Source organism: Ferrovibrio sp. (genome assembly GCF_025869515.1).
Classification (GTDB): domain Bacteria; phylum Pseudomonadota; class Alphaproteobacteria; order Ferrovibrionales; family Ferrovibrionaceae; genus Ferrovibrio.
Genome location: NZ_JAOZVR010000055.1, coordinates 1 through 53,943, shown reverse-complemented (window position 1 = coordinate 53,943; position 53,943 = coordinate 1). Strand labels below are relative to the sequence as shown.

Below are 53,943 nucleotides of genomic sequence, written 5' to 3'. Positions count from 1 at the left end.
CCATGGCGATGCTGAGCGCCATCAGGCCGGAGGCGGCCTGCGCCTGGCTGGCGCCGACGGCAATGAGTCCCTGCAGGATCACCGCGAAAGACGAGGCGAAACCGACGAAGGCCGACAGCAGGCCGGCGGCCACGGCCGGCGTTATCGGGGCCGGCGTGGGGGAGGCGGACGGAACGGGGGAGGCGGAGATGGAGGACATGGCCGGATATTATGCGCGGCTCTGCCGCAAACTCTACCATCATGGCCGGCCTTGTGCCGGCCATCCATTCCTTTCAACACCACAAAGATCGTCACCCTCGGCCTTGCGCCGAGGGTCCATCTGTCGCCACTGCAAGGTCGATTTCAGGCCAGTGTGTCGTACAGGTCGCGCCAGTCCGGATTGGCAGCATGAATCATCTGCAGCTTTCGATTGCGAGACCAGTGCTTGATGCTTTTTTCACGCTGGATCGCAATGCGGATATCCTCGTGCCGCTCGACGTAAACCAGATGTTTGAGGCCGTATGTCTTTGTGAAGCCGGCAACCACACCTTCGCGATGTTCCCAGGCGCGGCGCGCGATATCGGATGTCACGCCGACATACAGCGTGCCGTTCGGCCTGTTTGTGACAATGTAGACCCACCCTCCGGCCATGGCGTAACGCTGGCATGGGATGGATGCCCGGGCATGACGGTGGTGTGATAGCGTCAGACTCGCCGTCTACTGCGACAGCAGGCGGCTCGACCAGTGGACGCCGAAGGGCGTGGCCGGATGCGGGTCCGGCAGCGGCTCGGGCTGCAGGCGGGTCAGCGTCAGCCGCAGGCCGTCTTCCAGCGGCGTGGTGGCAGCGACGCGCAGATGCCGGATCGCCGCGGCGGGATCGCCGAGCAGGCGGCGGATATCGCCGTCGCGGGCCGGCACCATGCGCAACTGCGGCTGGCGGCCGCAAAGCCGGGCGATCAGCGTGGCGAGATCGCGAAAGCGCGTCGGCTGCCCGGTGCAGACATTGAAAATGCCGGCGGCGGCCGGCCGGCGGTCGCGCTGGCGTTCCAGCTGCCGGTCCATCGCCGCGGTCAGATGCGCCACCGCGTCGGCGACGAAAATGAAATCGCGCACCTGTTCGCCGTCGCCGTCCAGCGTCATCGGCTGGCCGGCCAGCGCGCAGGTGGTGAAGGTGCGGATGATGCCGGCGCCGGGCGAGCCGGTATCCTGGCGCGGCCCGTAGACGTCGAAGAAGCGCAGGGCGGCGGTCGGCACGCCATGCGTCATGGCGGCGATGCGGCCATGCAGCTCGCAGCCGAGCTTGTCGGCGGCCAGAGAATCAAGCGGCTTGGTGGCCGACATTTCCGACTGCCGCGGATCGCTGCTGTCGCCATAGACCGCCGCCGAAGAGGCATAGACCACGGGCACCGAACGGGCCCGCGCCGCCGCGAAGACGGTCAGCGTGCCGACGTGGTTGGTGCGGTGGGCGGCCAGCCAGTCATCTTCGCTGTCGCAGGCGGCCAGGTGGAAGCAGCCCATGACGCCGGTCATCGCCATCGCCGTCAGGGCCGGATCGGCGACATCGCCGAGGATCAGTTCGGCCTCGGGCGCCAGATTCTGGGTGCGGCCGCTGGACAGGTCGTCGAGCACCCGCACGCGGTGGCCCTGGCGCAGCAGCTGGTCGACAAGATGCGAGCCGATGAAACCGCAGCCGCCGGTGACGAGGAATTTGGCCATAAGGCACCGCCCTGGAATGCGCCATACTGAAACCTGTCAGAAAAAAACGCCTGACGGGGCGGGCAGTTCCAGACCGCGGCGGGCGGGCATATAGACCGGAAAACCGGTCATCGTATACGATCCGGCCTGAGGATTGTCCGGCCGATTCGACGGCCGGCGGAGCAAGGAATGGCACAGCCGGCCGTTAAACTGGAACGCGGCAAGCCCGAACGCGGCAAGGCGGGGACCGGCCGCAAGATCACCGCGGCCGAGGCGATGGCGGTGCCGCGCCTGCCCAAAGCCGGCAAGGCGAGCAAGGCCACCATCGACGACGCCACCATCTACGACAGCGTCTACACCGCCATCGTCGACCACATCATCATGCCGGGCACCAAGCTGCCCGAGGATGTGCTGGCCCGCGCCTTCGGCGTCAGCCGCACGCGCATCCGCAAGGTGCTGCTGGCGCTGGCGCATGAGAATCTCAACCTGGTAACGCTGCAGCACAATCGCGGCGCCACGGTGACCAAGCCGGGCGTGCAGGAGGCGCGCGAGGTCTTCGCCGCCCGCCGCGTGGTCGAGACCGGCATCGCCGCCGCGCTGGCGCGCCGCATCACGCCGGCGCAGATCGCCAGCCTGCGCCGCTTCGTGGCGCAGGAGCATGAGGCGGAAAAAACGCGCGACCGGCGCAGCGCCATCCGGCTGTCCGGCGAATTCCACATCGAACTCGCCAGGCTGATGCAGAACGAACCGCTCAGCGTGTTCCTGCGCGCGCTGATCTCGCGCACCTCGCTGATCCTGGCGATCTACGAGATGCCGGGTCATGCCATGTGCAGCCACGAGGAGCATGGCATCCTGCTCGACCGCCTGGCCGCGCATGATGCCGATGGCGCCGTGCGCTACATGGAAGAGCATCTGCAGCGGCTGGAGGACGGGCTCGATCTCAATGCCGGCAAGCGCCGTCCGGTCGACCTGCAGGATGTGTTCGCCCGGCTGGCCGGCAACGCGAGGAAATAGCGGCCGGGCCATCGCACCCGGCCGCTCTGCCGGTTACGCGTTGAGGCCGCCATCCACCGTGATCTGGGCGCCGGTGATGTAGCTGGCGCCCGGGCCGGCAAGGAACACCACCGTATCGGCGATCTCCGAGGTTTTGCCGTAACGGCCGAGCGCGGTCATTGCCGTCATGGCAGGGGCATGCTCGCCATCGGCCGGGTTCATGTCGGTATCGATCGGGCCGGGCTGCACGACATTCACCGTGATGCCGCGCGGGCCGAGGTCGCGGGCCAGACCGCGCGTCATGCCGGTCATCGCCGCCTTGCTCATGGAATAGAGCGTGACGCCGGGGAAACCCACTTTCTCGCCCAGGCAGGAGCTGATGGTGACGATGCGGCCGCCCTCGGTCATCAGCGGCGCGGCGGCGAGCGCGGCCACATAGGGCGCGCGGGTATTGATCGCCAGCATGCGCTCGATGTTCTCCAGCGAGTCGTCGCCATAGGCGACGCCGGCATTGTTGACCAGGATATCGAGGCGGCCGAAGGTCTTCGCCGTCCGCGCCACCGCATCCTGCACGGCTTTCGGGTCGGCGCTGTCGGCCCGGATGGCGATGGCTTTGCCGCCGATGTCCTTCACGACAGCTTCGGCCTTGTCGGGCGAACTGCTGTAGGTGATCGCCACATCGGCGCCGGCGGCGGCCAGGGCTTTCGCGATGGCGGCGCCGATGCCGCGGCTGGCGCCGGTGACGAGGGCGGCCTTGCCTTGCAACGGGGTCGTGCTCATGGGAAGTCTCCTTATTTGTAGTGATCGATACAGAATAGGAGCGGCAAGGTATTCGCTTGCCGGCCGCGGTCAAGCGCTTTATTTATCGGTTGTTACAGAATTGGAATGGAATCGCAGGAAACGGTCATGGCCGTGCGCACGATCACAAAGCGAGAGGGCACAAAGCAACGGGGCGTCACAAAGTCCAAGTCGCCGAAGGCCGTCGATAAAGTCGCCCGTGGGCGGCCGCGCGGTTTCGATCGCGATGCGGCGCTGAAGGCGGCCATGCAGGTTTTCTGGCTGCGCGGCTATGAGGCCACCTCGCTCAGCGACCTGACCAATGCAATGGGAATCAACGCGCCGAGCCTCTATGCGGCGTTTACCTGCAAGGAGGCGCTGTTCGCGGAGGCGCTGGAATTCTACAAGACCACCGAGGGCGCCTTGCCGCAGCGGCTGTTGCGGGAGGGCAGGACGGCGAAACAGGGTTTTGCCGCCATGCTGCGGTTCCATGCCGGCAATTACGTCAATCCGGCCCACCCGCCGGGCTGCATGGCGGTGCTGTCGGCCATCGTCGGCGCGCCGGAGAACAAGAGCGTGCGCGCGCTGATGACCAGGAGCCGTCGCGCGGCGATGGACGCATTGGCGGACCGCATCCGGCGCGGCCAGGCCGAGGGCGATGTGCCGGCGACGGCCGATGCCGCCGCCATCGGCGCCTTCTACACGACGTTCCTGCAGGGCATGTCGATCCAGGCGCGCGACGGCGCGACGAAGCAGCAGCTGCTTGCCTCGGTCGAGGTGGCGATGGCGGCCTGGGACGGCATGGTGGGGCGGAAGTAGCCACCACGTCATGGTCGGGCTTGACCCGACCATCTCGGACAGAACGGAGAGAGATCCTCGGGTCCAGCCCGAGGATGACGGACTACTTTTTGAACGGATGCACTTTCTTCCAGTGCTCGGCGATCTCGATGCGTTTGGCGATCCACACCTTGTCGTGGCCCTGGATGTAGTCCATCAGGCGGGCCAGCGCGGCGGCGCGGCCGGGCCGGCCGATCAACCGGGCATGCAGCGCGATGGTCATCATCTTCGGCGCGCCGTCGCCGCCCTCCTTGTAGAGGGTGTCGAAGGCATCCTTCACATGGTTGTAGAAGTCGACGCCGGTGGCAAAGCCATGCAGCTGGCCGAACTTCATGTCGTTGTTGTCGAAGGTATAGGGGACGATCAGCTGCGGCTTTTTGCCCACCGTGGTCCAGTAGGGCAGGTCGTCGTCGTAGGTATCCGACGAATAGACGAAGCCGCCGTCTTCGGCGACCAGTTTCAGCGTGTTCTCCGAGAAGCGGCCGCAATACCAGCCGAGCGGGCGCTGGCCGGTCGCCTGGCGGATCGACTCGATCGCCAGCTTCATGTCGGCGCGTTCTTTGGCGATCGACATGCCGTTGTAATCGAACCAGCGCCAGCCATGGCTGGCCACTTCATGGCCCTGTTCATGCATCGCCAGCGCGGCGGCCGGATTGCGCGCCACCGCCATGCCGACGGCCCAGGAGGTGAAGTGGAGGCCGCGCTCCTTGAACAGGCGCAGCACGCGCCACACGCCGGCGCGGGCGCCGTAATCGTAGACCGACTCGGTGGCATGGTCGCGCTGCTTCACGCGCGGCGTGCCGCCGGGGATTTCGGTCAGGTAGGTTTCCGACACCTTGTCGCCATGCAGGATGCTGCGCTCGCCGCCCTCTTCGTAGTTGAGTACGAAGTTGACCGCGACCCTGGCGCCGCCCGGCCATTTCGGGTCCGGCGGATTGGGGCCGTAGCCGTAGAGGTCGCGCGGATAGGGCGCCTTCCCCAGTGCCCCGCTTTTCAGGGCCTGCGCCACGATGTCGATCTTCGTCTTCGGGACGGCAGTCTTTTTCTTCGGGCTTTTCTTCTTGGCCATGGCTCTCAGCTCAGCAGTTCATACAGGGTGCGGGCAACCACCTCGGTGGCCTTGTAGAGATCGGACAGCACCAGCTTCTCGTCGGCGCGGTGGCCGTTGGCTTCCAGCAGGTTGCGCGGCCCGGCGCCATACAGCACCGTCTTCACGCCGGCCGCCGAATAGTGGCGCGCATCGGTATACAGCGGGATGCCTTCGGTCCCGACCGGCCTGCCCATCACTTCACTGGCGTTGCGGGTCAGGATGCCGATCAGCTTTTCCACCCCGGGCACGGCGCCGAAGGGGCGGGCCAGCAGCACGCGGTTGACCTGCGCGGTGATGCCGGGCAGGCCCTCGACGGTCCTGGCGATCAGGTTGCGCAGATTGGTTTCGACCTGCTCCGGGTTTTCTTCCGGGATCATGCGGCGGTCGAGCCGGAAAGACACGCGATCCGGCACCACGTTGGTGTTGATGCCGCCCCTGATCAGGCCGACGACGAGAGACGGCGTGGTGATGCCTTCCACCTTGGAATGGATGCCACCCAGCGTGTCGCGATAGGCATAGAGCGCGGTGAGAATCCGGTTGGCGGCTTCCAGCGCGTCATGGCCCGTGTCAGGTCGCGCCGCATGGGCCGACAGGCCGTTCACGGTCACTTCCAGATGCAGGCAGCCATTATGCGCGGTGGTGACGGCGTAAGCAAAACCGGCCGAGAAGGCGTAGTCGGGCTTGCTCAGGCCCTGGGCCAGAATCCATTCCGGCCCGATGCTGCCGCCGACTTCCTCGTCATAGGTCAGATGCAGTTCGACACTGCCCTTCAGCGGCCGGCCGAGTTTCTGCAGCGCCAGCAGCGCATAGGCATAGGTGACGAAATCGGATTTCGACACCGCCACGCCGCGACCGTACATCACGCCGTCCTTCACCACGGCGGCAAAGGGATCGACGCTCCAGCCTTCGCCCGGCGGCACCACGTCGCCATGGGCATTCATCGCCACGACCGGCCCGTCTCCGAATTTTTTACGCACGATCAGGTTGGTGCAGCTGATCATGCCGCTGGCCTTCACCAGATCGGCCGGCACCGGATGCTGCTCGACGATGAAGCCGAGCTTTTCGAGCAGTTCCGTGGCGCGTTTCGCATGCGGCGCGCAGTCGCCCGGCGGATTGTCGGACGGCACCTTCACCAGCCCGGCCAGCATGGCGGCCATGCCGGTCTGTTCGGATGTCACGAAATCATGGATGGCGGAGGTAACGGCCTTGTCGATGGTCATTTAGAGTTCCGAACTAGATGGTAGCGAAAGGGATCACCAGGCCCACCGCGCCCTTGCCGCTGCAGGCGACCTTCGCGGACCAGCCGACGGCAGGTTGAATTCACACGCTGCTGATAAGGATGGTCTGGAAACAGCTTCGCCGCGAGTTCACTTTCGGTCCAGCCCGGCCGTCGGCGAACGAGATCTTCGATATCATCAGCGACAGTCATGACAGCGCCTGATTACTGGACGGGTTTGAAATTCTCGATGAAATGCAGCAGCGCGCCGGTGGCAAGCTCCACGTCTTCCGGCAGCACGGCTTCCAGCGGATTGTGGCTGATGCCGCGCGTGCAGCGCATGAAGATCATCGTGATCGGGCAGAGCGGCGCCAGCGTCGCGGCATCGTGGCCGGCACCGGACGGCAGCCGCATGGTGGGCACGCCCTGCGCCTTGATGGCGGCTTCGGCGGCATCCATCAGCGCGGGATGGCAGGGCGTCGCCGTGCTGTTGTAAAGCTCGGTGATCTTGGCTTCCAGCTTGCGGCCGGCGCACACCACCCTGATCTGCTTCAGGATGTCGTCAGCGGCGAGATCGCGCAGGTCGTCCTCGCCGGCGCGCACGTCGATCGAGAACACCGCCTTGCCCGGGATCACATTCATCGCGCCGGGCAGGGCTTCCAGCATGCCGACGGTGCCGACCAGCGTCGGCGTGCCGGTGCAGCGCTTTTCGATGTACTGCACGATCTCGGCCGCCGCCACCAGCGCATCCTGGCGCTGGCCCATCGGCACCGTTCCTGCGTGACCCGCCAACCCGGTGATCTCGACGCGGAAGCGGTGCGCGCCCGAAATCGCCGTCACCACGCCGAGCGCCAGGCCTTCCTGCTCCAGCACCGGGCCCTGTTCGATATGCAGCTCCACGAAGGCGGCGATGCTGCCCGGCTTGCGGGCGCAGAAGCCGACCTTGGCCGGATCGAGGCCGAAGGCCTTGTAGGCCTCGCCCATGCTGACGCCCTGCTTGTCCCTGGCTTCCAGCATGGCGGGGTCGAAGGTGCCGGCAATCGCCCGGCTGCCGGTCATGGCCGACCCGAAGCGGGTGCCTTCCTCGTTGGCGAAGCCGACCACCTCGATGGGAAACGGCAGGCGCTTGCCACGCCGGTTCAGGTCGGCGATGCAGGCAATCGGCGCGATCACGCCCAGCATGCCGTCGTATTTGCCGGCATTGCGCACGGTGTCGAGATGCGAGCCGGTCATCAGGGCCGGTGCGGCCGGGTCGGTGCCGGCATAGCGGCCCACCACGTTGCCGGCCGAATCGTGCTCGACCTCCATGCCGGCCTCGCGCATCCATGCGGCGGCGCGCTCATGCGCCTGTTTGTGCTGCGGGATCAGGAAGGTGCGCTGCAGGAAATCCGGGCTCTCGCTGATACGGCCCAGCTCGTCGAGTTGCGCGAGCATGCGGTCGGCGAAGCGGGTGGCGGCCATGGCGGGGTCCTGTCGTGACGCTGGGGGATTGTATACAGTTGCCAAACCATAACACCGCCTTTCAGCCCCGGCAAAGCGTCTTGGCCAGGTGCGGTTGACGCTGCCGGGGACCGTCGTGGATAAAATTGCAGGGGGAACTTTCTTTGTCCGGGAATGCCTCGAAATATGCTGCCGGACATGGCAATGAAGACGCCGCAATGCACAGGAATGCGCCAAAGGATGCACCAGTGATGGGCGCCAGCCATCTGGAACCGGCCGTGTGACCGACCCGTCGATCGTCCTGCCGTTTACCGAGACGCAGCGGACCGCCGCGCGCCGCTTCGTGTCCTATGTCTTCGTCGATATGGCGCAGCTCTGGCTGACGCATGGCTGGAACGCGGCCGGCGGACACAGCATCGAGCGGCTGCAGGCCGACCTGACGCCGGCACCGCTGGGTTATCGCCGCAGCATGGCGGTGGCGCGGCAGCTGTTTTTCTTCGCGCAGGCCTGGCGCGTCACCGGCAATGCCGCCTGCGCCGAACGGGCGCATGCGCTGTATGCCGATCTCACCGGCCGCTTCTGGGATGCCGAGCATGGCGGCTGGTTCTTCAGCCTGGGCGACAATGGCGCCGGTACTGGTCCCGGGGCCGATCCGGGCAAGGACCTGTATGGCCATGCCTTCGCGATCTTCGCGCTGTCGCATTATGCATCCGTGTTCCGCAAAGCCGAGGCCATCGACTGGGCGCGGCGCACCGGCGAGGCGGTCAAGCGGCATCTCTTTCTGCCGCAGGGCTGGTTCGCCCAGGCCGCACGGCGCGACTGGAGCAGCCCGGATCCGGCGCTGGAACAGAATCCGCATATGCACCTGCTGGAAGCCTGGCTGGCGCTGCATGCCGCAACCGGCGATGCCAGCGTGCTGCGCGACGCGGCGCAGCTGGTGACGCTGTACACCGACCGCCTGCATTCGGCCGACGGCGCCAAGGTGCTGGAGCATTTCGATGCCGCCGGCCGGCCGCAGCAGGAGCGGGGACAACTGGTGCAGCCCGGCCATCTCTATGAATGGTACTGGCTGCTGCATGACTATGCCGAGAGCGCCCGGCGGCCGGAATACAAGCAGATCGCCGCGCCTTTGTTCGACTGGGCCAATGCCCGGGGCGTCGATCCCCTGCATGGCGGCATCTACGACCAGGTCGATACCGATGGACAGGTGGTCAGCGACCGCAAACGCATCTGGCCGGTGACCGAATGCATCAAGGTGCACGCCATCCGCGCGGCGGCAACGGCGGATGCCGGCGCCCATGCCGCGCTGGAACGCTGGATTGCCTTCATGACCACGCGGTATTTCACCGGCGGCGGCGGGTGGCATGAATTCCTGCGCCGCGACCTGCAGCCCGACAGCGACTATCTGCCGGCCACCACGCCCTATCATGTCGCGATGGCGGCATTGCAGGTGGCCGAACTGTTCGGCGGCACCACGTTTCTGAAACCGGCGGCCCAGCCATGACACGCGAACCCGACGCTCTCCTGCAGGCGATGTTCACCGCGGCGCGCCAGGCCGCCGATCCGGCGGTCTGCGTGCCGGCGCATCTGCCCAAACCGCCGAAAGGCAGGACCGTGGTGGTTGGCGCCGGCAAGGCCGCCGCCAGCATGGCGCAGGCCGTGGAACGGCACTGGCCCGCGGACGCGCCGCTGGATGGCCTGGTGGTCACGCGCTACGGCCATGATGTGCCCTGCGAACGCATCACCGTGGTGGAAGCCGCGCATCCGGTGCCGGATTCGGCCGGCGAGAAGGCGGCGGCGCTGATCCTGCAGAAGGTGCGCGGGCTGGGGCCCGACGACCTGGTGCTGTGCCTGATTTCCGGCGGCGGCTCGGCGCTGCTGTCGCTGCCGGCTGAAGGCCTGACGCTGGAAGACAAGCAGGCGGTCAACCGCGCCCTGCTGTCGTCGGGCGCCAACATCGCCGAGATGAACTGCCTGCGCAAACATCTCTCCGCCATCAAGGGTGGCCGGCTGGCGGCGGCGGCGGCACCCGCACCGCTGGTCTCGCTGCTGATCTCCGATGTGCCGGGCGACGATCCGGCGGTGATCGCCTCGGGTCCCACGGTGCCCGATCCCACCAGCTTTGCCGACGCCCTGGCGGTGATCGGGAAATACGGCATTCAGCCGCCGGCGGCGGTGCTGAAGCATCTGCAGGCCGGCAAGGATGAGACGCCCAAGCCCGGCAATGCCCTCTTCGCCAATACACGGACCGTGATGATCGCCACGCCGCAGATGGCGCTGCAGGCGGCGGCGAAAGTCGCCATCGAGGCAGGCATCACCCCGCTGATTCTGGGCGATGCCATCGAGGGCGAGGCGCGCGAGGTGGCCATGGTGATGGCCGGCATCGCGCGGCAGGTGCGGCGCCATGGCCAGCCAGCGAAAGCGCCCTGCGTGCTGCTCTCGGGCGGCGAGACCACCGTGACGCTGCGCGGCAAGGGCCGTGGCGGCCGCAACGTGGAATTCCTCACCGCGCTCGCGGTGGCGCTCGATGGCGCCGAGGGTATTTACGCCCTGGCCGCCGATACCGACGGCATCGACGGCAGCGAGGACAATGCCGGCGCGCTGCTGCGACCCGACAGCATCGCCCGCGCGGCCATGAAGGGCATCGAGGTCAAGGCCTGCCTGGCCAACAATGACGGCTATGGTTTCTTCCAGGCCGCCGGCGGCCTGGTGATGACCGGGCCGACGCTGACCAATGTCAACGATTTCCGCGCCATTCTGGTGCTGTGATGCACCGCGCCGCCCGCCTGCTCGCCATCGGCCTCTCGTTGCTGTCGGCCTGCAGCACCAGCGGCAGCATCAAGGCGCCGGCGTCCCCGCCCATCGCCGCCACGCCGGGCATCCGCGTCAATCCCGGCGGTCCGGACCTCGACCGCTACACCAACGGCCTCGGTCAATATCCGCGCGCCACGCCGCAGGCCTGGTGGCAGCCGGCCTACAGCGTCGATGCTTTTTCCCGCATGGATGAAATCTTCAATGCCCGCGTGGTGCGGCGCGCCGCGACACCCAGCCCCTGGCGGCGCGCAGCGGCGGAGCCCGCGGTGCAGTATCTGATTCCGCCGGTGCGGGGCGGCGGGCGCGCCAACATCGACGGATATCTTTCGCGCAACCCCACCACCGGCCTGCTGGTGGCGGTGGGCGATACCATCCATGTCGAGCGCTATCAGTATGCCCGCAGCGAGACGCATCGTTTCATCTCCTTCTCGATGGCCAAGACAATCTGCGCCATTCTCGTCGGGCTGGCGGTGGCCGACGGCGCCATCGCCTCGATCGATGATCCGGCGGAAAAATACGTGCCCTCGCTGAAGGGCAGCGAATACGGCCGCACGCCGATCCGCCATCTGCTCACCATGTCGTCCGGGGTGCAGTTCCGCGAGGATTACGACGGCATCGACGATGCCGCGAGACTGTCGCGTGCCATCCTGGCCGGTCAGGGCGGCGCCGGCGCGGTGCGGCAGTTCAACACGCGCGAGGCGGCGCCGGGCGCGCGCTGGTATTATGCCTCCGCCGAAAGTCAGGTGCTGGGGCTGGTGCTGACCGGCGCGCTGAAACGCCCGATTGCCGAGTATCTCTCCGAACGCCTGTGGCAGCCGGTCGGCGCCGAGGCCGATGCCAGCTGGGTGATCGACCGCACCGGGCAGGAGAATACCTCGTCCAACTTCAACGCGGTGCTGCGCGATTATGCCCGGCTCGGCATGCTGCTGGCCAATGGCGGCAAGGTCGGTGACAGGCAGGTGGTCCCGGCCGACTGGCTGCGCGAGATGACGCGCGCCCATTTCACCGGCACGCAGACCGGCCGCTGGTTCGGCTATGGTTTCCAGACCTGGATATTCCCCGACAACGACGGCAGCTTCGCGCTGCTCGGCGTGCGCGGCCAGACCATCTTCGTCGATCCGCAGCGCCGGCTGGTGATGGTGCATACCGCCGTGCGGCCCGATGCCCGCGATCCCGGCGGCGCCGAGGCCACCGCGCTGTGGCGCGGCCTGCGCCAGCATTTCCCCCGTCGATCCTGATGGGCTATACAGAAAGCCGACTGCCGGAGGCTCCATGCAGCATGTCATGCGCACCCTTGCCGATCTGAACCGCATGAGCGCGGGCGATTTCGTCGCCAGCTTGAGCGGCATTTTCGAACATTCGCCCTGGGTGCCGGAGCGCGCGGCGCCAAGGCGGCCGTTCGGCAGCCTCGACAGCCTGCACGGCGCCATGGTGGCGGCGATGTGGGCGGCGAGCCCCGAGGAAAAGCTGGCGCTGCTGCGCGCGCATCCGCAGCTGGCCGGCAAGGAAGCCGATGCCGGCACGCTGACTGCGCATTCCACCAGCGAGCAGGACAGCGTCGGCCTGACGCGGCTGAGTGCGGAAGAGAAGGCGAAGATCGTTTCGCTCAATGCCGCTTACCTGGAGAAACACGGCTTCCCCTTCATCATCGCGGTGAAGCTGCGCAGCAAGAGCCAGATTTTTGAGGCTTTCGAGGCGCGGGTGAGCAATCCGCGCGAGATTGAACTGACCACGGCGCTGGCCGAGGTGGGCAGGATCGCCCGCATCCGCCTCGAAGCGCTGCTGCAGGCTTGAGGAGACGCGAATGGCCCGCCTGAGCACCCATGTGCTGGACACCATGCACGGCAAGCCGGCACCCGGCGTCACCATCGAGCTTTATGCACTCGATGGCGATGCACGCCGCCTGGTGAAGACCGTCACCACCAATGCCGATGGCCGCACCGATGCGCCGTTGCTGGCCGGCGAGGCCTACAAGCCGGGGCAGTACGAACTGGTCTTTCATATCGGCGACTATTTCCGCGGCCTCGGCGTCGCGCTGCCGCAGCCGGCCTTCCTCGACACCGTGCCGCTGCGCTTCGGTATTGCCGAGGCCGACGGGCATTACCATGTGCCGCTGCTCGCCTCGCCCTGGAGCTATTCGACGTATCGCGGCTCCTGACCACGGAGGGTCCGATGACCGATCATGCCACCTTCATGCGCCAGGCCATCGCGCTCAGCCGCATCCATATGAGCGCCGGCGCCGGCGGCCCGTTCGGCGCGGTGATCGTGCAGGATGGCAAGGTGGTGGGCGAGGGCTGGAACAAGGTCACTTCCACCAACGATCCGACCGCGCATGCCGAGGTGACGGCGATCCGCGATGCCTGCCAACGGCTGGCGCGTTTCGATCTGCGCGGCACGGTGCTCTACACCAGCTGCGAACCCTGTCCGATGTGCCTGGCCGCTACCTACTGGGCGCGCATCGACAAGGTCTATTACGCCAACGAGCAGGCCGATGCGGCGGCGATCAATTTCGACGATGCGTTTCTCTATCGCCAGCTCAGCATTCCGCGCGAGCGCCGCAGCCTGGCCTGCGAGCAGATCCTGCGCGACGAGGCGCTGGAGGTGTTCCGCGAATGGGACGCCAAACCCGACAAGGTGCCGTATTGAGCGGACTTGCGCGGATGCGCGCGGTTCTGTTTACGGCGGTGCTTGCTGTCTTGGCCCAGCCGGTCGTGGCCGTGGAATCGGTGCTGGAAATCGCCATGCGCGGCACTGTCATGCGGGTGTTGGTCGAACCGCCGGTAGGCAGGCCATCCGGCGCGGTGATTCTGATCGCCGGCGGCAGCGGCCGGCTCGACCTTGAACCTTCGGGCCGCCTCCGCGATCTCAACGGCAACCAACTGGTGCGCACGCGTAAGGGCTATGCCGAAGCGGGCTTCGTTGCCGCGACCGTCGATATTGCCGGCGATCTCAAGGAACGCGATGGCGGTGTGCGCAACGGCTATCGCTGGGGCGCCGAACAGGCCGCCGACCTCGGCCTGCTGACCGATCACCTGCGCAAGCAGGCGCCCAGGGTCTATCTCATCGGTACCAGCCGCGGCGCGCTCAGCGTTGCCAATGCCGCCGCCCGGCTGACCGGCACGCAAAGACCCGATGCCATCGTCATCACCTCAGGGATGCTGATGCAGACCGACGCGCGACAACCCTCGGTGCAGCGCATGGTGAAACCGCTGGAGGCGATCACCATGCCGGTGCTGCTGCTGGCGCATGAGAACGATGCCTGCATCTACACGCCGGCCAGTGCCACGCCGCAGTTCAAGGCGCTGCTGACCGCGGCGCCGCGTGTCGACATCATGATGCTGAAAGGCGGCCAGGCCGACAAGAAGGGTGAGGAATGCGAGGCTGCCGGCCATCACGGCTTCGCCGGCCTCGACAAAGAGGTGGTGCAGACAGTCACCGACTGGCTGAAAGCCCTGAATTAATCCAGTTTGGCGCCCGCCGCGATCCAGGCGGCGAGAATCTGGCGTTCTTCCTCGGTCATCTCGGTGGCATTGCCCGGCGGCATGGTTTCGGTGCGCACCGCCTGCTGGTTGATGAGAGGCGCGAAGCGGCGGATTTGCTGAGGGCTTTCCAGCATCACGCCTTTCGGCGCCTCGGCGATACCGTCGAAGGTCGGCTTGGCGGCATGGCAGGCGGTGCAGCGCGCGGCCACCACGCGCTGCACATCCTCGACGGTGACGCCCTCGGCCAGCGCGGCGCGGCGCGGGTCCCAGTGCGTGAAGAAAACGAGGCCGACCACCAGCAGGAAGGCGACACCGAGGAATTCGTAGCGCGTGCCGCGGCCCTGGTTCTTCAGGTTGAAGAAATGCCGCACCAGGCCGCCGATCACCATCGCCACCGCCAGAATCACCCAGCCATAGGGATGGCCGTAGGTGACCGGGTAGTGGTTGCTGATCATGGCGAACAGCACCGGCAGAGTCAGGTAGTTGTTATGCAGCGAACGCTGCTTCGCCTGCTTCCCGTATGAAGGATCTGGCACCTGCCCGGCCAGCATCTCGGCCACGGCCTTGCGCTGGTTCGGGATGATGTTATGCGCCACGTTGGCGGTCATGATCGTGCCGATCAGGGCGCCGACATGCAGATAGGCGGCTCGGGCCGAGAAAATCTGCGTATAGCCCCAGGCCGCAGCCACCAGCAGCACGAAGCCGACGATGGCGAGCGCGGCATCGTTCCTGCCCAGCGGCGACTTGCACAGCAGGTCATAGACGATCCAGCCCAGTACCAGCGAGGCGAGGCTGAGGCCGATCGCTTCCCAGCGGCCGAGCGGCAGCACCTTGGCGTCGATCAGGTAGAGGTCGGCGCCGACGTAATACAGCGCGCCCATCAGGAAGAAGCCGGACAGCCAGGTGAAATAGGCCTCGTATTTGAACCAGTGCAGTTCGGCCGGCAACTGCGGCGGCGCGACCGAGTATTTCTCGGTGAAATAGAAACCGCCGCCATGGATCAGCCAGGCCTGGCCGAGCACACCCGGCTGCTGCTCCAGGCCTTTGCGCAGGGAGTTGTCGAGCCAGACAAAGAAGAAGGAGGAGCCGATCCAGGCGATGCCGAAAATCAGGTGCATCCAGCGCAGCACCAGATTGAGCCATTCCAAAGCCAGATCGATCATGCAGTCCCCCGGACGACGCCATGTTGCGGCGCGGCAAGACCAAGCCCTACCGAGCCCGGCGGGGATCGTCAATCCGGATTGTGTACAATTTTACGGCTGCTGCCGCCGCGCATCCCGGCCATGCAGCAGCAGCGGCTCCCCCGGCATGTTGCAGGTGAGGATCCGGCTGATCCGGCCGTCGCTGCCGGTCAGCGGCAGCACGATGCGGTCCCAGCTGTTGATGGTGATCTGCATCGGCATCTCATGCCAGGTGAACAGCGGTTCGGGGCGGCGCAGCAGGGCGCGGTAGCCGGCGATGTAAAACGTGCTGGCCAGCGATCCGGTCACCATCTGCGAGGTGCGTTTGCCGGTCATGTCGAAGCCGGCGACGCGGGCGACTTCGCTGCCATAGAGGCGATAGCGGAAATCCTCGCCATCCTCCAGCACATCGATCAGCAGGATATAGCCCAGCGCCGGCTTCAGCGCGAAAGGGTCGATCTGCCCGGGGGCGACACGGCCCCCGGCATCGCGCAGGCTGAGCCAGAGATTGAGCACGAAGGGCAACTGCAGGGTCGGCAGATCTTCGGCGCGCGGATTCCAGGTTGCGACCGGCGGGCGCAGGCCATGCCGCAGGAACGGTGCGGACAGCGGCGCGAGGTCGCCGGTCAGCAGGCCGTCGCGCATCGCGTCGATCGTGGTCTGGTCGAGGGTGTTGCTCATGGTCGGGGCGAAGTTTTGCGGGAAGATGGCTGCTTGCAGCGATTCCTGCAAGGTGGAAATCGCTGCACCGGCTGTCGCAACCGCTCTGGGCCGGTCAGTTCAGCCGGGCCGGTGGCGGCGGCTCCAGTTCGGTCAGGGCGGCGCGCACGCTCTCCAGATGCGGGTTGAGCCGCAGGGCGGCGCCGAAGGCGCTGGCCGCCGCCGCTGTCTCGCCATGGCGCAGACAGACCTGGGCGAAGCCGCAGATGGCACCGAAATGGCGCGGTTCGAGCTGCAGGGTGCAGCGGATATCGGCGATGCTGTCGGCATCGCGCTGGGTCAGGAAACGCAGGGTGGCGCGCTTGTTCCAGGCTTCCGCCCAGCGCGGCGCATCGCGGACCAGATCGTCCAGCACCTGTTCGGCTTCGGAAAAGCGCCGCCGCGCAATGCCGGAAATCGCGCGCTGCAGCCGCGCTTCCAGGGCCGGATTCTCGTGACTGGTCCAGATCGCCCAGATCTCGTCCTCGATCTCATGCGCCGGCCGGCCACAGGCCGGATCCTGCAGGGTGGCGAACAGGACGCCGAGCCGGTCATGCGATTTCGCTCCCGCATTATCGGCAATGCCGTTCAGGAGCAGCTTCAGTGTTTCTGCCACCGGCAAATCCATCCGGTCCTCGCCCGCTCCCGTCTCCGGCCTATATCCATGACCAGGATCTAGATTTCCCGGCGCCGAGGACGAGGGCCATGATGCGACTGTTCCAGTTTGCCACCGGTTTGTGGCTGTGCTGTGTCGGCCCTGCCGCCGCCGATCCTGCCCTGTGGCAGGCCCTGCGCAGCGGCGAGGCCGTGGCGCTGATCCGCCATGCCGAGGCGCCCGGCACCGGCGACCCGCCCGGTTTCCGCCTGGAGGCCTGTGCCACGCAGCGCAACCTGTCGCCGGCCGGCCGCGCCCAGGCGGCGCGTCTGGGGCAGCAGTTCCGCGCCAACGGCATTGCCAATGCCGAAATCCGCAGCAGCCAGTGGTGCCGCTGCCGCGATACCGCGGCGGCCCTGGGCCTCGGTCCGGTGCAGGATGCGCCGGCGCTGAACTCCTTCTTCGGGCGGTCCGAAGCGGCGGCGGCCGAAACCCGCGCCCTGCGCCAGCTGGTTGCCGGTCTGCCGGCCGGGCAGCCAGCGGTGCTGGTGACGCATCAGGTCAACATCACGGCGCTGACCGGCATCTATCCGGCCAGCGGCGAGGTGATCGTGATGGCGCGGCAGGGCTATGGCGTGCTTGGCCGGCTGAATTAAGCGCCTATTCGAGATGCTCGATGCTGAGCGTCACATGGTCGGCGGCGAAGCGCGCGCGCACGAATTCCACCGGCCTGCCGCGCTCGTCCACATTGACCGTCTCACTGATCAGCACCGGCCGCGTGCGCGGCAGGTCCAGTAGGCGCGCGTCGCCGGCAGCGATCAGTTTCGCGGCGATCCGCGTGGTGCGCCGCGTGTAATCGGCCACCCCGGCCAGCTTGAGCGCGCCGGTGATCGAACCGGCGCGGCGGAACTGCTCGGGCATGTCCGGGAAGCGGTCGACGCTGAAGAAGTGGCTGCTCATGCTGACCGCGCGGTCATCGGCATGGTTGCGGGTTTCGATCTGCCACAGCGGCGCGCCGGTCGGGATGCCGAGCGCGCGGGCGATCTCGGCCGGCGCCGGTACCTGGTCGGCCGAGATCAGTTCGCGCATCGGCTTTTTCTGCCTGGTCAGCAGGTTTTCAGTGAAGCGCGTGCGCGAGCCGATGCGATACTCCAGTGAACTCTCGGCGACAAACATGCCGCGGCCCTGTTCGATGCTGACCAGGCCGGTTTCGGCCAGCCGGTTCATCGCCTGGCGTACGGTGTGGCGATTGACGCCGAAACGGTCGGCCAGCTGTTTCTCGGTCGGCAGCTGGATGCCCGGCCTGTAGTCGCCGCGGCGGATCGCGGTTTCCATGGCGGCGGCGATCTGCCGCCACACCGCCATGCCGGCGCCCCGTTCAATGGGGCCGCGCTCGATTGTCTTCGCAGTGGTTCGCTCTGCTGCCGTCATCGCACCGCTCCGTCATAAAAGATTCGCCGAAACATGGCTTGCTGAAGCTCGGGCATCGGCGTATTGAATGTGTAGATGTCTAGATGAATTTAGACCACTGCGCAAGAGGTCTGTATGCCTGCCCAAGTTTCTTCCGATCCGAACATCGCTGCCCGGCAGCGCCGCCTGCGCCTGCTGGCGCGCGCCGACCGCGCCACGCTGGAGGCGGCGCTGGCCGCGCTGCCGTCGCCGCCGGCCTGGCGCCGGCTCAAGCAGCCGGAAACCGGGCTTGCCATGGTGCGGGCGCGCGCTGGCGGTGCGGGACAGCGCTTCAATCTGGGCGAGATGACGCTGTCGCGCTGCGTGGTGGCGCTGCAGGACGGTGTCATGGGCGTCGGCTATGTGCAGGGCCGCGACCAGCGTCGCGCCGAACTGGTGGCGGTGTTCGATGCGCTGAGCCAGGACACAACGGAGGCCGGGCGGATCGAGCAGCTTCTGATCGCGCCGGTGGAGCGCCGGCTGGCTGAAGCGCGGCAGCAGCGCGCGGCAAAGGTGGCGGCCACCAAGGTCGATTTCTTCACCCTGGTGCGCGGAGAGGACTGAGCATGACCATGCAGATGAACGCACCCCAGACTCCCCCGGCGCCCGGCTTCGACGATCCGGTGCAGCAGAGCCAGCAGGCCTTCCGCGCCCTGCTCGATGCCATGGCGCGGCCGGGCCGCGTGGTGACGGTGGATACCGAAACCGGCCATCCGGATGGTCTGGCGCCGGCACTGGCCGCTGCGCTGCTCACGCTGGCCGATCTCGATACGCCGATCTGGCTCGGGCCGGGCTTCGATACCGATGCGGTGAAAACCTGGCTGCGCTTCCATAGCGGCGCGCCGCTGGCGGCAACCCCGCTTGAAGCGGCCTTCGTGCTGCTCGATGGCGCGCAGATGCCGGCGCTGGAGATCTTTTCGCTCGGCAGCGACGAAGCGCCGGAGCGCGGTGCCACGCTGCTGGTGCAGGTGCCGGCATTGACCGGTGCAGCCGGCATGGTTTGGCGCGGGCCAGGAATCAAGGACAGCATCGCAGTGCCGCTCTGCGGGCTGGATGCAACGATATGGCGTCGGCGCGCGGCCCTGACTATCGAATTCCCGCGCGGTCTCGATCTCTATCTCGGCTGCGGCCGCGATCTGCTGGCGCTGCCGCGCAGCACCATGATCTCTTTCGAGGGAGCCTGACATGTATGTGGCTGTGAAAGGCGGCGAAGCCGCCATCGGCAATGCCCACCAGCTGCTGGCCGAGGATCGGCGCGGCAATCCGGATGTGCCGGAACTCAGCGTGGCGCAGATCCGCGAGCAGATGAGCTACGGCGTAGACCGCGTAATGACCGAGGGTTCGGTCTACGATCCCGACCTGGCGGCGCTGGCGCTGAAGCAGGCGCGCGGCGACCAGGTGGAGGCGATCTTCCTGCTGCGCGCCTATCGCACCACGCTGCCGCGCCTGGCGGTGACGCGGCCGATCGATACCGCGGCCATGCAGGTGTCGCGCCGCATCTCGTCCTGCTTCAAGGACATGCCGGGCGGCCAGCTGCTCGGCCCCACCTTCGACTACACCCATCGCCTGCTGGATTTCGCACTCGAAGCCGAAGGCGCGGTGCCGCAGGCGGAGGGGAAGGGCAGCCTGTCCGACTCGCTGCCGCAGGTGGTCGACCTGCTCAATGCCGAGGGCCTGATCGAACGTGAGCTGCCCGATGCCGAGGATGCACCGGTCGGCGACCTGACGCGCGAGCCGCTGATGTTCCCCGCCGGCCGCGATGTGCGGCTGCAGAATCTGGCGCGCGCCGACGAAGGCTATCTGCTGGCGCTGGGCTATTCCACCCAGCGCGGCTACGCCAAGTCGCATCCTTTCGTGGGCGAAATCCGCTCCGGCGCGGTGGCGGTCGAGATCGATATCCCCGAGCTGGGCTTCGCGGTCGATATCGGCGACATCACCGTGACCGAATGCCAGATGATCAACCAGTTCAAGGGCTCGAAAACCGAGGCGCCGAAATTCACCCGCGGCTACGGGCTCGCCTTCGGCTTCGCCGAACGCAAGGCGATGGCCATGTCGCTGGTCGACCGCGCGCTGCGGGCCGAGGAACTGGGCGAGGACATCACCGCGCCGGCGCAGGATGCCGAATTCGTGCTCTACCATGCCGATAACGTCGAGGCCTCGGGCTTCGTGCAGCATCTCAAGCTGCCGCATCATGTCGATTTCCAGGCCGAGCTGACGCTGGTGCGCACCATGCGGGCGGAGATCGCGACGGCCCAAGCTGAATCAGAGGCCGAACTGGCGGAGGCCGCGCAATGAGTGTTCAGCAGAACTACCGGACGGGCGCGACGCTCGCCGGCTATAACTTCGCCTTCCTCGACGAGCAGACCAAGCGCATGCTGCGCCGCGCGATCCTGAAAGCCGTGGCGATCCCCGGCTACCAGGTGCCGTTCGGCAGCCGCGAGATGCCGCTGCCCTATGGCTGGGGCACCGGTGGCATGCAGGTGACGGCGGCGGTGATCGGCAGCAAGGATGTGCTGAAGGTGATCGACCAGGGCGCCGACGACACCACCAATGCGGTGTCGATCCGTCGCTTCTTCGTGCGCATGACCAATGTCGCTACCACCGAGAAGACGCGCGCGGCGACGCTGATCCAGACCCGCCACCGCGTGCCGGAGATTCCGCTTTCGGAAGGCCAGATCCTGGTCTACCAGGTGCCGATCCCGGAGCCGCTGCGCTGGCTCGAGCCGCGCGAGACCGAAACGCGCAAGATGCATGCGCTGTCGGAATATGGCGTCATGCATGTGAAGCTGTATGAGGATATCGCCCAGCACGGCCATATCTCCACGGCCTACGATTATCCGGTGGTGGTGAACGGGCGCTACCTGATGCGCTGCTCGCCGATCCCGAAATTCGACACGCCGAAACTGAACATGAATCCGGCGCTGCAGCTGTTCGGCGCCGGCCGCGAGAAGCGCATCTATGCCGTGCCGCCCTATACCGAGGTCAAGCCGCTCGATTTCGAGGATCATCCCTTCGAAGTGGAACGCTGGCCCGAGAGCTGCGCCCTTTGCGGCGCTGGCGACAGCTTCCTCGACGAAGTGATCCTCGACGACAAGGGCAGCCGCATGTTCGTCTGCTCGGATACCGATTACTGCGGCGAGCGTCGCGAGGCCGGCCATACCGGCCGCATGAGCGCGCCCTACAAAGCAGAGGCAGCCGAATGACCAACCTCGACCAGACCCCGCTGCTCAGCGTCGAGGCGCTGAACAAGAGCTTCGGCCGCCAGGCCGCCTGCCGCGATGTCTCCTTCGAACTCTGGCCCGGTGAGGTGCTTGGCATCGTCGGCGAATCCGGTTCGGGCAAGTCGACTTTGCTGAATGCCATTGCCGGCCGGCTGTCGGTCGATTCCGGCAAGGTGCTCTATCGCACCGGCGGCAACGACATCATCGACCTCGCCGCGGCTTCCGAGGCGCAGCGCCGCCACCTGATGCGCACCGAATGGGGTTTCGTGCAGCAGCATGCCCGCGACGGGCTGCGCATGACCTTCTCGGCCGGCGCCAATATCGGCGAACGGCTGATGGCGCTCGGCCAGAAGCATTACGGGTCCTTGCGCGACACCGCGCTGGACTGGCTGCAGGCGGTGGAGATCGCGCCGGACCGCATCGACGACCTGCCGCGCACCTTCTCGGGCGGCATGCAGCAGCGCCTGCAGATCGCCCGCAACCTGGTGACCCGGCCGCGCATCGTGCTGATGGACGAGCCGACCGGCGGCCTGGATGTGTCGGTGCAGGCGCGCCTGCTCGACCTGATCCGTCGCCTGGTGCAGGAGCATAACGTCGCCTGCATCGTGGTGACGCATGATCTGGGCGTTGCCCGCCTGCTGGCGCATCGCCTGATGGTGATGCGGCGCGGCCAGGTGGTGGAGGCCGGCCTGACCGACCAGTTGCTCGACGATCCGCAGCATGCCTATACCCAGCTGCTGGTTTCTTCCGTGCTGAGCGTGTGAGGCTGTCCCATGAGTGATAAGACCGACATGATCAAGGTCGAAAATCTCGACAAGACCTTCACCCTGCATCTGCGCGGCGGCATCGCCCTGCCGGTGCTGCGCAATACCGGCTTCAGCGTGGCCAGCGGCGAATGCGTCACCCTGCACGGCCCGTCCGGTGCCGGCAAGTCGACGCTGCTGCGCTCGATCTACGGCAATTACCGGCCGCAATCGGGCCGCATCCTGATCCGCCATGACGGCGAGATGGTGGATATCGTCCATGCTCAGCCGCGCGTGGTGCTGGAGATCCGCAAGCGCACCCTGGGCTATGTGACGCAGTTCCTGCGCGTGATTCCGCGCGTGCCGACGCTGGATATCGTGGCCGAGCCGCTGCTGGCGCGCGGCGCCGGGCTGGACGCCTCGCGTGCCCGCGCCGCCGAACTGCTCACCCGGCTGCAGATCGCCGAAAAGATGTGGGACCTGCCGCCGGCGACCTTTTCGGGCGGCGAGCAGCAGCGCATCAATATCGCGCGCGGCTTCTGCGCCGATTATCCGATCCTGCTGCTGGACGAGCCAACCGCCTCGCTGGACGAGGCGAACCGCAAAATTGTCATAAACCTCATAGATGATGCACGCCGGCGCGGGACAGCCATCGTCGCCATCGTGCATGATGCCGATACCCGCGCCGCCATCACCACACGTCTGTTGCCGTTGCAAAGTCAGGGAGTTGCGGCATGACTGCCGATCTGGTCGTTACCAATGCCCGTATCGTCGGGCGCAAGGATGAAATCGCCGTTGGCAGCCTGCTGGCGCGCGATGGCGTGATTGCCGATATTTCCACCGGCCCCTCGGCTGTCGGCGGCGTCGAGGATTTCGGCGGCGACTATCTGCTGCCCGGCCTGGTCGAGCTGCATACCGACAATCTGGAAAAGCATTTCGCCCCGCGGCCGGGCGTGCGCTGGCCGGCCAGGCTGGCGGTGATCAACCACGATGCCCAGGTGGCGGCCGCCGGCATCACCACGGTGATGGATGCGGTGGCGGTGGGCGATGTGCGCGACGGCGCCGTGCGCATGGAAATCCTGCGCGAGATGATTGCCGCCATCGAGGGCGCCCAGAAGGACGGCATGCTGCGCGCCGAACACCTGCTGCATCTGCGCTGCGAGGTTTCGTTCAGGGATCTGATGGGTCTGGTCGAGCCGATGTCAAATTTGAGCTGGCTCAAGCTGGTCTCGATCATGGATCACACGCCGGGCCAGCGGCAGTTCGTCAAGCCCGAGAAGTATCGCCAGTATTACCAGGGCAAGTTCGGCCTCTCCGACGAGGCGATGGACAAATTCATGCACGAGCAGATCACCAATGCCGCCGCCAATGGTGAGCGCAACCGCCGTGCGGTGGTCGAGCTGTGCCGGGCCAAGGGGCTGCCGCTGGCCAGCCATGACGATGCCACGGCCGAGCATGTCGCCGAGGCGGCGGCCGATGGCATGGTGGTGGCGGAGTTCCCCACCACCCATGAAGCGGCGAAACTGTCGCGCCAGCATGGCATGAAGGTGATGATGGGCGGGCCGAACGTGGTACGCGGCGGTTCGCATTCGGGCAACATCTCGGCGCGGTCGCTGGCCGAGGCCGGCGAACTCGACATCATTTCGTCGGATTACGTGCCGAGCAGCATGCTGCAGTCGGCCTTCCTGGTGCCCGAGCAGGTGCCGCAGATCAGCCTGCCGCAGGCGATCGCCATGGTCTCGGCCAACCCGGCGGATGCGGTCGGCCTGACCGACCGCGGCGCCATCGAGACCGGCAAGCGGGCCGACCTGCTGCGCGTTGCCATGATCGACAATACTCCGGTGGTGCGTGCCGTATGGCGCGGCGGCCGGCGGGTGATGTAGGGTGCGCGCCATGCAGATCGTCGACCAGATCATCGCATTGCTGGAAAAGGCCGGTGCCGACCGCTACGGCATGGAGGCGGTCAGCCAGCTGGAACATGCCCTGCAATGCGCCATGCACGCGGAGCGCACGGGCTCGACGCCGGAACTGATCACGGCCTCGCTGCTGCACGATATCGGCCACCTGGTCGGCGATGGCGACGAAGGGGCCGCCGAGCGCGGCGTCGATGCCGGGCATGAGCATCTGGCCGCCGACTGGCTGGAACGCTATTTCCCGGCTGCCGTGGTGGCGCCGGTGCGCCTGCATGTCGATGCCAAGCGCTATCTCTGTCAGGCCGAGCCGCAGTACTGGGCCGGGCTGTCGCAGGCCTCGAAGACCAGCCTCGAGGTGCAGGGCGGTATCTACAGCGCAGATGACGCCGCCGGTTTCATCGCCCAGCCTTTCGCGGCCGATGCGGTATTGCTGCGGCGCTGGGACGATGCGGCCAAGACCCCCAATCTGAAAACGCCCGATCTGGCGCATTACCGGCCGATCATGGCCGCCGCGCTGAAGGGCGCCGCCTGATCCGATGACCACCGTTCCTGGCCGACTTGTCCTGGTGACGGGACCGAGCGGTGTCGGCAAGGACAGCCTGCTGGACGGCGCACGCGCCGCGCTGGCCGGCCGCAGCGACATCGTGTTCCCGCGTCGCATGGTGACGCGCCCGCCCGGCCTGGGCGGCGAGGACTATATTGCTGTGTCCGAAGCCGATTTCGCCGCCATGGCGGCGCGCGGCGACTTCGCCCTGCACTGGCCGGCCCATGGCCTGCACTACGGCATCCCGGCCGGCATCGATGCCGATCTGGCCGCCGGCCGCCAGGTGGTGGTGAATGTCTCGCGCGCGGTGATCGACACGGCGCGGCTGAAATATCCCGGCCTGCTGGTGCTGGCGATCAACGCCTCGCCCGAGGTGCTGCGGCAACGCCTGCTGAAGCGGGGCCGGGAGACGCCGGCCGAGATCGAGGAGCGGCTGCAGCGCGCCGCGGCCTACCGGCTGGAAGGCCCCGATGTGGCGCTGCTGAACAATGACGGGCCGCTGGCCGAGGGTATTGCCGCCGTCGTCAGGCTGCTGGAAAAGCGCGACTGATCCGGCATACTGCGGTTCTGCCTGCCGGAGTCGTACCATGGATACCCTGCTGCCGCTGTTCAGCATCATTGCCGCCATCGCGCTCGGCGCGATCAGCCCGGGGCCCAGCTTCGTGCTGGTGGCGCGCACGGCGATTGCCGGTTCGCGCCGCGCCGGGCTTGGCACCGCACTGGGCATGGGACTCGGCGGACTGGTTTTTGCCAGCCTGGCGCTGCTCGGCCTGATCGCGCTGCTGGCCCAGGTCGCCTGGCTCTATCTCGGCCTCAAGATCGCTGGCGGGCTGTATCTGCTGTATCTGGCTTACCGTCTGTGGCGCGGCGCCGGCGAACCGCTCGTCATGGACACATCCGGCGTCACGGCCGGCGCGGGTTTCGGCCGGTCGGTGCTGGTCGGGCTGCTGACCCAGCTCAGCAATCCGAAAACCGCCGTGGTCTATGCCGGCATCTTCGCCGCGCTGCTTCCGTCGCAGCAGTTGCCGCTCTGGCTGGCGCTGGCGCTGCCGGCGGCGATCTTCGGCGTCGAATGCGGCTGGTATGCCCTGGTCGCCACGGCCTTCTCGGCTGGCGGACCGCGCCGGGTCTATCTCGGCGCCAAGGGCTGGATCGACCGGCTCGCCGGCGGCGTGATGGCGGCGCTCGGCCTGCGTCTCATCCTGGACAGCGCGCGCGGCTAGCCGCCGAAACGATACCGTCCCGCAATGCGGAAGGGCGCGCCGGGTTCGCCCTGCACGAACAGGCAGAGTTCGTTCAGTTCGAACTCCCTCTGCGTGAAGGGCGCGGTCTGCTCGGTCAGGTATGCCAGCACCGCCGCCCGCTCGGCCTCGTCCGCGATGCGACCGGTCAGCGTGAAATGCAGGCGGAATTCCTCCAGCACGTAAGGGTAGCCCCAGTCGCGCAGATACTGTTCCTGCCGTTCGCTCAGGCCGGCGGCGCGGCGGCGCGCCAGCTCCTGCTCCGATGACGGCGCGCGGAACCGGTCGAAATCGCATACGCAGTCGGCGGCCAGCTGATCCAGTGCCGGCATCGCGGTCGCCGGGCGCAGGGCTAGGAAGCTGCCCAGCGTCGCCATCTTCAGCGGCAGGCGCAGCGGCTTGCGCGTTTGTACAAAGCGCTCCAGCGCGACGATCAGCTGCGCCTCGTCACACCCCTCGGCCAGGAAGAAGGGCGGTTTCAGCGTGCCGTGGAAACCGTACTGGCGTGGCTCGGCCGTCAGCGCGGCAATCCGCGCGGCGGCCAGGCCTGCGGCAGGCTGCGGCGGCAGGGCCACGCCGGTTTCCGGATCCCGGCCGAGCCATTGCGCGGCGAAGCGGTGCAGCGGGTGTTCGGCCGGCGGAGCGGTGTAGAGGGCGAAACGGGGTGCCATGCTGTCCTAGATGCCAAGCTGTCCTAGATGCCAAACTGTCCTAGATGAATGCGCAGGTGGTCCTGTGGGTAACTTGATGCCCGGTTAACGCGCGGGGGGATTTCACCGCGCCGTCGCCGAACTGCAATCGAACTGTCATCCGGCGTTGCTATAGCCCCTTCCGTATCGCGGAAACAGAGGGGAATCGCATGCGCGCCGCCATCGAGATCGCCCATCTATCGAAAACCTTCAAGACGGGCAAGCGCGCGCTCGATAACGTCAGCCTCACCATCCAGTCCGGCGAGATCGTCGCCCTGATCGGGGCGTCGGGCTCGGGGAAATCCACCCTGCTGCGCCATATCGCCGGCCTGATGCCGGGCGACCGCGATGCCAAGTCGCAGATCGCCGTCGACGGCCGCATGGTGCAGGCCGCCGGCCGCATCGGCAAGGGCATCCGCCAGACCCGCGCCGGCATCGGCTTCATCTTCCAGCAGTTCAACCTGGTCGGCCGCATGTCGGTGCTGACCAATGTGCTGGCCGGCAATCTCGGCCGCATGCCGCTGTGGCGCACCATGCTGAAGCTGTTCACCGACGAACAGCGCCGGCTTGCCGTCACGGCGCTGGATCGTGTCGGCATCGCGCCCTGCGCCTTCCAGCGCGCCTCGACATTGTCGGGCGGCCAGCAGCAGCGCGCCGCCATTGCCCGTGCGCTGGTGCAGGAGGCCAGGGTGATCCTGGCCGATGAGCCGATTGCCTCGCTCGATCCGGAATCCTCGCGCCGCGTCATGGCGGCGCTGGCCGATATCAACCGCACCGATGGCGTCACCGTCGTGGTGTCGCTGCACCAGGTGGATTTCGCGCTGAAATACTGCAGCCGCGTGGTCGCCCTGCGCGATGGCCGGGTGATGTATGACGGCCCGGCCGCCGCCGTAACCGCCGCGCTTCTCAGGGGCATCTACGGCGAACAGACCGATCTCGATTTCGGCAGTCTCGGCGAGGTCAATCTCGGCGAGGGCAATCTGCCTGACCCTGTCCTGCCGGAGCCGGCCGACGACAACGAACCGGCGGCCTCTCAGCAGCCCGGCCAGCGCGCCGTGCCGCGGATGCAGCGCCTGCTGGCCTGACGTCACAAGACCCCTCGTTCATAACCAATCGGGAGATTGACCATGCTTCGTCGCACTTTCATCAACGCCGCCGTCGCAGCCGTGGCGCTGGCCGGCGCCGGCGCCGTTCAGGCGCAGACGCTGAAGGAAATCAACTTCGGCATCATCTCGACCGAGTCGAGCTCGAATCTCAAGACCATCTGGGAACCATTCCTGGCCGACATGGCCAAGCAGACCGGCAAGAAGATCAATGCCTTCTTCGCGCCTGACTATGCCGGCGTCATCGAAGGCATGCGCTTCAACAAGGTGCAGATCGCCTGGTACGGCAATGCCTCCGCCATCCAGGCGGTTGACCGCGCCGATGGCGAGGTCTTCGTGCAGACCACGGCCAAGGACGGCTCGCCGGGCTACTGGTCACTGCTGCTGGTGCATAAGGACAGCCCGCTGACCTCGCTGAAAGATCTGCTCGCCGCGCCGGGCAAGTATACCTTCGGCAACGGCGATCCGAATTCGACCTCGGGTTTCCTGGTGCCGAGCTTCTATGTGTTCGGCCAGAACAATATCGACCCGCGCAAGCATTTCACCCGCATGGTGACCGGAAGCCATGAAGTGAATGCCCTGGCCGTGGCCAACAAGCAGGTCGATGTCGCCACCAACAATACCGAGAATCTGGAACGTCTCCAGAAGACCCAGCCTGCCAAGGCGGCCGAGCTGAAGGCGATCTGGAAGTCGCCGCTGATCCCGTCCGACCCGATTGTCTGGCGCAAGGATCTGAGCGCCGAGGACAAGAAGATCATCAAGACCTTCTTCATGACCTACGGCACCCAGCAGTCCGGCAAGAGCGCCGATCAGCTGGCCAAGGAAACCAAGGTACTGGTCGACCTGCAGTGGGGCGCGTTCAAGGAATCGAGCAACAAGCAACTCGTGCCGATCCGCCAGCTCGCCCTGTTCCGCGACAAGATCAAGCTGGAAGGCGACGCCAACATGGCGGCCGACGAGAAGGCGAAGAAGATCGCCGAGATCGACGCCAAGCTGGCCGATCTCAACAAGCAGATGGGTTCGTAAATGCTTCGCGGGGCGGCCAGATCAGGCCGCCCCGTTCCCATTTCCCCGTGAGGTCAGTCATGTCAGCCACCGCCACCATCCGCGATCTGCCGATCCATCCGCCCAAGCCCGGCCTGAAAACCTCGCTGGGCCGCACGCTGATCTATGGCCTGATCGCCGCCCTGCTTGTCTGGTCCTATAACGGTGCCGAGATCGCACCGCTCAGGCTGATCAGCGATGCCGGCAACATGGCGACTTTCGTGCGGGATTTCTTTCCGCCCGATTTCCATGACTGGCGCTACTATTTAAGCGAACTGATCGTCACCCTGCATATTGCGCTGTGGGGCACGTTGCTGGCGATTGTCTGCGCCGTTCCGCTCAGCCTGCTGGCCTCGGCCAATATCGCGCCGATCTGGGTTCACCAGCCAGTGCGCCGTGTGCTGGACTCCCTGCGCTCGATCAACGAAATGGTTTTTGCCATGCTGTTCGTGGTGGTGGTCGGTCTCGGACCTTTCGCCGGCGTGATGGCATTGTGGCTGCATACCACGGGCGTGCTGGCCAAGCTGTTTTCCGAGGCCGTCGAGGCGATCGATCCGCAGCCGGTGGAAGGTATCCGCGCCACCGGCGCCAATGTGCTGGAAGAGATCGTCTACGGTGTGATCCCGCAGGTGATGCCGCTCTGGGTTTCCTATTCGCTGTATCGCTTCGAATCGAACCTGCGATCGGCCACCGTGGTCGGCATGGTCGGTGCCGGCGGCATCGGTGTGGTGCTGTGGGAAGTGATCCGGGGTTTCCAGTTCGATCAGACCTGCGCGGTGATGATCATGATCATCCTGCTGGTCGGCATGGTGGACATCCTGTCGGCCCGCATCCGCAAACTGCTGGTTTAGGTCCATATAAAGAAACAGCCCGCCGATTGGCGGGCTGTTCGGGTACGGGATCAGGTCCTGTGTCAGTGTCGCAGGGGTGCGCGCAGCTTCGCGGCCTGCCGGCGCGCCAGCTGCCAGGCCGGCTGCACCGGCGCCATGTGGCGCGCGTGGTCGGCGCTGGTTTCGTCCTTGCGGGGGATCAGCCGGGCGCGCGCCTTGGCCAGCGCTTCCTGGGTCATGTAAAGCAGCAAAGTGTTGGTCAGCATAATCGCCTCCGTTTTCCTGCGGGCGAGGTGAATGTTGTCTCGAAGTCAGTCACGGCCAGACGGCACAAATCCTGCGTGGCGGCACTGTGATGGCCGTCATGGTGACGGCCGTCATGGCCTCAGCCCGGAGTCTGCCAGACGCCGTCGGTCATGCGGCAGGCAATTCCGTAACCCTGTTCGTCCTGTCCGCCGATCGTGGCGAGGGCCTGGTATTCGCGGCAGTATTTTCCATCCCGCTCGAAAGTGCGCAGCGGCGTGACGGCAAAAGCCGGGCCGCCATAATCCATTCTCGGTGCACCGAACCAGCGCACGGCGGCGCGGTCAGGCGCGAATTCCAGGATACGTGCCACGCAGGCCTGGTCGATGCGGTCCATGCTGTGGCCGATCCGCGCCCCGATCAGGGCAGCCGGGTTGCCGTCCGACCTGCGGGCCAGCTGACTGCGATCGCAGGTTCCGCGATCGATCCCGTAAGGCGCCGCATAGGTGGCATACGGCATTTTGGCAGGCGGCATTTTGGCGGGTATCCCTGTCGCGCTCACCGCCTGAGCGCCGCCGGGCGATACTTTTAGCGGATCAGCCATCGTCGCCCCGGAGAACACCGAGGCGACGATGGCAGCGGCCAGGCCGAGGGTGGGTCGGCGACCGGGCCGCGGCGCGGCAGTGGAGGGGGTGCTCCACCACGGGGTTGAGGCAGGCATGACGCGCCGCTCCGCTAAACTCAACGTGTTAACTCACAAACCAGCTATTTCCGGCCGTTGCTCTTCTCGTTCGAGTCAACGATCAGACCGCCGGCCGTACCCGCGGCCGCACCGATCAGTGCGCCTGCGACCGTATGGCCGGTCAATAAACCGACACCCGCGCCGGCCGCGGCGCCGATGGCACCACCCGACACAGCGCGTTGCTGCGTGTTGTTCATATTGCTGCAGCCCATTGCAACCAAACCTGTCAGCGCCAGGGCGACGATCGTCGAGTTTTTCATCGGATCCTCCGTCTCCAGTGCTCGGCAGTGATTTCCGCGCCCTGCCGGATTATCCGGCGATCATGTCTGGGGAGGCGGGAGACCTTCTGCTTCGCCCCCAACAATTGGCAATCCGGATGTATTCGGCAATGAGTATTTGTCTGCATCCCGGTTTTATTGCAGCGATCACAAGTATATCCCGTTTGCATCACAGGCTTGTCACAGGAATTACTATCACCTTTACTTTGCTTGTAGCGGTAGTTGTATTGAAATGACTCAAATATTGAGAATTCGAGATTCGCTGTGTCTTTTACACCTCGCCGGCCTTGCGTATCGTCTCGGGGCATGTCGACTCGCGCCCGCCGACTTTTCGCCCTGGCTGCCCTGACGCTGCCCGTCATACTGGGTGGCTGCGAAATGCTGCGCCTGTCATCGCCCGCGCCGGCACCGCCGCCGGCAAGACAGGAGCCGGTGACGCCCGCGCCCGTCGCAGATCCTGCACCGCCGCGCCCGGCGCCGCTGCCGACGCGCAAGCCGGCGCAGTCCGCAGCCGTGGTGGCGCCGCCGCCTGCTGCAGAACAGATGCCGCGCCCGCCCGTGGTCGTCGGACTCAACCGCGATGGCCTGATCCAGCATTTCGGTCTGCCGGTCGCCGAGCGCGAAGCCGCGCCGGCGCGCGTGATGGAATTCGGCAAGGACGACTGCCGTCTGGCCGCCTATCTGTATTTCGACACCGCCCGCAATGATTTCTATGCCCTGCAGTATGAGGTCAACGGCCTGCCCGCGCCGCATGATGCCGTCGACCGCTGCCTTTCAAGGATCGCCCGCGATGCCAGCCGCCGCTGACACCCTGTTAATCGCCGTCGTCGATGACGACACCCTGTTTCGCGATACCATCTCGGCCAACCTGCGCGAGGCCGGATATCGCGCCATCACCTTCGATAACGGCCCCGCGCTGGTCGACTGGTTTGCCAAGGGCAACCGTTCGGCGGCCCTGCTGCTCGACTGGCAGATGCCGGTGCAGGACGGGCCAACCACGCTGGAACAGCTGCGCGCCGCCGGCCATGCGCTGCCGGTGATCTTTCTCACCGGCCTGAACCAGCCGATTTTCGAGGAGAAAGGACTGAAGCTGGGTGCCGTCGATTTCGTCGACAAGAGCAAGAGCTTCGCCATCATCCTGCAGCGGTTGCGGATCGCGCTGGCAGCCAAGGCGCCGGCGACCGGCGAAACCACGGCTGTCTCGGTCGAGGGCGGTCTGGTGCTGGATGTCGCCAGTGCGCGCGCCGCCTGGAACAACGCCCAGGTCGATCTCACGCATGGCGAATTCAAGGTGGTGCAGCTGCTGGCGCAGCGTGCCGGCCGCGATGTCGGCTATCGCGAGATCTACGATGCCGTGCGCGGCGTCGGCTTCGAGGCCGGTCAGGGGCCCGAGGGTTATCGCGCCAATGTGCGCGCCATGGTGAAGCGCATCCGTCAGAAATTCCGCGATCTCGATCCGGAATTCGATGCGATCGAAACCTATCCCGGCTTCGGCTATCGCTGGCGCCATGGCTGATACCGCCACGCAGCTGCATCGGGTCTGGCGGTCGCTGACCGCCCGCGCGCTGATCGTGCTGGCGCTGTTCATTGCCCTGCCGGTGGTGCTCTATCTCACCTTCCGGCAGGCCGATCTGGATCGCCAGCGCCTGCTGCTGGAAAGCATTCGCGTCAAGGGACTGACCGTCGGCCGCGTGCTGGAAGAACGGCTGCAGCGCGCCGACATGATCCCGCTGTTCCGCCTGGGCGAGGAACTGGCGCGCTTCCAGACCGAGGGCGTGAGCCTGCGTCTGCTGTTCAGGCCGCATGAAAGCGCGCCCGAGGCCGGCTTCCTGTATGTCGCCTCGGCGCCGCCGGTGCAGCCGGCCGATCTGGAAGACGAGCGCGCCCGGCTGGAAGCCACCGGCGTGCTGGCGCAGCTCGGCGAATCCTGCGCCGGCGACCTGCCGCTGGCCCTGCGCGTCGAACGCGCCGACCGGGTGGCGGAACTGATCACCTCGCTCACCCCGGTGCGCACGGCGCGCGGCTGCTGGGTGCTGGTGATCTCCAGCAATCTGACCGATGCGGCCGAACAGCGGCTCGGCCAGCCCTACTGGCATGCCCCTGAAGTGCAGGTGGCGGCCGCCATCTATCTGATCTTCGCCGCCGTGGTGCTGGTGATCGCCTTCGACATCGCCCATGGCCTGCGCCGCTTCGCCGCCACGGCGCGCGCCGTGGCCGAGCGCCGCATCGAGGGGCGGTTCGCGCAGCGCAACCAGATCCCGGAGCTGGAACCGGTGGCCAATGCCTTCGACCGCATGGAGGATTCCTTACGCGCCACCGCCAGCGAGCTGCGTGCCGCCGCCGAGGAAAGCGCCCATGCCTTCAAGACGCCGCTCGGCACCATCCGCCAGGCGATGGTGCCGCTGCGCAGCCGTGTCGCCGGCGACGACAAACGCAGCCAGCAGGCCTTGATGGCCGTGGATGGCGCGCTGGAGAAGCTCGACACCCTGGTGCGCGCGGCCCGCAACCTGGACGATGCGGTGGCAGACCGGCTCGATCCGCCGCGCGAAAAGGTCGATCTCGGCGCCCTGGTCGAGGATGTGGTGGATGCCTATGCCGCCGATGCGGCCACCCGCAACGTCACCCTGCGCACCTCCATCGAATCGGAAGCCAGCGCGCCGCTCGGCGGCCGGCTGATCGCCGATGCGCTGGGCCAGGTGATCGAGAATGCGCTGAGCTATGCGCCGGCCGGCAGTAACGTGACGGTGACGCTGCATCGGGGCACGCGGCGCGTGCTGATCGTGGTGGCCGATAACGGGCCGGGCGTGGAAGCCGCCCTGATGCCGCATATTTTCGACCGCCACGTCTCGTTCCGCGATCGCAGCCGCAGCGACCCTGGCGCCGCCGCGCCGGCCAATTTCGGCCTCGGCCTGTGGGTGGCCAAGCGCAACATGGAATCGGTCGGCGGCACCATCGAGGCCGCCAACCGGCGCGGCGGCGGCTTTATCGTGACGCTCGGGCTGCCGCTGGCGTAACGGCGGCCTACAGGATCATGCTGTCGCGCTGCTGCCGGCGCCAGGCGAAGGCCAGCAGGCCGCCGCCGATCAGCAGCGCCAGCGCGCCCAGCACCCAGGTCGCCGCCACCGCCACCGCATTGGGGAACAGCAGCAGCAGCAGGCCCAGCACCAGCAGCAGGATGCCGCCGCGGCTGAGCGGCCAGGCGCCGACCTGTTTTTTCATCTGCAGGCTGTGCGCGATGGCGATCAGGCCGAACAGCACCAGCCAGGCGGCGAGGATGTAGATCAGCAGCGTCACCGTCACCTGCGGCCACAGCACGCTGACCAGACCGATCAGCAGGCCGGCGATGCCGGTGACCGTCAGGATGCCGCGGCCGGGATCACCGGCAGGCAGCCGCAGGGCCAGGCCCAGCGTGATGGCGCCATCGAGCAGGGCATAGGCGCCGAACAGCATGACCAGCGCGGCCAGGCTGATGCCAGGCCAGAAAATCGCGATCAGGCCGAAACCCAGCGCGGCCAGGCCGCGCAGCACGATCAGCCACCAGGTGCGGCGCGGCATCGGTGCGGCAGTTCCCGGCGGCATGCGTTCGACCATCGTTTTCGCCTTCTGTTGCGGGTTTGGCGGAAGTATAGCGCCGCAGGCGATGATTGTCGCGCCGGACCGCCCGCGCTACCCTTGCCGCCATGACCGATCTGTCCGCCTTCATTGCCGGCCTGCCCAAGGCCGAACTGCATGTCCATATCGAGGGCACTTTCGAGCCGGAGCTGATGTATGCGCTGGCGCAGCGCAACGGCGTTGCCTTCCGGTACGACTCGGTGGAGGCGCTGCGCGCCGCCTATCGCTTCGGCAACCTGCAGGATTTCCTCGATCTGTATTACCAGGGCATGGGCGTGCTGCTGACCGAGCAGGATTTTTACGACCTCGCCATGGCCTATTTCCGCCGTGCCGCCGCCCAGACCGTGCGGCATGCCGAAATCTTTTTCGATCCGCAGGGTCATACCGACCGCGGCGTGAAGTTCAAAACCATGATCGACGGGCTGTGGCGGGCGAAGCTGGATGCCGAGCGGCAGTTCGGCATGACCATCGGCATGATCCTGTGTTTCCTGCGGCATCTGGATGAAGCCAGCGCGCTGCGCACGCTGGAAGAATCCCTGGCATGGCGTGATCGCTTCATCGGCGTCGGCCTCGACTCGTCGGAGAAGGGCCATCCGCCGTCGAAATTCAAAAACGTGTTTGCCCGCGCGCATGAGCTTGGCCTGAAGGCCGTCGCCCATGCCGGCGAGGAAGGGCCGCCCGACTATGTGTGGGAGGCGCTCGACCTGCTGAAAGTGGATCGCATCGACCACGGCAACCGGTCGCTGGAGGATGCGGCGCTGGTGGCGCGGCTGGTACGCGAAAAGATACCGCTCACCGTCTGCCCGCTCTCCAACCTGCGGCTCTGCGTGGTGGACGACATGAAACAGCATCCGCTGCGCCGCATGCTGCAGGCCGGGCTGGTGGCGACGGTGAATTCCGACGATCCGGCCTATTTCGGCGGCTATGTGAACGAGAATTACAGCGCCGTGCAGCAGGCGCTGGATCTGAGCCGCGACGAGATCGTCGCGCTGGCGGAAAACGGCTTCCGCGCGGCGTTCATTGACGAGGCGGCGAAGCAGCGGCACCTCGCGGCGCTGCGGGGGTATGCGACGGCGGGCTGATTTTATGGGCCCTTCGGCCGATAACCGTACCCTAGGTTATCCGGCGTGCGCGTTGACATCGACGATCGTTCATATGCCAGCAACCGCTTCGGATCCTCGCGCGCCCAGCGCAATGCATCATGCCCGATCCAGAGTCCGAACAGTGGCGGCCCTGGTGGCTCAGGCATCACGTCGTAATGCGGGTAGCGCACGCGGATCTGCCGCTCGTTGGTGGTGAATTGCGCCAGCAGACGGTAGATCTGCCGTGCGAAGCGAGCGTGGCCCTTGTGATGTGGCGCTGTATGAATCTCGATCTGTCCTTCACCGAAATGCTCGGGTCCATTCGCATCGGCTGGTTTAGGATCGACAGGTCCTCCCAAGAAAATCTGGGGCCAAGACTGTCCTCTGACGGTGATAAGCCAGCCAACGCCTTTTTTCAGATTAAGCTGGGTTGCCGGATCAAAATGCACTTCAATCGGATATGTCAGGTCGGGATGCCAGGGGGTTCGCTCAAGACGAACTTCCGGCTGTTCGGCCCCTCTTATTTCTTCGATGGTCAAATGACGGTTGTAAAGTGCATCCGGAAACGCCTCGACCAGCGCCGTTGCAAACAGCTTCCAGTCCACCGGACTCAGGCAGACATACCGGCTGAGCATGCTGGGTCGCACCAATGGCTCGACTTTCACGATCTCGGGTTGGTCGATTTTCAATTTACGCATGACCACTCACCTGTTTTGTAGCAGGCCATCCCGCCGCAGTTTGCCATCCAGATCATCCCACATCGCACGGCAGCGTGACGCAACATAGTCTGCATATTGCGCCTCGCTCTCACCGGGCTTCATCTTGCGGGCCCAGCCGGCAACGCCAACTTTGATGTTGGTTTCCAGTTTATCGAAGCGTCGGCCCTCGTTGGCGGTCAGGCCCGACTGATCATGCTCGTCGCCGGTTTTCTTGATATCGACCGTATTCATGCGGGCCGTGTACGGGGAGGCCTGATCGACCTTTTTCTCTGCGTCGAATCTTCCGAAAGTACTATCTGGGCGGCTGAATGTTTTGCCCTCACTGGCCCGGATGACTTCTTCTTTCATATATTTCCCTTCTTCGTCGCCCCTCAGGCTCGCACCCGCAACGTGTTCCAAACGACCTGCCAGATCCGGATAGGCCTGCAATTCTTCCAGGCAGGTCCGCACCATGATGCGGTTGGCCTTCTCGGTTTCCGGTTTGCCGCGGCTGCCATGCGGATTGAGCTCGACGATAATCCCGGCCAGCCCCTCCGCCACTGGCTGCTGTGCCGGCGGCAAACCTGAAATCCAGTCTTTCGTCTCGGGCGGGATCAGGCGTTCGTTATCGGGTAGTTTGTCTGCCGCCGGTCGGCCTTGCAGCGATGCGTCAATTGCAGGCGACTGCGACGGCGGAGCGGTCACTTGCTCTTTTTCCGTATCGCCAAGCGGGCGTGAAGGCGGAGGAGTAATGGTCTCGGCGCTGCCCTTCTCATACTGACGCCGCGCATATTCTCCTGCGCCTAAGGCCAGCGCGCCCGTTCCCAGCAAGTACGGCAGCGCTGGGATAAGTGCGGCGGGCAGCGCGGCTGTCTGCTCGCCTGCGGCAGGTGGCGATGCCGGTGCTTCGTCGGTCATGCTCGCATTCAGCAGCTGGATACGCGGTTCCGGCTGCGGCCCGCGCACCTCCTTGGTTCGCGGCGGAGGGGTTGGGTCGCTGTCGCGTTTCTCCATCGTGCGATAAGGCGGCGGCGTATCGGGATCGCGGGCGTAAGTCTCGAAAAAACTGTCGACCTGCGGCGGCGTCGGGATCGGCTGGCCGCGCAGGCGCTCACCCAGCAGGTCCTGCAGGCTCATCAGCGTCTCGCCTTCGCCATTCTCGCCGACTCTGCCGTCGCGCAGCGGCAGCAGCAGGCCATCGACCGGCAGGCCATTGGCCTTCTGCACCTTTCCGATGGCGCGGAACAGCGGCTCGCCGGCCCAGCCGGTCGGCAAGCCCGGTGCGGGCAGGTCATATTCGCCCATCGACGACAGCAGCATCTGCGCCTTGATTACATCGGCGCGGTCGTTGTCGCCGTTGCGGCCGACGGAGCCGGAGAAGTCGAAGGGGTCGTTGTCGTTCGGGAGCAGTAAGGTGCTCATCGGGTGGCTCCGGGAAATGGCAATGGATAAAATGAATTGATTTTAATCCTAGTATTGTGTACTGTATATGTTCTTAATGTCAAGCTGCGATTTGCGCAGTGCGCCACAGTCGACATCGTGAATATCTTTGTATGCGCCGTCGGCAGAGCGGCCTGATCCCGCTCGTCACGATTCAGCACGCAATGGGACGCTTTCAGCACGCAATGGGACTCTTACAGCACTGAATGGGACGCATTCGGCATCGAATGGGACGGACCCGTATCGGAATGGACCGGAATGGGACTCAGAAGGGCGTTTTGATATCGGTGATATCACTGCTGGATACGCTATCCCTCCCATCGTCACCCTCGGATTTATTCCGAGGGTCCATCCCAACCCTACGCGTATCGGCCGGTGCATGTTGGCTTGGGCAGATGGATCCTTGGCCAAGAAGCATTCCTTGGGCCCGAGGATGACGGTTTATGGGGCGTCGAGGATGATGGTTATGGGGTGCGAGGTGCAGAACGAAGGACTGCGAGCGTTAGCGTTTGACAGGCTGCTATCGCTTGGGCGCCTGTTTCACCGCATCCAGCAGCCAGTCGCGGAAGGCGCGGAGCGCCGGATCGTTGCGGCGCGCTTCCGGGTAGAACAGACAGTAGGCCTGCTTGCTGCCGATGCTCTGCTCGAACGGCACCACCAGGCTACCGTCCTTCAGTTCCGGTTCGACCAGGAAGCGCGGCACGATGGCGGCGCCCAGGCCGACCACGGCGGCCTGCACCACCATGGCGAACTGGCCGTAGCGCGGCCCGAGCGGCACCGCCGGGGCGGCGACATTCACGGCGGCGAACCAGTCGGCCCAGGCCGATTGCCGCGTCGATTGCTGCAGCAGCGGCAGTTTGAACAGGTCTTCCGGTTTGCGGATGCGATGCCTGGCCAGCAGTTTTTTCGATACCACCGGCACCAGCTCTTCCTCGATCAGGCGGTCGACCACGGCGCCGGGCCAGACCGGATCGCCAAACGAGATCGCCGCATCCAGCGGCTCGGCGGCGAAATCGAACGTCTCGATCCGCGTCGGCAGGTTCACCGTGATCTGCGGATGCGCCTCCGCGAAAGCGGGCAGGCGTGGGATCAGCCAGCGCGTGCCGAAAGTGGGCAGCGTCGCCACGGTGAGGATGGCATTGCCGCTGCGCGCCGCCATGGTGTTGACGGTGGCGGCGCCGATACGCCCCAGCGCGTCTTGTAATTCTCTGGCGTAACCTGCACCGGCAGGCGTCAGCACCACGCGCTGGCGGATGCGTTCGAACAGCGTGAGGCCCAGCAATTCCTCCAGCAGCTGCACCCTGCGGCTGACCGCGGCCTGGCTGACATTGAGTTCGCTGGCGGCCGCGGTGAAGCTTTCATGCCGGGCCGCCGCCTCGAAGGCGGTCAGCGCGGAAAGCGGCGGCAGAAAACGGCGGGGAAGAGCCATAAAATTGATAATCTCCAGTTATCAACCAATAGCAAATCATCGTTTGCGTGCCAAGCGTCCCTCGGGCAGCTTGCCGGCCCAGCCGAGGGGTATACTCTCCTCTCAAAACACGCAGTCCGAGGAATCGCCATGAACGTGCAGAGCCCCGCCACCAAAGCCGTCTTCAAGTGGGAAGATCCGTTCAACCTCGAAGCCGAACTGACCGAGGACGAGCGCCTGATCCGCGACAGCGCCCGCGAATACTGCCAGCACAAGCTGATGCCGCGCGTGAAGGAAGCCTTCCGCGAGGAAAAGACCGATCCGATGATCTTCCGCGAGATGGGCGAACTCGGCCTGCTCGGTTCGATGATCGAGGGTTACGGCTGCGCCGGCGCGTCTTACGTGGCCTATGGCCTGGTCGCCCGCGAGGTCGAGGCCGTCGATTCCGGCTATCGCTCGATGATGAGCGTGCAGTCCAGCCTGGTGATGTATCCGATCTATGCCTATGGCTCGGAAGCTCAGCGCGAGAAGTACCTGCCCAAGCTGGCGAGCGGCGAATGGATCGGCTGTTTCGGCCTGACCGAGCCCGATCACGGCTCCGATCCGGGCGGCATGAAGACCCGCGCCAAGAAGGTGGCCGGCGGCTATGAAGTGACCGGCGCCAAGATGTGGATTTCCAATTCGCCGCTGGCGCAGGTCTTCGTCGTCTGGGCCAAGACCGAAGACGGCATCATCCGCGGCTTCATCCTGGAAAAGGGCATGAAGGGCCTGTCGGCGCCGAAGATCAACGGCAAGCTCAGCTTGCGCGCCTCGATCACCGGCGAAATCGTCATGGACACCGTGTTCGTGCCGGATGAGAACCTGCTGCCGAATGTGCAGGGCCTGAAGGGTCCGTTCGGCTGCCTGAACAGCGCGCGCTACGGCATCGCCTGGGGCGCCATGGGTGCGGCGGAGGCCTGCTGGCACCAGGCGCGTCAGTATGTGCTGGACCGCAAGCAGTTCAATCGCCCGCTGGCCGCCAACCAGATCATCCAGCTCAAGCTGGCCAACATGCAGACGGAAATCGCGCTCGGCCTCAATGCCGCGCTGCGTGTCGGCCGCCTGCGCGATGCCGGCCAGGAAACTCCGGAGATGATCTCGCTGATCAAGCGCAACAATTGCGGCAAGGCGCTGGATATCGCCCGCATGGCGCGCGACATGCACGGCGGCAACGGCATCCATGAGGATTATCATGTGATGCGCCATCTGGTGAATCTGGAGACGGTGAACACCTACGAGGGCACGCATGACGTCCATGCGCTGATCCTCGGCCGCGCCATGACCGGCATTCAGGCTTTCTACTAAGCCTTCCACTAACAGCAAGGCGGAGGCGCCGGGATGCGCGCGCTCGACGATATCGTTGTGCTCGATCTCAGCCGTGTTTTGGCCGGGCCCTGGTGCACCCAGAACCTGGCCGATCTCGGCGCCACCGTCATCAAGGTGGAAAAGCCGGGCGAGGGCGACGACACGCGCAAATGGGGTCCGGTCTATCTGAAGGACCCCGAAACCGGTGCGCGCGCCGATTCCGCCTATTACCTGGCCGCCAATCGCGGCAAGCGCTCGGTCACCGTCGACATGGCGACGCCGGAAGGCCAGCAGATCCTGCGCGACCTCGCCGCGAAGGCCGATGTCGTGGTGGAGAATTATAAGCTCGGCGGGCTGAAAAAATACGGGCTGGATTACGACAGCCTGTCGAAGCTCAATCCGCGCCTGGTCTACTGCTCGATCACCGGCTTCGGCCAGACCGGGCCTTATGCGCCGCGCGCCGGCTACGACTTTATCATCCAGGGCATGGGCGGGTTGATGAGCGTGACCGGTGAGCGGGACGACCTGCCCGGCGGCGGACCGCAGAAGGCCGGCGTGGCGCTGGCCGATGTGATGACCGGTCTGTATTCGACCATCGCCATCCTCGGTGCGCTGAACCAGCGGCATCGCTCGGGCCGCGGCCAGTATATCGACATGGCGCTGCTGGATGTGCAGGTGGCGGCGCTGGCCAACCAGGCGACCTATTATCTCATCGGCGGCGAAGCGCCGGTGCGCATGGGCAACGGCCATGCCGCCATCGTGCCCTACCAGAGCTTCCCGACCGCCGACGGCCATGTGATCATCGCGGTCGGCAATGACGGCCAGTTCGCCAAGCTGGCCGACGAGCTCGGCCATCCGGAATGGAAGACCGATCCGCGTTTCGCCACCAATATCGAGCGACTGCACAATCGCGCGCTGGTGGTCGGCGCCATCGAAGCGGAAACCCGCAAGCGGACTATGGACGACCTGATCGCGGCACTGGAGAAGCGCCAGGTGCCCTGCGGGCCGATCAACACCATCGACCGCGTTTTCGCCGACCCGCATGTGCAGGCCCGCGGCCTGCGGCAGACCGTGCCGCACGGCCAGCAGGGCAGCCTGCCCAGCGTGGCGAGCCCGCTGCGCCTGTCGGACTCGGCGGTGGCCTACGACCGCGGCCCGCCGCTGCTCGGCGAACATACCGACGAGGTGCTGGCGGAGCAGCTTGGTTTCGATGCGGCGAAACTGGCCGAGCTGCGCGGCAAGGGCGTGATCTAGACCAGGATCACGCCGCCATTCACATGCAGCGTCTGTCCGCTCATGTAGCTGGCGTCGTCCGACGCCAGGAAGATGTAGGCCGGCGCCACCTCATCGGGCTGCCCGGGCCGCTGCATCGGGACCTCCTTGCCGAACTCCGCGACATGTTCGGCCGGGAAGCTGGCTGGAATCAGCGGCGTCCAGATCGGGCCCGGCGCCACGGCATTGACCCGAATGCCCTGTTTCACCAGCGACATGGCGAGCGAGCGGGTGAAGGCCAGCATCGCACCCTTGGTCGCGGAATAATCAATCAGCGTCGGCTGGCCGCGGAAGGCGGTGATCGAGGTGGTGTTAATGATCGCCGCACCTTTCTTCAGGTGCGGCAGCACCGCCTGGGTCAGGTGAAAACTGCCGAAGAGATTGGTGCGGAAGGTGCGTTCCCATTGCCCCGGATCGATCACGGCGAAATCGGTTTCGACATGCTGCTCACCGGCATTGTTCACCAGGATGTCGATATGACCGAAGCTGGCGGCGATCTCCTCCACGCTGCGGTTGATGAAATCGCGATCGGCGATGTCGCCGCAGAACAGCAGGCAGCGTCGACCTTCTGATTCCACTGCAATCTTCGTGGTCTTCGCATCTTCATGCTCATCCAGGTAGAGGATGGCGATATCGGCGCCTTCCTTGGCGAAGCCGATGGCAACGGCGCGGCCGATGCCGCTGTCGCCGCCGGACACTACGGCAACCCTGCCGACAAGCTTGCCGGCGGGTTTATAGCGCCGCATGAAGGATTGCGGTTCGGGCGTCATGGCGCCTTCACTGCCGGGCTGGCTGTCCTGGTGCTGCGGGGGCAGGTCTTTGGGGCGACGGGCAGTGTTGGTCATGATGGCCTCCTGAACGAACTGGGCAGCGGACTCAATGGCCTGCGACGTGTATTGTTCCGGAACTTAGCCTTGCATGGAGGGTTAGGCCGATATGCCATCCCACCGCCTCGCCACCTACAACCGCAAACGCGATTTCAGCAAAACCGCCGAGCCGCGCGGCAAAGCGCAAAAACGCAACCAGCATCGTTTCGTGATCCAGAAGCACGATGCCAGCCATCTGCATTTCGATTTCCGCCTCGAGCATGACGGCGTCCTGAAATCCTGGGCGGTGCCGAAAGGGCCGAGCCTCGACCCGGCCGACAAGCGGCTGGCCGTGCAGGTGGAAGATCATCCGATCGATTACGGGCGGTTCGAGGGTACCATCCCGGAAGGCGAATATGGCGGCGGCACGGTGCAGCTGTGGGATCGCGGCCACTGGCAGCCGGTGGATACCGACGATCCTGGCCAGGCCCTGCGCAAGGGCAAGATCGCCTTCGAACTGGAGGGTGAGCGCCTGCACGGCCGCTGGGCGCTGGTGCAGATGCGCGGCCCGCGCAACAAGAGCGGCAGGAACTGGCTGCTGATCAAGGAAAAGGATCGTTTCGTCCGTACCGGTAAAGCGGCGGACATCGCCGCACTCGATGAGTCGGTGGCGAGCGGTCGCAGCCTGGCGGAAATCGCCGAGGGTGAGGCGCCGGAATGGCGTAACGGCAAGGCGCGCAAACCGAAGCGCAACGGGAAGACGGCGAAGAAGAAAGCGGCGGGTCGTAAGGCGGGCACCGCAATGCCCGGCTTCATCGCGCCGCAACTGGCCAAACTCTGGGATCATCCGCCGGAAGAAGATGGCTGGGCGCATGAGATCAAGTTCGACGGCTACCGCATCCAGCTGCATATCCAGGGCGGCAGGGTGATCGCCTGGTCGCGCAGCGGACTGGACTGGACGGAAAAGTTTCCCGAGATTGTCGCCGCGGCGCGCCGGCTGCCCGATGGCATCATCGATGGCGAGGTCTGCGCGCTGGCCGAGGGCGACCGGCCGGATTTTCCGGCCCTGCAGGCGGCGCTGCAGGAGGGCGATACCGGCGGCCTGGTCTTCTTTGCCTTTGATCTGCTGTGGGCCAAAGGCGAAGACCTGCGCGACCAGCCGTTTGAGACGCGCAAGCAAAGCCTGAAGGCGTTCCTGCCGGCAGAGAGGCAACAGAAACGCATCCGTTTCGTGCCGCATTTCATTTCGCCGGGCGAGGCGCTGCGGCTGTCGTCCTGTCGCATGGGGCTGGAAGGCATCGTCTCCAAGCAGCTGGATGCGCCTTATCGCTCCGGCCGCAGCGACCTCTGGATCAAGACGAAATGCCGCGGCCGGCAGGAATTCGTCATCGGCGGCTACAGTAAGGGGGCTGCAGGCAAAAGCATCGGCGCCCTGCTGATGGGCGTCTATGATGGCAAGGCGCTGCGTTATCGCGGCCGGGTGGGCACCGATTTCAACGGTCGCGTCGCGGCGATGCTGGCGAAAGCACTGAAAAAACTGGAAACCGCGCGCACGCCCTTCACCGGTACCCAGACGGACAAAACCTCGGATGTGACCTGGGTCAAACCCAGACTGGTCGGCGAGGTGGAATATGGCGGCTGGACCGGTGACGGCCTGCTGCGGCATGCGGCCTTCAAAGGGTTGCGCGAGGACAAGCCGGCATCCAGCGTGCGCGGGGAGGGCAAGGCCGTGGCAAAGGCAAAGATTGCAGACGCCCAGAGCAAGGTGACGCTGAGCAACCCGGACAAGCTGCTCTGGCCGAAGGAACGCATCACCAAGGCCGACCTGGCGGCCTATTACGCACGTATGGCGGAGCCGTTGCTGCGCTTTGCCGGTCATCGCCCGGTCTCGATCGTCCGGGCGCCGGACGGCATCGCAGGCGATACCTTTTTCCAGCGCCATCATAACCGCGGTACCTCGGCGCTGATCGGCAAGGTGAAGCTGCCAGGCGACAGGCAACCCTATCTGGTGGTCGACGACGCCGAAGGCCTGCGTGCCATGGCGCAGTGGGGCGTGGTGGAACTGCATCCCTGGGGATCGACGGTGAAGGACATTGCGCATCCTGACCAGCTGATCTTCGACTTCGACCCCGACGAGGCCGTGCCGTTCAGCCGGCTCAAGACGGCGGCCTTCGCCATGCGTGACCGGCTTGCTGATCTCGGCCTCGCCAGCTTCCCCAAACTGACTGGCGGCAAGGGTATCCATGTGGTGGTGCCGCTGAAACCCCAGGGCAAACGAGGGGCCGACTGGAAACAGGCCAAGGCCTTCACCCATGCACTGGCGCAGGCCTTCGAACAGGCCGATCCGGAGCATTTCATCGCCGAGGCGCGCAAGGCCAAGCGCAAGGGCAAGATTTTCGTGGATTATCTGCGCAACGACCGCAGTGCGACGGCGGTGGCCTGCTGGTCGCCGCGCGCCCGCTCCGGTGCGCCCATAGCGGTGCCAGTCACTTGGGACTTCCTGGAAAAACAGAGGCGTCTGCCGGTCTTTACCATGAAGAAGCTGAAGGATGCGCGGGCCCATATCGGCGACTGGGACGATTTCGAGGCCAGCCGCAGGGTGCTGACGAAGACTATGCTGCGGCGCGCCGGCGTGTAGGACGTTTCGCCTTGGCGCGTGTTCTGGCGCGCGGCGACGCGGTCTTGCGGCGTGCGGTCTTGCGGCGCGTGGTCTTCTTGCCGCCCGTATCGCCGCCGCCTTTCAGGCTGCGGCGCAGCGCGGCCAGCAGGTCGCTATCCTCGGCCTTGTCCTCGTCCACTGGTTTCGCCGTGATCTTCTGGCCCTTCTGCTTGCGCCGGATGATCTTGCGCAGGGCATCTTCATAGCGGTCGGTGAAGTCGGCCGGATCGAAGGCCTCGGCCTGCTGGTCGATGATCTTCTCGGCGATGGCCAGCATCTTGCGGTCCGGCTTGCGCGCCGGAATGCCGCGGAAAATGCTGTCTTCCTCGCGGATTTCGTCATGACTGCGCAATGTGGTGAGCAGCAGGCCACGGCCGCGCGGCTCCACGGCCACGACACGCTCTCGCGTATGCATCACCACGCGTCCGATGGCGATACGCTGAGTCTTTTCCATCGCCTCGCGGATGATTGCATAGGCCTCCATCGCATTCCTGCCGTTGGGGGCGACGTAATAAGGCTGGTCCCAGTAGACCCGGTCGATCGCGTTCATTTCGACAAAACTTTCGATGTCGATATTCTTGGTCGATTCGATGCGGGCAGCCTCAATCTCGGCCTTGCTCAGGATGACATAGCGGTTCTTGCCGACATCAAAACCGCGCTGCAGGTCGGTGCGCTTCATCGCGCCCAGCTTGGGGTCATGCGGCACCATGCGGATGCGGCTATGCGTCTTCTTGTGGATCAGGTGGAAGGACACGTCATTGCCACGTGTCGTGGCACTGAACAGTGCCACCGGGCAGGACACCAGCGAGAGTTTCAGATGGCCTTCCCAGCTCGGGCGTTGCATGGCGAATCTCCGCGCAAAAATGACAGCGACAGAGTCGAACGGAAGCCGCGGGGCAGGGTTCCTGCCGGATTTTTCGCCAGGGCGAGGGAACGCATATGGTTCCGCCGGGTTGACTCGCCAGCCAGGTCATTCAGGAGGGCGCCATGCAGAACCAGACTATTCCGGCCCGGCCGGAGGTCCTCCCGGAGCATGTGCCCGCTGCCCGTCCCGGCCTGCCGCCCAGGCCCGAGCAGGGGGGCAATCCCCATGCCCAGCGCCAGCAGGAGCAGGCACAGCAGCAGATTCAGCAGTAATCGGCACAATCAGGCCGCCGGCAGACGGATCCAGAAACGGCTGCCGACCTGTTCTTCGCTTTCAAAACCGATCTCGCCGTTCATCGCATGGGTCAGGCGCCGGGCAATCGCCAGGCCGAGTCCGAGGCCGGCAACGGCGCTGCCTTCGCGGCCCAGACGATTGAAGCTCTGGAAGGCATCGTGCTGGCGCTCGGCCGGAATGCCGCAGCCGGTGTCCTGGACATAGAGCGTGACCTGCCGGTTGGCATCGCAGGCGCAGCCCAGCGTGATGCGGCCGCCGGCGGCGGTGAACTTGAAGGCATTGCTGATGAAATTGCCGACAATGCGTAACAGCTGAGTATAGTCGGCCCGCAAGGTGAGCGGCTGTTCGCAGAGCTGGCGGGTCAAGGTCACCTGGTTCAGCCTGGCGGCCGGCAGATGTAACTGGAAGGCCTCGCTGATCACGTCCTGAGCCTGAACCGGTTCGATGTCGAAGGGGACGGCCCCGGCCTCAAGCTGCGCCATGGTCAGCATGCCATCGGTAAGATGGAGCAGCGTCTGGCCCGCAGTCTTGATCGCATCGACATACCCCAGATCGTCCCGGGTGAACTTGCCGCCCGGGTTCATTTCCAGAATCTGTGAAAAGCCGAGGATGGCGTTGAGCGGCGTGCGGAATTCGTGGCTCATGGAGCTGAGGAATTTTCTCTTCAGCTGGTTGGCGGCGACCTGGGCGGTGGCGAGCCGCTCGGCCTGGATTTGCGCCTTGTGCAGTTCCAGTTCATCCACGGTGATGGCGGCCAGCCTGCGCAGGCGCAGCACATCATCGGCCGAGATGCGGCGCGACCGGTGGTCGAGTATGCAAAGGGAGCCCAGGCGATGGCCGTCGTGGTCGGTCAGCGGAATGCCGGCGTAAAAGCGGATATGGGGCGCATTGCACACCAGCGGATTTTTGCGAAACAACGGATGGTCGAGGGCGTTCTCGACAACGAAGGGTGCGTCATCAAGGATGGCATGGGCGCAGAAGGCGATGTCGCGCGGGGTTTCGCGCACCGGCAGGCCATGGCTGGACTTGAACCATTGCCGTTCGGAATCGACCAGCGTGACCAGCGCAATCGGCACGTCGAACAGATCGGCGGCCAGCTCCGTGATGCGATCGAATCGTTCATCGGCGGCGGTGTCGAGAATGCTATAGTCGCGCAGAGCCGCAAGGCGCTGGTTTTCATGGGCAGGCAGGGCGGCTGGAACGGTCATGGCATCTCGTCTTGAGCTGCGGCAGCGTGGCTGCGACGGCGGCTGAGGCGGACGCTACATCACAGCCCGCGGCTCGGCGCCTTACTTTCCGATAACGCTATGGCTTTTGTCGGGGACGTGAAAAATGCAATAAAATCAAGGTCGCATGAGTGGTTGACCAGCCTTCCGCAGACAGACGATATAGTCTTGAATGTCGCATGGGTTGATGGCGCCGCCGATATGAATCCCGTGGCGTGCAGGGCCCTGTCGGCGCGGTGCAGCCAAAGGCTTTGACAAGGCGTCATCCGCGCCCTGACTTTGCATCTCCCAGCTGGAGATTTTGATCATGGCAGTGAGTGGTATCGGCCGGACCAGGGATATTGTCGCAGTTTTTCTGCTGCTGATTGCCGCGCCGACATGGGCGCAGCCCAGGCTGCAATCCGGGCCGAATTTCGAAAGCATTGCACCTGAATCGGCCACCGGCCGCAGCGAGAAGGCGGCTGTACGGACCAGCCGGTATATGGCGGCTGCGGCCAATCCCCATGCCGCCGAAGCCGGCGCGCAGATCATGGCGCAGGGCGGCTCCGCAGTGGATGCCGCCATTGCCACGGCACTGGTGCTCAATCTGGTGGAACCGCAATCGGCCGGCATCGGCGGCGGCGGCTTCATGCTGGTCTGGGACAATGCGCGGCAGACACTGCGTGCTTTCGACGGGCGCGAAACCGCACCGGCAGGAGTCGACCGGCTGCTGTTCTACAATGCGGCCGGCCAGAAAAAGAGCTTCATGGAAGCCGTGGTCGGCGGCGCCTCGGTCGGTGTGCCCGGCATGCTGCGCATGTTCGAACTGGCGCATGCCGAATACGGCCGGCTGCCCTGGGGTGCGCTGTTCCAGCCGGCGATCCGGCTGGCCGAGGCCGGCTTCGCGGTTTCGCCGCGGCTGCATGCGCTGCTTGATCGCGACCAGCATCTGCGCCAGGTGCCGCAGGCGCGCGCATTGTTCTATACCGAAGGTGGAGTGCCGAAAGCGGTCGGCAGCCTGCTGGTCAATGCGCCGCTGGCGGCAGCCTTGCGGCGCATCGCCAGCGAAGGTGCCAGTGCCTTCTATACCGGCGCCATCGCGGCCGATATTGTCGCCACGGTGCGCCATGCGCCCGGCAATCCCGGCGCGATGACGCTGCAAGACCTGGCCGATTATCGCGCCACGGAACGCGATCCGGTCTGTGCGCCGTATCGCGCCTATCGCATCTGCTCCATGCCGCCGCCATCCTCCGCCGTGAACATGCTGCAGGCGCTCGGCATCCTGGCACATTACGAGATCGCGCAATATGCGCCGCTGTCACCGGAGGCCGTGCATCTGATTGCCCAGGCCGAACGGCTCGGCTATGCCGACCGCGATTTTTACGTGGCCGATCCCGATCATGTGCAGATACCGCTCAGCGGCCTGATCGACCGTGGCTATCTTGCCGGCCGTGCCCGGCTGGTCGATCCCGCGCGCGGCAGCGCCCAGCCGGCAGCAGCGGGCGAGCCGCCGACCAAGCACGGCGCCCTGCCGCATCCCGGCCATGACAGTGCCGTCGAACTGCCCTCCACCACGCATGTCTCGGTGGTGGATGCGCAACGCAACGCCGTGGCGATGACAGTGACGATCGAAAATGTCTTCGGCGCGAAGCAGATGACCCACGGTTTCCTGCTCAACAACCAACTGACGGATTTCTCGTCCGAGGCCGAAGAGAATGGTCGTGCTGTTGCCAATCGTATCGAACCCGGCAAACGCCCGCGCAGCTCGATGGCGCCGACTGTGGTGTTCAACGGCGATGGCAGCCTGCGCCTCGTGATCGGCTCGCCCGGCGGCAGCCGCATCCTCGGCTATGTGGCGCAGAGCATCATCGGCGTGCTGGACTGGAACCTGGATATCCAGCAGGCGATCAGCCTGCCGCATGTGCTCGACCGCAATACCGGGCTGGAACTGGAGCAGGATACCGCCGCCGCCGGCCTGGCTGAAACGATGCGGGCGCGGGGCCACAGGGTGAGCGTACTGGAGCTGAACAGCGGCCTGCAGGGCATCGAGTTGCGCGGCGACGGCAGCCTGATCGGCGGTGCCGATCCGCGCCGCGAGGGCATCGCGGTCGGGCGCTAGCGCATTGGTCGGGAAGCTGGAGCGGGTGAGGGGAATCGAACCCCCGTCGTAAGCTTGGGAAGCTTCTGCTCTGCCATTGAGCTACACCCGCCCGCAGCCGGAAGATAGCCAAGGGCGCCGGCGGTGACAACAGGGCCGCGCCCGGTCCGGCCAGCGGTCAGTGCGTCTCGGCCATGGCGGCTGCGATCTGGTCGGGCGTCAGGTCGAAATGCCGCGCCAGGCCGGCCGCGCCGGCCCCGGTCAGCGTCACGGCGCGGCTGTCGCGCCGCCGCTCCAGCCAGCCCAGGTCGAAGCAGCGTTCGGCCAGTGCCGCGCCCAGGCTGCCGGCCAGATGCGGGCTGCGTTCGCTCCAGTCCAGGCAGGCACGGGCGAAGCGGCGTTTGCCTCCACCGGGTTTGCCCCGGGCGAGCGCATCCACATCGATTTGCAGGGCGGCAAAGAGCCGCCGGCCTGCAGACGTGACCACGAAATCCTCTTCCGACTGGCCGGCCGGCAGCAGGCAGCCGCGCGCCACCAGCTGGTCGAACAGGCAGACGCCGAGCCTGCCGGCGATATGGTCGTAGCAGGTGCGCGCCGCGCGCAGCGCGCCGGCTACGCGGGTATGGTGATGGTGCTTCGGCAGCGGGCGTTCGCCGGCCAGCGCCATCAGGCTTTCAATGGCGACTGCCACCTGCGCATTGGCAAGATGGTAGTAACGGTGACGACCCTGTTTCGCCAGACCGAGCAGCCCGCCTTCCGACAGCTTGGCGAGATGGCCGCTGGTGGTCTGCGGCGAGACGCCGGCGATATGCGCCAGCTCCTTGGCGGTGCGGGCGCGGCCATCCATCAGCGCCTTCAGGATATTGGCACGCGCCGGATCGCCGATCAGGGCCGCGATTTTCGCCACATGGGGGTCGTTGCTGCTCATGGCGCGACTCTAGGTGCAGCGTCAGCTGTCGTCCATCTGCAACACTACGGTCCCGGACGAAGCATCGGCGCGATGTGCAGACGGAACGCTGCCGTTACTGGTGACATCAGATGTCAGTGTCATGGCCTATGGTCATGTTCACGTCATCGCAGCCGGATAGGTTTGCAGGACGGAACAATAAAAAAGGAGTCTCGCCATGCCTCAGACCCTGATTGCCGGTTCGCGCAGCCACAGCGCACCCGCAGACCCGCTGCAGAAGCCGCGCCATCTGTTGACGACCCTTGTCCTGCAGGTGGTCGCGTCGCAGCGGATGCGGCGTGAGCGCGGGCAGCTTGCCGAACTGAGCGACGCCACGCTCAAGGATCTCGGCCTCACGCGCGCCGATGTCTGGAATGAGTTGCGTAAACCGGCCTGGCGTCGCTGAGGCGCCAGATCGATAGGCTAGATGGGGAAGATCAGGCAGGTGGTGGTGCCGGTGGCGAGAATCTTGCCGTTGGCATCGACGATGCGGCCCTCGGCGGTGCCGACGCGGCTGCCGACCTGGATCGCGTTGCCCTCGGCATAGACCGTGCCGGTCTTGTGCGTGATCGCCCGCACCAGACTGACCTTGTATTCCAGCGTGGTGTAACCCATGCCCCTGGGCAGCATCGACTGCACGGCGCAGGACATGCAGCTGTCCAGCATGGTGCCGGCATAGCCGCCATGCACACTGCCGATCGGATTGTAATGCGTCAGGTCGGGCCGACCGGCAAAGACGATGCGGCCGGGTTCGGCCTCATGAATCCACATCTTCATCAGTTCGGCGATCGGCGCGCCGGGCAGTTCGCCGCTCATGAGCTTGCGGAACAGCTCGATGCCCTCCAGCTCGCGCAGGGTCTCCAGCGGCACCGGCGCATAGCGGCCGCCGGTCGGCGGCTGGAGATCGGCGGAGCGGGCGGGTGCGACGGACGGCTGCGGTGCGGCGGACATGGGGACTCCTGTCTCGGGTCGTTTCTGGGCCGGCAGGCAAAAATGGGGAGGCCGGAAGTTGTGGCAGACCGGCGATCCGGTGAGTTACCGGGAGGATGGCTTGCCGGGCTGCCATATATCGTGTATATACACGTTATGAACCGGGTCCCGCAAGCGTCCAATTCCAGCGCCGAGAGTTTCATCCTGCCGCCACCGATGCCGGATGGCCGCGAACGCTGCCTGTGCTTCCAGCTGCGGGCCGCGGCGCGGCGGGCCAGTGCGCTCTATACCAGCCGGCTGGCCCCCATCGGTCTCGGCCTGCCGCAATACAGCCTGGTCGGCATGGCCTGGGCCTGCGAGAAGCAGAACGGTCGTCCGCCCAGCATCACCGAACTGGCGACGGCGCTGGACCTGGATCGCAGCACGCTGAGCCGCAATCTCAAGCCGATGATCGAGGCCGGCCTGGTGGAGGTGGCGCCGAGCGGCCATGGCCGCGCCAAACTGGTGCGGGCCACGCGCGAAGGCCGTGCCGCCTATCGCGCCGGTGTAACGCTGTGGCGCGCCGCGCAGGACGAGGCGCAGGCCGCGCTCGGCATGCAATTCACCGGCCTGATGCAGGCGCTGGAAGCCACCATTGCCGGCCTGCCGTCGGCGGCCGGCAGCACTGCCGCCAACGACCTCTGATCCTGAAATTCGGGCGCTTGGCCAAGACTTAAGTCTTGGCCGGGCCTATGCTTTGGTCGAAAGCCGAGGCGGCCCGCCTTGTCCCTACCCAGCGTTGCGGGCATCATCGCGGCCGATTGAGGGAACGCCGCCGGCCCGCCAGGGATGCTGGGAGACGCCAGGGTCATGATTCTGGCTGATCCGGCCGGTCGGACGAACGCATGAAGGGAGCCAAAAACATGGCTGATAACGAGCTGTTTCCGGTGGCCGCCGACTGGGCCGAGCGTGCCTGGGTCGATGCCGGCAAATACAAGGCGATGTACGAGCGGTCGATGCAGGATCCGAACGGTTTCTGGGCCGAACACGGCAAGCGCGTCGACTGGATCAAGCCCTTCACCCAGGTGAAGGACGTTTCCTTCGACAAGAAGGACCTGCATATCCGCTGGTTTGCCGACGGTGTGCTGAATGTCTCGGTCAATTGCATCGACCGCCATCTGGCCGAGCGCGCCAACCAGACCGCGATCATCTGGGAAGGTGACGATCCGTCGAAGTCGGAGCATATCACCTACCAGAAACTGCACGACGAAGTCTGCCGCATGGCCAATGTGATGAAGGCCAACGGCGTCAAGAAGGGTGACCGTGTCACCATCTATCTGCCGATGATCCCGGCGGCGGCCTATGCCATGCTGGCCTGCGCCCGCATCGGGGCCACCCATTCCATCGTGTTCGGCGGGTTCTCGCCGGACAGCCTGGCCAACCGGATCCAGGATTGCGACAGCCAGTTCGTCATCACTGCCGATGAAGGCCTGCGCGGCGGCCGTCCGGTGCCGCTGAAGGCCAATACCGATGCGGCGCTGAAAAGCTGCCCCGGCGTGAAGAAGGTGCTGGTGGTCAGGCATACCGGCGGCAAGGTCGACTGGCTCGCCGCCCGCGATCTGTGGTTCCATGAAGAGGCCGCCAAGGTGCCGGCGACCTGCGCGCCGGAGCCGATGAACGCGGAAGATCCGCTCTTCATCCTCTATACCTCGGGTTCGACCGGCAAGCCGAAGGGCGTGCTGCACACCACCGGCGGCTATCTGGTCTTCGCCGCGATGACGCACCAGTATGTCTTCGATTATCACGACGGTGAAATCTACTGGTGCACAGCCGATGTGGGCTGGGTCACCGGGCACAGCTACATCGTCTACGGCCCGCTGGCCAATGGCGCCACCACGCTGATGTTCGAGGGCGTGCCGAACTATCCGGATGCCTCGCGCTTCTGGCAGGTGATCGACAAGCACAAGGTCAATATCTTCTACACCGCCCCCACCGCGATCCGCGCCCTGATGCGCGAAGGCGAGGCGCCGGTGAAAAAGACCAGCCGCGCCTCGCTCCGCCTGCTCGGCTCGGTGGGCGAGCCGATCAATCCGGAAGCCTGGCTGTGGTATCACCGCGTGGTCGGCGACGGCCGCTGCCCGATCGTCGATACCTGGTGGCAGACCGAGACCGGCGGCATCCTGATCACGCCGCTGCCCGGCGCCATCGCGCAGAAGCCCGGTTCCGCGACGCTGCCTTTCTTCGGCGTCAAGCCCGAACTGGTCGATGGCGAAGGCAATGTGCTGGAGGGGGCGACCGAGGGGAATCTGTGCATCAGTGACAGCTGGCCAGGCCAGATGCGCACGGTCTATGGCGATCACCAGCGCTTCATCGATACCTATTTCAGCACCTTCCCCGGCAAGTATTTTACCGGCGACGGCTGCCGCCGCGATGCCGATGGCTATTACTGGATCACCGGCCGCGTCGA

At 65.7% G+C, this 53,943-nt stretch carries 60 protein-coding genes and 1 tRNA gene (1 of these 61 only partly in view); 36 read left to right on the top strand and 25 right to left on the bottom strand.

Going from position 1 to position 53,943, the window contains the following annotated elements:
- The 3 genes from OJJ21_RS09735 to OJJ21_RS09725 form a co-directional block, all read right to left on the bottom strand.
- Positions 1–199 carry the beginning of a benzoate/H(+) symporter BenE family transporter gene (locus tag OJJ21_RS09735; protein ID WP_297685625.1) on the bottom strand. Its footprint begins 1,022 nt before the window's first position, so only the first 199 of its 1,221 coding nucleotides appear in the window; the start codon lies at positions 197–199; the stop codon falls past the left edge of the window.
- Between the two features lie 143 nt (positions 200–342).
- On the bottom strand, positions 343–630 hold the full coding sequence (locus tag OJJ21_RS09730; protein WP_297685623.1) for a GIY-YIG nuclease family protein: 288 nt from the start codon (positions 628–630) through the stop codon (positions 343–345).
- A 66-nt stretch (positions 631–696) separates the two neighbouring features.
- The gene (locus tag OJJ21_RS09725) at positions 697–1,695 is read right to left on the bottom strand and encodes an NAD-dependent epimerase/dehydratase family protein (RefSeq protein ID WP_297685621.1); all 999 of its coding nucleotides are present in this window, start codon (positions 1,693–1,695) and stop codon (positions 697–699) included.
- A gap of 168 nt (positions 1,696–1,863) precedes the next feature.
- On the opposite strand from OJJ21_RS09725, the gene OJJ21_RS09720 reads away from it, so the two are divergent.
- Entirely contained in the window at positions 1,864–2,688 is an 825-nt protein-coding gene (locus OJJ21_RS09720) for a GntR family transcriptional regulator (RefSeq protein ID WP_297685618.1), read from the top strand.
- A 33-nt stretch (positions 2,689–2,721) separates the two neighbouring features.
- On the opposite strand, the gene OJJ21_RS09715 is transcribed toward OJJ21_RS09720, so the two are convergent.
- Positions 2,722–3,432, bottom strand: coding sequence for an SDR family oxidoreductase (locus OJJ21_RS09715; RefSeq protein ID WP_297685654.1), 711 nt, complete (start codon positions 3,430–3,432; stop codon positions 2,722–2,724).
- Between the two features lie 141 nt (positions 3,433–3,573).
- Here OJJ21_RS09715 and OJJ21_RS09710 point away from each other — a divergent pair, with 141 nt between their 5' ends.
- The gene (locus OJJ21_RS09710; protein WP_297685616.1) at positions 3,574–4,263 is read left to right on the top strand and encodes a TetR/AcrR family transcriptional regulator; all 690 of its coding nucleotides are present in this window, start codon (positions 3,574–3,576) and stop codon (positions 4,261–4,263) included.
- Positions 4,264–4,345: 82 nt separating this feature from the next.
- Here OJJ21_RS09710 and puuE read toward each other — a convergent pair whose 3' ends face one another.
- The 3 genes from puuE to OJJ21_RS09695 form a co-directional block, all read right to left on the bottom strand.
- Positions 4,346–5,350, bottom strand: a complete 1,005-nt coding sequence (puuE, locus tag OJJ21_RS09705; protein WP_297685614.1) for an allantoinase PuuE — start codon at positions 5,348–5,350, stop codon at positions 4,346–4,348.
- A 5-nt stretch (positions 5,351–5,355) separates the two neighbouring features.
- Positions 5,356–6,528, bottom strand: coding sequence for a M20/M25/M40 family metallo-hydrolase (locus OJJ21_RS09700; protein ID WP_297685652.1), 1,173 nt, complete (start codon positions 6,526–6,528; stop codon positions 5,356–5,358).
- A gap of 284 nt (positions 6,529–6,812) precedes the next feature.
- On the bottom strand, positions 6,813–8,048 hold the full coding sequence (locus tag OJJ21_RS09695) for an allantoate amidohydrolase (RefSeq protein ID WP_297685611.1): 1,236 nt from the start codon (positions 8,046–8,048) through the stop codon (positions 6,813–6,815).
- A 259-nt stretch (positions 8,049–8,307) separates the two neighbouring features.
- On the opposite strand from OJJ21_RS09695, the gene OJJ21_RS09690 reads away from it, so the two are divergent.
- The 7 genes from OJJ21_RS09690 to OJJ21_RS09660 are packed head-to-tail and all read left to right on the top strand — an operon-like array spanning position 8,308 to position 14,302.
- Positions 8,308–9,531, top strand: coding sequence for an AGE family epimerase/isomerase (locus OJJ21_RS09690; RefSeq protein ID WP_297685609.1), 1,224 nt, complete (start codon positions 8,308–8,310; stop codon positions 9,529–9,531).
- Positions 9,528–10,796, top strand: coding sequence for a glycerate kinase (locus OJJ21_RS09685; protein WP_297685607.1), 1,269 nt, complete (start codon positions 9,528–9,530; stop codon positions 10,794–10,796). Before OJJ21_RS09690 ends, OJJ21_RS09685 begins: the two co-directional genes overlap by 4 nt.
- Positions 10,796–12,079: a serine hydrolase gene (locus OJJ21_RS09680; protein ID WP_297685605.1), complete on the top strand. Its 1,284-nt coding sequence runs from the start codon at positions 10,796–10,798 to the stop codon at positions 12,077–12,079. The genes OJJ21_RS09685 and OJJ21_RS09680 overlap by 1 nt, the downstream gene beginning before the upstream one ends.
- A 34-nt stretch (positions 12,080–12,113) precedes the next feature.
- Positions 12,114–12,635, top strand: a complete 522-nt coding sequence (gene uraD, locus OJJ21_RS09675; RefSeq protein WP_297685603.1) for a 2-oxo-4-hydroxy-4-carboxy-5-ureidoimidazoline decarboxylase — start codon at positions 12,114–12,116, stop codon at positions 12,633–12,635.
- Positions 12,636–12,645: 10 nt separating this feature from the next.
- Entirely contained in the window at positions 12,646–12,999 is a 354-nt protein-coding gene (gene uraH, locus OJJ21_RS09670) for a hydroxyisourate hydrolase (RefSeq protein WP_297685601.1), read from the top strand.
- A 14-nt stretch (positions 13,000–13,013) separates the two neighbouring features.
- Positions 13,014–13,487 carry a nucleoside deaminase gene (locus OJJ21_RS09665; protein WP_297685599.1) on the top strand — a complete coding sequence of 158 codons (474 nt, stop codon included), beginning with the start codon at positions 13,014–13,016 and terminating at the stop codon, positions 13,485–13,487.
- A 14-nt stretch (positions 13,488–13,501) separates the two neighbouring features.
- The gene (locus tag OJJ21_RS09660) at positions 13,502–14,302 is read left to right on the top strand and encodes a hypothetical protein (protein WP_297685597.1); all 801 of its coding nucleotides are present in this window, start codon (positions 13,502–13,504) and stop codon (positions 14,300–14,302) included.
- Here the strand turns inward: OJJ21_RS09660 and OJJ21_RS09655 are convergent.
- The 3 genes from OJJ21_RS09655 to OJJ21_RS09645 all read right to left on the bottom strand — a co-directional run bounded on the left by OJJ21_RS09655 (position 14,299) and on the right by OJJ21_RS09645 (position 16,819).
- Positions 14,299–15,486: a urate hydroxylase PuuD gene (locus OJJ21_RS09655; protein WP_297685595.1), complete on the bottom strand. Its 1,188-nt coding sequence runs from the start codon at positions 15,484–15,486 to the stop codon at positions 14,299–14,301. The two genes, OJJ21_RS09660 and OJJ21_RS09655, sit on opposite strands and share 4 nt — an antisense overlap.
- A gap of 90 nt (positions 15,487–15,576) precedes the next feature.
- Positions 15,577–16,185 carry a hypothetical protein gene (locus tag OJJ21_RS09650; RefSeq protein ID WP_297685593.1) on the bottom strand — a complete coding sequence of 203 codons (609 nt, stop codon included), beginning with the start codon at positions 16,183–16,185 and terminating at the stop codon, positions 15,577–15,579.
- A gap of 94 nt (positions 16,186–16,279) precedes the next feature.
- A complete protein-coding gene (locus tag OJJ21_RS09645; RefSeq protein ID WP_297685591.1) occupies positions 16,280–16,819 on the bottom strand; it encodes a hypothetical protein in 540 nt (179 codons plus the stop codon).
- An 89-nt stretch (positions 16,820–16,908) separates the two neighbouring features.
- Here OJJ21_RS09645 and OJJ21_RS09640 point away from each other — a divergent pair, with 89 nt between their 5' ends.
- A complete protein-coding gene (locus tag OJJ21_RS09640; RefSeq protein WP_297685589.1) occupies positions 16,909–17,454 on the top strand; it encodes a histidine phosphatase family protein in 546 nt (181 codons plus the stop codon).
- 4 nt (positions 17,455–17,458) lie between these two features.
- Here OJJ21_RS09640 and phnF read toward each other — a convergent pair whose 3' ends face one another.
- Positions 17,459–18,229, bottom strand: a complete 771-nt coding sequence (gene phnF, locus OJJ21_RS09635; protein WP_297685587.1) for a phosphonate metabolism transcriptional regulator PhnF — start codon at positions 18,227–18,229, stop codon at positions 17,459–17,461.
- 114 nt (positions 18,230–18,343) lie between these two features.
- Here phnF and phnG point away from each other — a divergent pair, with 114 nt between their 5' ends.
- The 10 genes from phnG to OJJ21_RS09585 are packed head-to-tail and all read left to right on the top strand — an operon-like array spanning position 18,344 to position 25,891.
- Positions 18,344–18,811 carry a phosphonate C-P lyase system protein PhnG gene (gene phnG / locus OJJ21_RS09630; RefSeq protein ID WP_297685585.1) on the top strand — a complete coding sequence of 156 codons (468 nt, stop codon included), beginning with the start codon at positions 18,344–18,346 and terminating at the stop codon, positions 18,809–18,811.
- Between the two features lie 2 nt (positions 18,812–18,813).
- Positions 18,814–19,431: a phosphonate C-P lyase system protein PhnH gene (phnH, locus tag OJJ21_RS09625; RefSeq protein WP_297685583.1), complete on the top strand. Its 618-nt coding sequence runs from the start codon at positions 18,814–18,816 to the stop codon at positions 19,429–19,431.
- A gap of 1 nt (position 19,432) precedes the next feature.
- Complete coding sequence (locus OJJ21_RS09620) at positions 19,433–20,542, top strand: carbon-phosphorus lyase complex subunit PhnI (RefSeq protein ID WP_297685582.1); 1,110 nt, start codon at positions 19,433–19,435, stop codon at positions 20,540–20,542.
- The gene (locus OJJ21_RS09615; RefSeq protein WP_297685580.1) at positions 20,539–21,450 is read left to right on the top strand and encodes an alpha-D-ribose 1-methylphosphonate 5-phosphate C-P-lyase PhnJ; all 912 of its coding nucleotides are present in this window, start codon (positions 20,539–20,541) and stop codon (positions 21,448–21,450) included. Before OJJ21_RS09620 ends, OJJ21_RS09615 begins: the two co-directional genes overlap by 4 nt.
- A complete protein-coding gene (gene phnK, locus OJJ21_RS09610; protein WP_297685578.1) occupies positions 21,447–22,232 on the top strand; it encodes a phosphonate C-P lyase system protein PhnK in 786 nt (261 codons plus the stop codon). The genes OJJ21_RS09615 and phnK overlap by 4 nt, the downstream gene beginning before the upstream one ends.
- A 9-nt stretch (positions 22,233–22,241) precedes the next feature.
- Entirely contained in the window at positions 22,242–22,949 is a 708-nt protein-coding gene (gene phnL, locus OJJ21_RS09605) for a phosphonate C-P lyase system protein PhnL (protein ID WP_297685576.1), read from the top strand.
- Positions 22,946–24,094 carry an alpha-D-ribose 1-methylphosphonate 5-triphosphate diphosphatase gene (locus OJJ21_RS09600; protein WP_297685574.1) on the top strand — a complete coding sequence of 383 codons (1,149 nt, stop codon included), beginning with the start codon at positions 22,946–22,948 and terminating at the stop codon, positions 24,092–24,094. Before phnL ends, OJJ21_RS09600 begins: the two co-directional genes overlap by 4 nt.
- Positions 24,095–24,104: 10 nt before the next feature.
- Positions 24,105–24,656 carry a phosphonate degradation HD-domain oxygenase gene (locus tag OJJ21_RS09595; RefSeq protein WP_297685572.1) on the top strand — a complete coding sequence of 184 codons (552 nt, stop codon included), beginning with the start codon at positions 24,105–24,107 and terminating at the stop codon, positions 24,654–24,656.
- A gap of 4 nt (positions 24,657–24,660) precedes the next feature.
- Entirely contained in the window at positions 24,661–25,218 is a 558-nt protein-coding gene (gene phnN / locus OJJ21_RS09590; protein WP_297685570.1) for a phosphonate metabolism protein/1,5-bisphosphokinase (PRPP-forming) PhnN, read from the top strand.
- A gap of 37 nt (positions 25,219–25,255) precedes the next feature.
- Entirely contained in the window at positions 25,256–25,891 is a 636-nt protein-coding gene (locus tag OJJ21_RS09585) for a LysE family transporter (protein WP_297685568.1), read from the top strand.
- On the opposite strand, the gene OJJ21_RS09580 is transcribed toward OJJ21_RS09585, so the two are convergent.
- Positions 25,888–26,580 carry a DUF1045 domain-containing protein gene (locus tag OJJ21_RS09580; RefSeq protein WP_297685566.1) on the bottom strand — a complete coding sequence of 231 codons (693 nt, stop codon included), beginning with the start codon at positions 26,578–26,580 and terminating at the stop codon, positions 25,888–25,890. The two genes, OJJ21_RS09585 and OJJ21_RS09580, sit on opposite strands and share 4 nt — an antisense overlap.
- Positions 26,581–26,768: 188 nt before the next feature.
- Between OJJ21_RS09580 and phnC the strand changes: the two genes are divergently transcribed.
- From phnC to phnE, 3 genes are read left to right on the top strand one after another with little or no spacing between them, the layout of a single operon-like run.
- A complete protein-coding gene (gene phnC / locus OJJ21_RS09575; protein ID WP_297685564.1) occupies positions 26,769–27,683 on the top strand; it encodes a phosphonate ABC transporter ATP-binding protein in 915 nt (304 codons plus the stop codon).
- 42 nt (positions 27,684–27,725) lie between these two features.
- A complete protein-coding gene (gene phnD, locus OJJ21_RS09570; RefSeq protein ID WP_297685562.1) occupies positions 27,726–28,727 on the top strand; it encodes a phosphonate ABC transporter substrate-binding protein in 1,002 nt (333 codons plus the stop codon).
- A gap of 59 nt (positions 28,728–28,786) precedes the next feature.
- Positions 28,787–29,596 carry a phosphonate ABC transporter, permease protein PhnE gene (gene phnE / locus OJJ21_RS09565; protein ID WP_297685560.1) on the top strand — a complete coding sequence of 270 codons (810 nt, stop codon included), beginning with the start codon at positions 28,787–28,789 and terminating at the stop codon, positions 29,594–29,596.
- 62 nt (positions 29,597–29,658) lie between these two features.
- On the opposite strand, the gene OJJ21_RS09560 is transcribed toward phnE, so the two are convergent.
- The 3 genes from OJJ21_RS09560 to OJJ21_RS09550 all read right to left on the bottom strand — a co-directional run bounded on the left by OJJ21_RS09560 (position 29,659) and on the right by OJJ21_RS09550 (position 30,820).
- Complete coding sequence (locus OJJ21_RS09560) at positions 29,659–29,841, bottom strand: hypothetical protein (protein ID WP_297685558.1); 183 nt, start codon at positions 29,839–29,841, stop codon at positions 29,659–29,661.
- 119 nt (positions 29,842–29,960) lie between these two features.
- Positions 29,961–30,353: a hypothetical protein gene (locus OJJ21_RS09555; protein WP_297685556.1), complete on the bottom strand. Its 393-nt coding sequence runs from the start codon at positions 30,351–30,353 to the stop codon at positions 29,961–29,963.
- A gap of 230 nt (positions 30,354–30,583) precedes the next feature.
- Positions 30,584–30,820, bottom strand: a complete 237-nt coding sequence (locus tag OJJ21_RS09550) for a YMGG-like glycine zipper-containing protein (protein WP_297685554.1) — start codon at positions 30,818–30,820, stop codon at positions 30,584–30,586.
- A 17-nt stretch (positions 30,821–30,837) separates the two neighbouring features.
- Between OJJ21_RS09550 and OJJ21_RS09545 the strand changes: the two genes are divergently transcribed.
- The 4 genes from OJJ21_RS09545 (at position 30,838) to OJJ21_RS09530 (ending at position 33,852) form a co-directional block, all read left to right on the top strand.
- Complete coding sequence (locus tag OJJ21_RS09545; protein WP_297685552.1) at positions 30,838–31,074, top strand: hypothetical protein; 237 nt, start codon at positions 30,838–30,840, stop codon at positions 31,072–31,074.
- Between the two features lie 70 nt (positions 31,075–31,144).
- Positions 31,145–31,645: a hypothetical protein gene (locus OJJ21_RS09540; RefSeq protein WP_297685550.1), complete on the top strand. Its 501-nt coding sequence runs from the start codon at positions 31,145–31,147 to the stop codon at positions 31,643–31,645.
- On the top strand, positions 31,629–32,354 hold the full coding sequence (locus OJJ21_RS09535; protein ID WP_297685548.1) for a response regulator transcription factor: 726 nt from the start codon (positions 31,629–31,631) through the stop codon (positions 32,352–32,354). The genes OJJ21_RS09540 and OJJ21_RS09535 overlap by 17 nt, the downstream gene beginning before the upstream one ends.
- On the top strand, positions 32,347–33,852 hold the full coding sequence (locus OJJ21_RS09530) for a sensor histidine kinase (protein WP_297685546.1): 1,506 nt from the start codon (positions 32,347–32,349) through the stop codon (positions 33,850–33,852). The genes OJJ21_RS09535 and OJJ21_RS09530 overlap by 8 nt, the downstream gene beginning before the upstream one ends.
- A gap of 7 nt (positions 33,853–33,859) precedes the next feature.
- Here the strand turns inward: OJJ21_RS09530 and OJJ21_RS09525 are convergent, their stop codons facing one another.
- Positions 33,860–34,429, bottom strand: a complete 570-nt coding sequence (locus tag OJJ21_RS09525; protein ID WP_297685544.1) for a DUF308 domain-containing protein — start codon at positions 34,427–34,429, stop codon at positions 33,860–33,862.
- A gap of 89 nt (positions 34,430–34,518) precedes the next feature.
- Here OJJ21_RS09525 and OJJ21_RS09520 point away from each other — a divergent pair, with 89 nt between their 5' ends.
- Positions 34,519–35,532, top strand: a complete 1,014-nt coding sequence (locus tag OJJ21_RS09520) for an adenosine deaminase (RefSeq protein WP_297685541.1) — start codon at positions 34,519–34,521, stop codon at positions 35,530–35,532.
- Positions 35,533–35,534: 2 nt separating this feature from the next.
- Here the strand turns inward: OJJ21_RS09520 and OJJ21_RS09515 are convergent, their stop codons facing one another.
- The 3 genes from OJJ21_RS09515 to gcvA form a co-directional block, all read right to left on the bottom strand.
- A complete protein-coding gene (locus OJJ21_RS09515; RefSeq protein ID WP_297685539.1) occupies positions 35,535–36,230 on the bottom strand; it encodes a hypothetical protein in 696 nt (231 codons plus the stop codon).
- Between the two features lie 6 nt (positions 36,231–36,236).
- Positions 36,237–37,652 (bottom strand): peptidoglycan-binding protein, encoded by a 1,416-nt coding sequence (locus OJJ21_RS09510; RefSeq protein ID WP_297685537.1) that lies wholly within the window; start codon positions 37,650–37,652, stop codon positions 36,237–36,239.
- 538 nt (positions 37,653–38,190) lie between these two features.
- Positions 38,191–39,099: a transcriptional regulator GcvA gene (gene gcvA, locus OJJ21_RS09505; RefSeq protein ID WP_297685535.1), complete on the bottom strand. Its 909-nt coding sequence runs from the start codon at positions 39,097–39,099 to the stop codon at positions 38,191–38,193.
- 129 nt (positions 39,100–39,228) lie between these two features.
- Here gcvA and OJJ21_RS09500 point away from each other — a divergent pair, with 129 nt between their 5' ends.
- Both OJJ21_RS09500 and OJJ21_RS09495 read left to right on the top strand, forming a co-directional pair.
- Complete coding sequence (locus tag OJJ21_RS09500; protein WP_297685533.1) at positions 39,229–40,422, top strand: acyl-CoA dehydrogenase; 1,194 nt, start codon at positions 39,229–39,231, stop codon at positions 40,420–40,422.
- A 33-nt stretch (positions 40,423–40,455) separates the two neighbouring features.
- Entirely contained in the window at positions 40,456–41,676 is a 1,221-nt protein-coding gene (locus OJJ21_RS09495) for a CaiB/BaiF CoA-transferase family protein (protein ID WP_297685530.1), read from the top strand.
- On the opposite strand, the gene OJJ21_RS09490 is transcribed toward OJJ21_RS09495, so the two are convergent.
- Positions 41,673–42,539 (bottom strand): SDR family oxidoreductase, encoded by an 867-nt coding sequence (locus tag OJJ21_RS09490; RefSeq protein WP_297685528.1) that lies wholly within the window; start codon positions 42,537–42,539, stop codon positions 41,673–41,675. The genes OJJ21_RS09495 and OJJ21_RS09490 overlap by 4 nt on opposite strands.
- 91 nt (positions 42,540–42,630) lie before the next feature.
- Between OJJ21_RS09490 and ligD the strand changes: the two genes are divergently transcribed.
- On the top strand, positions 42,631–45,138 hold the full coding sequence (ligD, locus tag OJJ21_RS09485) for a DNA ligase D (RefSeq protein ID WP_297685526.1): 2,508 nt from the start codon (positions 42,631–42,633) through the stop codon (positions 45,136–45,138).
- On the opposite strand, the gene OJJ21_RS09480 is transcribed toward ligD, so the two are convergent.
- Entirely contained in the window at positions 45,113–46,003 is an 891-nt protein-coding gene (locus tag OJJ21_RS09480) for a Ku protein (protein WP_297685524.1), read from the bottom strand. The two genes, ligD and OJJ21_RS09480, sit on opposite strands and share 26 nt — an antisense overlap.
- A 143-nt stretch (positions 46,004–46,146) precedes the next feature.
- Here OJJ21_RS09480 and OJJ21_RS09475 point away from each other — a divergent pair, with 143 nt between their 5' ends.
- On the top strand, positions 46,147–46,296 hold the full coding sequence (locus tag OJJ21_RS09475; protein WP_297685521.1) for a hypothetical protein: 150 nt from the start codon (positions 46,147–46,149) through the stop codon (positions 46,294–46,296).
- A gap of 9 nt (positions 46,297–46,305) precedes the next feature.
- Here OJJ21_RS09475 and OJJ21_RS09470 read toward each other — a convergent pair whose 3' ends face one another.
- Positions 46,306–47,526: a GAF domain-containing sensor histidine kinase gene (locus OJJ21_RS09470; RefSeq protein WP_297685519.1), complete on the bottom strand. Its 1,221-nt coding sequence runs from the start codon at positions 47,524–47,526 to the stop codon at positions 46,306–46,308.
- A gap of 325 nt (positions 47,527–47,851) precedes the next feature.
- Here OJJ21_RS09470 and ggt point away from each other — a divergent pair, with 325 nt between their 5' ends.
- On the top strand, positions 47,852–49,642 hold the full coding sequence (gene ggt / locus OJJ21_RS09465; RefSeq protein ID WP_297685516.1) for a gamma-glutamyltransferase: 1,791 nt from the start codon (positions 47,852–47,854) through the stop codon (positions 49,640–49,642).
- A 17-nt stretch (positions 49,643–49,659) separates the two neighbouring features.
- On the opposite strand, the gene OJJ21_RS09460 is transcribed toward ggt, so the two are convergent.
- Positions 49,660–49,733 (bottom strand) — tRNA-Gly (locus tag OJJ21_RS09460).
- A 66-nt stretch (positions 49,734–49,799) separates the two neighbouring features.
- On the bottom strand, positions 49,800–50,549 hold the full coding sequence (locus OJJ21_RS09455) for a helix-turn-helix transcriptional regulator (protein WP_297685514.1): 750 nt from the start codon (positions 50,547–50,549) through the stop codon (positions 49,800–49,802).
- A gap of 196 nt (positions 50,550–50,745) precedes the next feature.
- On the opposite strand from OJJ21_RS09455, the gene OJJ21_RS09450 reads away from it, so the two are divergent.
- Complete coding sequence (locus OJJ21_RS09450; RefSeq protein WP_297685512.1) at positions 50,746–50,973, top strand: DUF1127 domain-containing protein; 228 nt, start codon at positions 50,746–50,748, stop codon at positions 50,971–50,973.
- Between the two features lie 17 nt (positions 50,974–50,990).
- On the opposite strand, the gene OJJ21_RS09445 is transcribed toward OJJ21_RS09450, so the two are convergent.
- Complete coding sequence (locus tag OJJ21_RS09445) at positions 50,991–51,518, bottom strand: PaaI family thioesterase (RefSeq protein ID WP_297685510.1); 528 nt, start codon at positions 51,516–51,518, stop codon at positions 50,991–50,993.
- A 135-nt stretch (positions 51,519–51,653) separates the two neighbouring features.
- Here OJJ21_RS09445 and OJJ21_RS09440 point away from each other — a divergent pair, with 135 nt between their 5' ends.
- Together OJJ21_RS09440 and acs are read left to right on the top strand one after the other, a co-directional pair.
- Positions 51,654–52,181 (top strand): MarR family winged helix-turn-helix transcriptional regulator, encoded by a 528-nt coding sequence (locus tag OJJ21_RS09440; protein WP_297685508.1) that lies wholly within the window; start codon positions 51,654–51,656, stop codon positions 52,179–52,181.
- 218 nt (positions 52,182–52,399) lie between these two features.
- A partial coding sequence (gene acs / locus OJJ21_RS09435) for an acetate--CoA ligase (protein ID WP_297685506.1) occupies positions 52,400–53,943 on the top strand: 1,544 nt, incomplete at its 3' end.

Coding starts and splice junctions, on each gene's coding strand:
- OJJ21_RS09730 (WP_297685623.1), bottom strand. CDS start 630: ATGGCCGGAGGGTGGGTCTACATTGTCACAAACAGGCCGAACGGCACG.
- OJJ21_RS09725 (WP_297685621.1), bottom strand. CDS start 1,695: ATGGCCAAATTCCTCGTCACCGGCGGCTGCGGTTTCATCGGCTCGCAT.
- OJJ21_RS09720 (WP_297685618.1), top strand. CDS start 1,864: ATGGCACAGCCGGCCGTTAAACTGGAACGCGGCAAGCCCGAACGCGGC.
- OJJ21_RS09710 (WP_297685616.1), top strand. CDS start 3,574: ATGGCCGTGCGCACGATCACAAAGCGAGAGGGCACAAAGCAACGGGGC.
- puuE (WP_297685614.1), bottom strand. CDS start 5,350: ATGGCCAAGAAGAAAAGCCCGAAGAAAAAGACTGCCGTCCCGAAGACG.
- OJJ21_RS09700 (WP_297685652.1), bottom strand. CDS start 6,528: ATGGCCGCCATGCTGGCCGGGCTGGTGAAGGTGCCGTCCGACAATCCG.
- OJJ21_RS09695 (WP_297685611.1), bottom strand. CDS start 8,048: ATGGCCGCCACCCGCTTCGCCGACCGCATGCTCGCGCAACTCGACGAG.
- OJJ21_RS09685 (WP_297685607.1), top strand. CDS start 9,528: ATGACACGCGAACCCGACGCTCTCCTGCAGGCGATGTTCACCGCGGCG.
- OJJ21_RS09680 (WP_297685605.1), top strand. CDS start 10,796: ATGCACCGCGCCGCCCGCCTGCTCGCCATCGGCCTCTCGTTGCTGTCG.
- uraD (WP_297685603.1), top strand. CDS start 12,114: ATGCAGCATGTCATGCGCACCCTTGCCGATCTGAACCGCATGAGCGCG.
- uraH (WP_297685601.1), top strand. CDS start 12,646: ATGGCCCGCCTGAGCACCCATGTGCTGGACACCATGCACGGCAAGCCG.
- OJJ21_RS09665 (WP_297685599.1), top strand. CDS start 13,014: ATGACCGATCATGCCACCTTCATGCGCCAGGCCATCGCGCTCAGCCGC.
- OJJ21_RS09660 (WP_297685597.1), top strand. CDS start 13,502: ATGCGCGCGGTTCTGTTTACGGCGGTGCTTGCTGTCTTGGCCCAGCCG.
- OJJ21_RS09655 (WP_297685595.1), bottom strand. CDS start 15,486: ATGATCGATCTGGCTTTGGAATGGCTCAATCTGGTGCTGCGCTGGATG.
- OJJ21_RS09650 (WP_297685593.1), bottom strand. CDS start 16,185: ATGAGCAACACCCTCGACCAGACCACGATCGACGCGATGCGCGACGGC.
- OJJ21_RS09640 (WP_297685589.1), top strand. CDS start 16,909: ATGATGCGACTGTTCCAGTTTGCCACCGGTTTGTGGCTGTGCTGTGTC.
- phnF (WP_297685587.1), bottom strand. CDS start 18,229: ATGACGGCAGCAGAGCGAACCACTGCGAAGACAATCGAGCGCGGCCCC.
- phnG (WP_297685585.1), top strand. CDS start 18,344: ATGCCTGCCCAAGTTTCTTCCGATCCGAACATCGCTGCCCGGCAGCGC.
- phnH (WP_297685583.1), top strand. CDS start 18,814: ATGACCATGCAGATGAACGCACCCCAGACTCCCCCGGCGCCCGGCTTC.
- OJJ21_RS09620 (WP_297685582.1), top strand. CDS start 19,433: ATGTATGTGGCTGTGAAAGGCGGCGAAGCCGCCATCGGCAATGCCCAC.
- OJJ21_RS09615 (WP_297685580.1), top strand. CDS start 20,539: ATGAGTGTTCAGCAGAACTACCGGACGGGCGCGACGCTCGCCGGCTAT.
- phnK (WP_297685578.1), top strand. CDS start 21,447: ATGACCAACCTCGACCAGACCCCGCTGCTCAGCGTCGAGGCGCTGAAC.
- phnL (WP_297685576.1), top strand. CDS start 22,242: ATGAGTGATAAGACCGACATGATCAAGGTCGAAAATCTCGACAAGACC.
- OJJ21_RS09600 (WP_297685574.1), top strand. CDS start 22,946: ATGACTGCCGATCTGGTCGTTACCAATGCCCGTATCGTCGGGCGCAAG.
- OJJ21_RS09595 (WP_297685572.1), top strand. CDS start 24,105: ATGCAGATCGTCGACCAGATCATCGCATTGCTGGAAAAGGCCGGTGCC.
- phnN (WP_297685570.1), top strand. CDS start 24,661: ATGACCACCGTTCCTGGCCGACTTGTCCTGGTGACGGGACCGAGCGGT.
- OJJ21_RS09585 (WP_297685568.1), top strand. CDS start 25,256: ATGGATACCCTGCTGCCGCTGTTCAGCATCATTGCCGCCATCGCGCTC.
- OJJ21_RS09580 (WP_297685566.1), bottom strand. CDS start 26,580: ATGGCACCCCGTTTCGCCCTCTACACCGCTCCGCCGGCCGAACACCCG.
- phnC (WP_297685564.1), top strand. CDS start 26,769: ATGCGCGCCGCCATCGAGATCGCCCATCTATCGAAAACCTTCAAGACG.
- phnD (WP_297685562.1), top strand. CDS start 27,726: ATGCTTCGTCGCACTTTCATCAACGCCGCCGTCGCAGCCGTGGCGCTG.
- phnE (WP_297685560.1), top strand. CDS start 28,787: ATGTCAGCCACCGCCACCATCCGCGATCTGCCGATCCATCCGCCCAAG.
- OJJ21_RS09560 (WP_297685558.1), bottom strand. CDS start 29,841: ATGCTGACCAACACTTTGCTGCTTTACATGACCCAGGAAGCGCTGGCC.
- OJJ21_RS09555 (WP_297685556.1), bottom strand. CDS start 30,353: ATGCCGCCTGCCAAAATGCCGTATGCCACCTATGCGGCGCCTTACGGG.
- OJJ21_RS09550 (WP_297685554.1), bottom strand. CDS start 30,820: ATGAAAAACTCGACGATCGTCGCCCTGGCGCTGACAGGTTTGGTTGCA.
- OJJ21_RS09540 (WP_297685550.1), top strand. CDS start 31,145: ATGTCGACTCGCGCCCGCCGACTTTTCGCCCTGGCTGCCCTGACGCTG.
- OJJ21_RS09535 (WP_297685548.1), top strand. CDS start 31,629: ATGCCAGCCGCCGCTGACACCCTGTTAATCGCCGTCGTCGATGACGAC.
- OJJ21_RS09530 (WP_297685546.1), top strand. CDS start 32,347: ATGGCTGATACCGCCACGCAGCTGCATCGGGTCTGGCGGTCGCTGACC.
- OJJ21_RS09525 (WP_297685544.1), bottom strand. CDS start 34,429: ATGGTCGAACGCATGCCGCCGGGAACTGCCGCACCGATGCCGCGCCGC.
- OJJ21_RS09520 (WP_297685541.1), top strand. CDS start 34,519: ATGACCGATCTGTCCGCCTTCATTGCCGGCCTGCCCAAGGCCGAACTG.
- OJJ21_RS09515 (WP_297685539.1), bottom strand. CDS start 36,230: ATGCGTAAATTGAAAATCGACCAACCCGAGATCGTGAAAGTCGAGCCA.
- OJJ21_RS09510 (WP_297685537.1), bottom strand. CDS start 37,652: ATGAGCACCTTACTGCTCCCGAACGACAACGACCCCTTCGACTTCTCC.
- gcvA (WP_297685535.1), bottom strand. CDS start 39,099: ATGGCTCTTCCCCGCCGTTTTCTGCCGCCGCTTTCCGCGCTGACCGCC.
- OJJ21_RS09500 (WP_297685533.1), top strand. CDS start 39,229: ATGAACGTGCAGAGCCCCGCCACCAAAGCCGTCTTCAAGTGGGAAGAT.
- OJJ21_RS09495 (WP_297685530.1), top strand. CDS start 40,456: ATGCGCGCGCTCGACGATATCGTTGTGCTCGATCTCAGCCGTGTTTTG.
- OJJ21_RS09490 (WP_297685528.1), bottom strand. CDS start 42,539: ATGACCAACACTGCCCGTCGCCCCAAAGACCTGCCCCCGCAGCACCAG.
- ligD (WP_297685526.1), top strand. CDS start 42,631: ATGCCATCCCACCGCCTCGCCACCTACAACCGCAAACGCGATTTCAGC.
- OJJ21_RS09480 (WP_297685524.1), bottom strand. CDS start 46,003: ATGCAACGCCCGAGCTGGGAAGGCCATCTGAAACTCTCGCTGGTGTCC.
- OJJ21_RS09475 (WP_297685521.1), top strand. CDS start 46,147: ATGCAGAACCAGACTATTCCGGCCCGGCCGGAGGTCCTCCCGGAGCAT.
- OJJ21_RS09470 (WP_297685519.1), bottom strand. CDS start 47,526: ATGACCGTTCCAGCCGCCCTGCCTGCCCATGAAAACCAGCGCCTTGCG.
- ggt (WP_297685516.1), top strand. CDS start 47,852: ATGGCAGTGAGTGGTATCGGCCGGACCAGGGATATTGTCGCAGTTTTT.
- OJJ21_RS09455 (WP_297685514.1), bottom strand. CDS start 50,549: ATGAGCAGCAACGACCCCCATGTGGCGAAAATCGCGGCCCTGATCGGC.
- OJJ21_RS09450 (WP_297685512.1), top strand. CDS start 50,746: ATGCCTCAGACCCTGATTGCCGGTTCGCGCAGCCACAGCGCACCCGCA.
- OJJ21_RS09445 (WP_297685510.1), bottom strand. CDS start 51,518: ATGTCCGCCGCACCGCAGCCGTCCGTCGCACCCGCCCGCTCCGCCGAT.
- OJJ21_RS09440 (WP_297685508.1), top strand. CDS start 51,654: ATGAACCGGGTCCCGCAAGCGTCCAATTCCAGCGCCGAGAGTTTCATC.